The sequence below is a fragment of the Flavobacterium cerinum genome, assembly GCF_024496085.1.
Lineage (GTDB): Bacteria > Bacteroidota > Bacteroidia > Flavobacteriales > Flavobacteriaceae > Flavobacterium > Flavobacterium cerinum_A.
Genome location: NZ_CP101751.1, coordinates 288,357 through 346,027 on the forward strand (window position 1 = coordinate 288,357; position 57,671 = coordinate 346,027).

Sequence of the window (57,671 nt, forward strand, 5' to 3'; positions counted from 1 at the left end):
CGGTATAACATCCACAATACGATCCCCCACATCAATCCGAAGCAGATAAACAATGTGACATTGGAACGCAAAATAACTGATTTGGTTTGCTTAAACAATAAAACCAACACCCAGGTAATAATTCCCAACGGGATGACTGTTAGCAAAGCATTAACCACATTAAAAATCATCAATGAATTACCGTCTAAAGTACGGTTTGTAAAATCTCTTGCAAAAATTACCAGTGACGTCGCAGCCTGTTCAAAAGACAACCAGAAGAAAACGGTAAAAAAAGCAAATATGATAAAAGCAAACATCCTGTCACGAACAACAGTTTCATACCGGATAATACGGCTGATAATCAAAAATAAAAACAGAATCAAACCGATTACGATAATCACCAACGGTCCTGTCAATGTTCCTTTTGACATTAAAAATTCCTGCGGCAAAATATCAATTTCACCGATTTTAGATAACGGATCATTGAAAATATACAACACTCCGATTACCGATGTGATTAAGATCAGAATCTTATCAATCATTGTAAACGGATTTCGTTTTTCAGTAGCATCAACAGCAGCATCTCTTTTTGCTTTATCCGGCACATCACCAATCGTTCCGAATAACGGTTTTGCCATCCAGAACTGTAATGTTCCTAACAACATAAAGATTCCGGCCAGACCAAATCCCCAGCTCCAACCGATTTTCTCAGCCAGATAACCGCAAAGCATCATTCCGAAAAAAGCTCCGGCATTCACACCCATATAGAAAATGGTATAAGCGCCATCTTTTTTCTCCGGCAAGTCTTTATACATCTGAGAAATAATTGACGTCATATTCGGCTTAAAGAATCCTGTTCCGATGACTAACAATCCTAATCCCAAATAAAGCATAAATTCCGTTTCGACAGCCATAGCAGCATGTCCCAACGTCATAATAGCAGCTCCGACCACAATCGCCCATCGATAACCGATATAACGATCGGCAATCATTCCGCCTAAAATAGGAGTCAGATATAACAATCCGGCATAGGTTCCGAATAACGCTCCGGCATTTTGACTGCTCCATCCCCAACCCGGCATATCAACACCGGCAACCGCCATTGTTAAGAAATTAACCAATAGAACCCGCATTCCGTAGAAAGAAAAACGCTCCCACATTTCGGTAAAAAACAATACGAATAACCCTGAAGGGTGACCTAATACTTTGGTTTTAAAAAAATCGGGGTTGGATGAAATTGTTGCCATTATGGTATGCTTATTTTATTTTGTTATTTAACGCCTTGCATCAGTTTTTTAACCAATGGCGAAATAACGATCAGTATTATCCCTGCGATCAGGGCATATAGTGCCAATTGCTTATAGCCATCGGCATAAATATTTAATTTTTCAAGGTTAGTTGCATGTTCCGATGCTTCCGCAATATTAGCACCTAATAATCCTGCGAAATATTGTCCGTATGCACTGGCCAGGAACCACATTCCCATTAATACAGCCTGTAGTTTTTCAGGTGATAACTTTGTCATTACCGACATTCCGATCGGAGATAAACACAATTCACCGAACGTGATTACGAACCAACCGAATGTAAAGAGATCCAATCCGGTCATTCCATTCGCATCGGCGAAAAACTTAGTGTAATAGAAAACATAAAAACCGCCGGCCAGGAATAAGAATCCTAAACCGAATTTCACAATCGTATTCGGTTCAATTTTTCTACGCGCCATCCATAACCAAACCATTCCGACCAATGCCGCAAAAATGATTACAAACAGGGAATTAGCCGAGTTGTTTACGCCATTCGGATCGAATTTAACTCCGAACATCGTATTCGTAAGATTGTTTGCTGCGAAAAGGCTTAATGATCCACCGCTTTGTTCGAAGAAAGCCCAGAAGAAAATGGAAAATATAATGAAAACCAATGCCGCCAATAATTTTTTATTTTCAGCTGCCGAATAATTTTTCATTTCATAAAACAGATACAATAACGAACACGGACCGATGATGTACATAAAGATATCGGTGTATTCCGTTTTGGATACCATTGTCATGATAATCGGTAAAACGATTAATGACCCGATATAAGTAGCGTATTCGTAAATTTTTCTTTTGGATGTTTCCAAATGTGATAAAGGCGAAAGTCCAATTGGTCCCAGACTTTTCTGCGTTTGGGTGAACGTTACCAAACTGACGAACATTACTACGGCTGCAAAACCGAAAGCGACATTCCAACGCAGGTGCTCCGGTACAGTTGTACTCAACATACTTCCGTTAGCTACCGCGATACAGATATAGCCACCGATTAAAGCGCCAAGATTTACTCCGGCATAAAACAATGAGAATCCGGCATCTCTTCTTACATCGTCATCTTTATATAGTTTTCCAACCATCGTTGAAATATTCGGTTTAAAGAAACCGGTTCCTACGATGGTAAAGCTGATTCCGAAAAAGAAAAACTGTTTCGGGTCGACAGCCAGAATCACACTTCCGACAATCATTAATAGACCACCCCAAAACAAGGATTTTCGATACCCCAGAATTTTATCGGCAAACAATCCGCCGATAAAGGTAAAAGCATAAACAAATGCCTGAGTAGCGCCATATTGCAGGTTGGCTACTTTTCCGTTCATCATCAGCTGGCTCACCATAAAGACTACCAGCATTCCTCTCATTCCGTAGAAGCTGAAACGTTCCCACATTTCACTAAAAAACAAGTACCACAATTGTTTGGGGTACTTGCCTTTAAAACTTTGTATTTCTTCTAAAGTTTCCTTTGTATTCATATTCTAATTAATTCCTTTTTCTTTCATGATGCTATTTAACCATTTCAACAGTACAAACATCATTAGTGAAGCTGTCAATAAAAGACTGAAATTGACCCAGAAGAAATTTGTTTTGTCTTCGTAGGTATCCCACATACTGGCTAGCACGCCACTTAATTTATTTCCGATAGAGGTTGCTAAAAACCAACCACCCATCATTAATGAGGTAATGTTTGTTGGACTTAACTTGGATACTACCGATAATCCCATCGGACTTAAGAACAATTCTCCGATTGTGATTACTCCATAGTTCGCCACCAGCCACCATACACTCACTTTTTCAGTTCCGTTATTTCCGATTTTCACGGCTGCGATCATAACCAATACGGATAAAGCCGAAATCAACAAACCGAACGCAATTTTAGTCGGCGTTGACGGTTCTTTACCCCGACTACGCAGGAAGGTAAAAAAGGCGACTACCAACGGTGTTAGAATGATCACCCAACCCGGATTAATCGACTGACTTAAATTGGTTGCCCATAAACTTACTTTCGAACCTTCAGCCGGAAGTTTTTCCTGTGCTACATTACGGAAATATAACGGGTAATTCACTTCTTTTTTCACCACTCCGTTCTCTTTTTGTAAACGGAATTGATCATCATATAATTCAACGGAATCTTTTTTAAATTCAACCTCTTTGGCTAATTTCAATCCGTTAAATACATTTGACGTTACACCGGTTGTTTGTCGGTCCGTATAACGATCCGCCCAGGTTGTCAATGCAGATCCGTTTAGTTTAAAAACGGCCCAGAACAGAATTACAACTCCGAAAATCGCCAATAATGCGGCAATCGGTCGTTTGTCTTCTGTTTTCGCTTTAAAATATAAACTCGAATAGAATAATATTACCGGAATACAGGCAAAGATAAAAGCATCCGTACTATCGGATCCGAAGATATAACTATCCGGATTGGATTCGGAAGCCACACCTTTCAGCAACCATCCGATTACTCCGAATACCGCTGACGGCACCAGAATAAACAGTACGATTTTCCAAAACGGCATATCTCCGTCCTGAACCCCTTTTTTCTGGTCGTATCCTACATAATGTTTCGTTCCCATCAGGAATACGAATACTCCGATAAACATGCCCACTCCGGCAGCCATAAAGGCCCAGTGCCAACCCAACAGGATTTGTAAAGCGGCTCCGAAGAAGTTACAAATAAAAGCCCCAACGTTGATTCCCATATAGAAAATGTTGTAACCTTCGTCTTTTTTATCTTTATATTCTTCTTTCGAATAGAAGTTTCCTAATAAAGTGGAAATATTCGGTTTAAAGAAACCATTCCCCACAATAACCAATGTCATTGCGATATACAATACGGTTATCGAATGAACGCCCATCAGGAAATAGCCGAGTCCCATCAGGATTCCTCCCAATACAATCGACTTACGGTATCCCAAATAACGATCGGCGATTAAACCACCTAAAAACGGTGTTAAGAATACTAATGCAATAAAAGTTCCGTATAAATCGGATGCTTCTTTTTCGGTCATCGCAAAACCGGCTTCCACGTCTTTTAGATATAACGTAAAAATACCGATCATCAGATAATATCCGAAACGTTCCCACATTTCAGACAGGAACAAAAACGGTAATGCTTTTGGATGTTTATTCCACATAGCTGCTTTTTAAGGGATTAAAATTATTTTACACCGTGCATCATCTTCTTAAGAACCGGAGTTAATAAGAATAAAACAATTGATGCAATACCACACAATACAACGAATACCATAAAGAATTCATATAAATTGTGAATTTCAAATCCTGCAAAAACCGGGTTTTGCGAACTGATTTGATTGTCGGCTAATAATTTTAACTGTTCTGCTGTTGGCGTAACGGTTTTGTCTAAAATCGCCTGAAGGTCGATTCCTAATTCTTTTGCCTTATTGAATTTGTCTCCGGTAGCCGGCAAGATTGATCCTAATGTTCCGGATAATGCATAACCAGCAGCATTTGAAATAAAAAATACACCATATGCCAAAGAAGCAAAACGTTTTGGTGCTAATTTACCAACCAATGATAATCCGATTGGTGATAAACATAATTCTCCAAAAGTTTGAATAAGATATAATAAGATTAACCAGTAAATAGCTAATAATCCGTTGTTTCCTAAATCTTTTACACTATGCGCAATAATAAAGTAACTAATTGCGATAAGCATTAATCCTGTAGCCTGTTTAAAAGGTGAAGTAGGCTCTTTTCCTGCATTTCTTAATTTATCCCATAAGATACTGAACGGAACAGCAAATATTACAACGAATAATCCGTTAAAGATCTGTACCATTGACGGCGGCATGTTCCATCCGAAAAAGTTACGGTCAGTTTGATTATCTGCAATAAATGTCAATGAAGATCCGGCTTGTTCGAAAGCTGCCCAGAAGAAAATTACGAAAAACGAAACAATATAAATAACCCAAATTCTTTGTGTTTCTACTTTTGTTAATGTTTTATCCGATAAAATTAAACCTGCCAGTGTTAAACCACTCGCATAGATAATTGGATAAATAATTGTTTTTACCACATTATCACCATCGGTAAAGTAATGAAAGAGTGAAAATAATCCGATGAATGCTACAATTGCTAATCCTAAAGAAAGTGGTGAAAAATGAGCTTTTTGAGACTCTCCTTCTTCGTAATCTCCCGTATCATGTCCGGAAGGCACTCCACCGATAGGTTTCCCTTCCGGTGTAACTACATATTTATTTTTAAGAATATAGAACAGAACAGTTCCAATTAACATTGCTATTGCTGCGGCTAAGAATCCCCATTTAAAAGCATGAATATCTCTTATTCCTCCCGAATCCTTAACATCTCCTACAAACGGACAGATAAATTGTCCTAAAAATGCACCGATGTTAATCCCCATATAGAAAATAGTAAAAGCCGTATCCAATTTTGTTTTTTCTTGTTTTGGATATAAACTTCCTACCATACTGGAAATATTCGGTTTAAAAAATCCGTTTCCGAAGATAATAATCCCAAGTGCTGTCCACATTAACGTAGTAGCTAATGATAAATTTGTCGGGAAAACTGTTGCACTGGTAAACAGTAACAGCTGACCTACAGCCATCATAAAACCTCCTAACAGAATACAGTTTCTGTTTCCAAAGAAACGGTCGGCAATAAACCCGCCTAAAAGAGGTGTTAAATAACAAAGACCTAAGAATCCTCCATAAATTAAAGAAGCATCTGCCTCTTTCATTAATAATGAATTAACCAGGAATAAAGTTAACAACGCACGCATTCCGTAGAAATTGAAACGTTCCCACATCTCGGTTCCGAATAATACCCAAAGTCCCTTTGGATGTCCTTGTTTTACTTTCTGTTCGCTCATTTGCTTCGTTTTTGGTTTTTGGTTTAGTTATTATAGTTTTTCTTTAATAAAGTTGGTCATTTTAGTATACAATTGTAAACGTGTTTTCCCACCGTAAATACCGTGGTTTTTGTCCGGATAAATAGCCCAGTCAAACTGTTTGTTTGCCTGTACTAATGCTTCTACCATTTTCATGGTATTCTGCACATGTACATTGTCGTCGGCAGTTCCGTGAACCAAAAGGAAGTTTCCTTTTAATTTGCTCACGTGGTTAATCGGTGAATTGTTATCATATCCGGATGCATTCTCCTGTGGGGTTTGCATATATCGTTCTGTATAAACGCTGTCATAATATCTCCAGCTTGTAACCGGAGCCACAGCGATGGCCATTTTAAAAGTGTCATTCCCCTGAAAAATACAGTTCGATGACATAAAACCTCCGTAACTCCAACCAAAAATTCCAATTCTGGTCTTGTCAACATAAGGGTAGTTTCCGATCACTTTTGCAGCGTCGATCTGATCTTCTACCTCTAATTTTCCTAATTCTTTATAAGTACACTTTTTGAATTCAGCGCCTTTAAAACCAGTTCCTCTTCCGTCTACACAAGCTACGATATAACCTTGCTGTGTTAACATGGAGAACCAGTAATCATCGGTATTGTTCCAATCGTTGTTAACTTGTTGTGATCCCGGTCCGGAATATTGGTACATAAATACCGGGTATTTTTTATTCGGATCGAAATCTTTCGGTTTCAGAATCCAGGCGTTCAAACGATGCCCTTTTTCTGTTGTCAGTTCTAAAAACTCTTTAGTCGGTAAATCGTATTTTGCCACTTTGCTTTCCAACGCTTCATTGGAAACAATGGTTTTAATCAGCTTACCTGTTTTAATTTCGTGAAGTGTATATTTCGGTGCATTTTTCGCACTTGAAAACGAGTTGATAAAATAGTCGAAATTAGGACTGAACGTTCCTGCATTCGTACCGGTTTCGGTTGTTAATCTTTTTTTGTCCTTTCCGTTTAATTTGATACTATAAACATCGCGGTTAATTGAACCGTTTTCTACTGACTGATAAAAGATTGTATTTGACTTACTATCGAATCCGTAGTAATTGGTTACTTCCCATTTCCCTTTTGTTACCTGATTGATCAGTTTTCCGTTTTTATCGTAATGATAAATATGGTTAAAACCATCTTTTTCGCTTGTCCAGATAAAGCTATTGTCTTTTAAAAAGGTTAAATTGTCCGTTACATCTACATAAGCTTTGTCTTTTTCATTTAAAGCTACTTTCACTGCACCGGAGTTTCCATCAACAAACAAAAGGTCTAAATTATTCTGATGTCTGTTTAGAACCTGTGCACTTAAAGTGTTCGCTTCATTAGTCCATTTGATACGTGCGATATAGAAATCGTTATAATTGTTCAAATTGATTTTTTTAGTCGCTCCGGCTTTTACATCATATATATGTAGGGAAACCACTGCATTTTTTTCTCCTGCTTTCGGATATTTAAATACGTATTGCGTCGGATATAATCCTTGATTATACATATCCATTGAAAATTCCGGTACTTCAGTTTCATCAAAACGGATAAATCCTATTTTATCACTACCGGCATTCCAGTCGAAAGCACGAACAAAAGAGAATTCTTCTTCGTAAACCCAGTCCGTAATACCATTAATTACATGGTTTTTCTTTCCGTCGTTAGTAATTTGAGTGTGTTTTTGAGTTGTCAGGTCGTAGACGTACAGGTTATTTTCGTGAGCATAACCGATTTTTGTTCCGTCCGGTGAGAAAGTAGGTTCCTGAACTTTATAGTCTGCCAGTTTGGTCAGTGTTTTTTTTGCGATATCGTAGATGAAATAATCGGCTACAAAAGAATGGCGGAAGATCTGATCGGAATTATTTGCAATTAAAATTTTCTTTTCATCCGCACTGAAGGTATAACTATCAATTCCTTCGAGTTGTTTGAAGTCTTTGGAGTCGATTAACGTAGCCACTTTATTCAGTGTTGCGAAGTCGTATAAATCGATTTGTGAAGACCGTGTACCCCGATCATAATTCAGAACGGTATACTGATTGGTATTCTTCATGGCTTCTAATGCAGTCATTCCCTGCGTTCTAAAAGCCCCGCTCCAGATTTCTTCGAGCGTAATCTTCTGTTGTGCTACTGCCGACAACGATGTCAGTAACAGTAGAAATAACGATTTTTTAAAGTAATTCATTTTGTCAAATGGTAAAAAAACTTCCAATTTTAGTGAAAATTTATCAATTAGCCATAACTTTATGTGTTAAATGAAAATTTGTTTTTCCTATTTAAAGGCTATTTTATAAGTTTTTACTGTATTTTTTTCCTTAAAAAAACGTATTTTAAAAATTATCCCGTATTGCATTTTCGAAATCATATCTTTGCATTAGAATAAAGATGCATTAAAATGACGAAAGCTATTGCTGGATTTTCGAAGTTGTCGAAAGAAGAAAAAATTAACTGGATTGTCAGCACCCATTTTAGCAATCCTGAAAGTGCCAAAAAAATCATCACTCAATATTGGAATTCAGACGAAGCCCTTCAAAAGCTTCACGATGAATTTATCGAAAATACGATTTCGAATTTCTATATGCCTTTGGGTGTGGCGCCTAACTTTATAATCAACGGAAAAAATGTGACGATCCCGATGGCTATCGAAGAGAGTTCTGTGGTAGCCGCAGCTTCAAAAGCAGCAAAATTCTGGTCCAATCGCGGTGGTTTTAAAACTACCGTTATCAGTACCGAAAAAATCGGCCAGGTTCATTTTATTTACAAAGGTGATACAGCCAAATTACAGGCCTTTTTTACCCAAATTAAGCCAAAATTCTTTTCCGAAACCGACAGCATCACTAAAAACATGCAGAAACGCGGCGGCGGAATTTTAGATATTGAACTACGGGATAAGACCGATGAACTGGCTCATTATTTCCAACTCCATGCGACTTTTAATACTAAAGACAGTATGGGCGCCAATTTCATCAACTCTTGCCTGGAACAGTTCGCTACAACCTTAAAAGAAGCCGCTTTGACTTATGCTGATTTTTCAGATGAAGAAAAACAACTTCAGGTTGTAATGAGCATTCTATCCAATTATGTTCCCAATTGTATTGTACGTGCCGAAGTATCCTGTCCGGTTTCCGATTTGAAAGAAGACAAACATATTTCGCAGGAAGAATTTGCTGAAAAATTCGTTCGTGCCGTCCAAATAGCCGAAATAGAACCTTATCGCGCCGTAACACACAATAAAGGAATCATGAACGGAATTGACGCTGTTGTAATTGCTACCGGAAATGATTTTCGTGCCGTTGAAGCCGGTGTTCATGCTTATGCTTCCCGCAAAGGTCGTTACTCAAGTCTTTCGCATGCTAAAGTAGAAAACGGTATTTTTACTTTTTGGATGGAAATCCCTTTAGCTTTAGGAACGGTAGGCGGTTTAACGGCTTTACATCCTCTGGTTAAAATGGCATTAGAAATGCTTGAACATCCGTCTGCTGAAGAATTAATGCAGATTGTGGCTGTTGCCGGACTTGCGCAGAATTTTGCGGCTTTACGCTCCTTAACAACTACCGGAATCCAACAAGGTCATATGAAAATGCACCTGATGAACATATTGAATCAATTTAATGCGACTGAAAGAGAACGCCAGCAAGTGACTTCTCATTTCGAGCATAATACGGTTAGCCATTCAGCTGTTGTTGACTATTTAGCATCACTACGTAAATAAAACGCTTTTGAAGAAGACTTTTTACAGTAACGGAAAACTTTTACTCACCGGCGAATATGTTGTATTGGACGGCGCCAAAGCCATTGCTCTTCCAACAAAGTTCGGTCAGTATCTTGACATAGAGAAAGGATCGGATCAGCTAATTAACTGGAAAAGCTATGATGCCGATTCCAGTATTTGGTTTGAGGACAGCCTTTCCTTTGACAGTATCCGGAATAAAGAAAATTTCGGATCGGAAGCCGGAATCAAAAACACTTTGGTGGAAATTCTATATGAGGCTTCGTTACTCAATCCTGATTTTCTGAATACCGATACCGGTTATACCATAACCACACGATTGACATTTCCTCGTTTATGGGGACTTGGCACATCGTCTACTCTTATCAACAATATTGCACAATGGCTCGGAATTGACGCCTACCGTCTGCTAGAGTCGAGTTTTGGCGGCAGCGGTTATGATATCGCCTGCGCCCAATATAATACTCCTATCATTTATCAATTAACCCGATTTAAACGACCTCAGGTAACGCCTCTCAAACTGGATTTGCCTTTTCAGAATAATCTGTTTTTTGTTTATTTGAATCAGAAGCAAAGCAGTAAATCGGCTATTATGAGTTATTACGATAAACAGCAGCGCATTGACAAAACAATTCCAAAAATCGATGCGCTTACTGATGCGATACTGACTGCCGAGGATTTACAGCTATTCGGCACACTCATTGACAAACACGAAAGTATGTTAAGTGATATTCTGGAAATGGAAACGGTTAAAGAACGTTTCTTCTACGATTTTAAAGGCGTATTAAAAAGTCTTGGCGCCTGGGGTGGTGATTTTATATTGGCGATCTCAGCCAACGACCCTACTCCCTATTTTAAAGAAAAAGGATTTCCCGTTGTTATTCCTTATCAGGATATGATTTTATAAAAAAACGAGCATAAAAAAGGCATCCGAATCGGATGCCTTTTTTTATGATTTACTGTCACTGATTATTGTAACTCAGCTCTGTTGTCTTCAATCTTAGCAGCAGCTTTTAAAGCAGCCGTTACTCGGTATGAAGAAGCACCTTGTGTCTGTGTTTTAATTTTTGCAGTATAAGTAGTATAGTTTGGCAAAGCCGGAGCTTTTACTACATCTTTTGTTCTGATCATGAAAACAGCCATTTGACCTTCGATCAATTTAGATATTTTTCCTTTTTCCAATCCGAATGCAGTTCCTACTACTTTAGGTTCTTGTCCGATATTTGAAATACTTGGATTATCGATTGTTGCGTTCATCGCTACGTTAACAGCAGCACCTGATTTTTTCGAAACCTCTTCTAAAGTAGCTCCTGACATTTTAGCTTTGATTTTCTCCGCTTTTTTCTGATTTCTTAAGATTGGTAATACTGTTTGTTTTGCTTCTTCTAAAGAGACTAAACCACTTTCGTTTTTCCCTTTTAATTTAGCAATGATATGACCTTCTAAGTTATCAAATTTCTTAACTGCTCCTTCTTTTGTATCTCTGTTAAAAGCCCAAAGTACAATTTGTCTTTGATTTTGAAGTCCAGGAAGACTTTCGTCTGTTGCTTTAACATTCATAGCCGGAACTACAGTTAAGCCCATTTCTTTCGCTACTTTATCGAAATCTTTATCAGCAGCTTCTGCTTCTAATTTTGTTGCTTTTACATAGATTGCATCAGCAGTAGTCTCAGAAGGCTCAATTTTTTGTGCAATAGTTGCTAAACGAACTGCGTCATATTTAGCGTCTACTTTAATTACGTGGAAACCATATTCCGTTTCTACAATTCCCATTTTTCCAATCGGATTATTGAAAACGAAATCGTTGAATGTTTTCACCATTTGACCTGGCTGAATGTTATCATACATACCTCCGGTTTGTTTTGATCCCGGATCATCAGTATTCGTCATCGCTAACATTGCAAAGCTTGACGGATTAGCCTGGGCTTGTTTTAATAACTCCTCAGCTTTTGCTTTTGCTTCTTCTTTTGTTCTGGTAATACCCGGCATTTTTCCTGCATAGCTTAATAAGATATGACTTGCTTTTGCAGTAGCTCCGGCTTTTCTTCCCATCATTTTAGACAAACAGTAGTAACCGTCATGGATATAAGGTCCGAATACCTCACCTGTAGGAAGGTTAAATAACTGTTCCTGACTTTCTAATGGTAAATCTTTTTTCGCTACGTAAGATGAATCGTATTTCACATCTGAATTTGCGTTTACAAACTCTTCTGTGTTTTTAGCACCTTTGAAACCTGGTAATGTATCGTTAGTACCTGTTTTCTCATTATAAACCACTCTTCCGGATAATAATCCTGAAATTGTTTTTGCCATTTCAGCCTCATCTTCTTTAGATGGTTTATTTTCAAAGAATACATACTCAACCTCACGAGATTTTTCTGATTTATATTTTTTACTGTTTTTCTTTACGTAATCCATGATTTCTGAATCAGAAACTTTCACTTCATCATCATTGATTGTAGTGTAAGGAACCGCTACATAGTCGAAATCAACTTTATTGTTTTCTCTTTCGTAAGCAAATTTACCATCATTTTTAGTCGTAACAAGACCTGATTTGATCATGGTATAATACATTTGCTCGGTAGCCATTTGCTCCAATTGTTTTTCATAAGCTAACCAGTTATTCCACTGATCCGGCTGTGATGATTTGATGCTGGCTACGAATTCGTTGAATTTATTAGTATCGAATTGACCGGCAGCATTCAAAAATCTTGGATCCTGAGCAAAGTTCGGGTTTTGTTTGATAACATTAACCATTTGCTCTTTTCCGATTTTTAAACCGATTTTTTCAAATTCAGCGTCTAATAGGATTTGTTTCACTTCCTGTTCCCAAACACCGTTAGATGCTTGTGTATTGCTCATTCCCTGGCTGTTTTTTTCGGCCATGGATACTTTTTGCAAAAACTCCTGAGCTGAGATATCCACTCCGTTTACACTACCTACGTTACGTGAACTTTGTTTAAATCCGCCGCTTTGGACAACATCTCCGATTACGAATGCTAGCAAACAAAATCCGATAACTCCAATTAAAAGAATCGAACGCTGTCTAATTTTTGATAAAACTGCCATCTTATATGATTATTTTTTTTATTCAGTGGGCGAAAATACAATTATCTATTTAATAATAAAAGATGTGTCACTATATTTTCAAATATTTTTACTTTTTTATTTGGATAATTCTTTATTCTTTGATACGAACCTCAATTAGTTCAATTTTTTTATTAGAAGCTTCGCGTATCAAAATCCGGTATTTTCCCAATTCCAATTCCTGACCTTGTTGCGGAATTTCCTTGGTTGCATGTACAATAAAACCGCCTAATGTAACATATGAATCGCTTTCCGGGATTTTAAGATTGTATTTCTGATTAACATATTCAACATTGAGACGTGCCGAAAATAAAAAAGAACGATCATTTTGCTTTTCTTCTATCAATTCTTCCAAATCATGCTCGTCTTCAATCTCTCCGAACAACTCTTCAATAATATCTTCCACGGTCACTATTCCGGAAGTTCCGCCATATTCATCGATCACAACAGCCATACTTTTCCGCTTTTTAGTCAGCAGATCTAAAACTTCTTTGATCAATAATGTTTCCGGCACGTATTCGACCGGAATCATAACCGACTTTATCTCTTTTGGTTTTTTAAACAACTCGAAGGAATGCACATATCCGATAATATTATCCAGTGTACCCTGATAGACTACAATTTTAGAATATCCTGTCTCAACAAACAATTCTCTTAACTCTGTAATACTATCCTGTTCTTCAACCGAAGCGATTTCGGTACGCGGCGTCATAATATCCCGCACCTTAAGATCTGAAAATTCCAACGCATTTTGAAAAATCTGTATCTCAGTATCGATTTCCTCCTGATTATCGGCTGCATTTACCTGTTCGGTAATATAAGTTCCCAGTTCACCACGGTTAAAATAAAGATGCTCCTTATTTCGTTCAAGCTTAAAAACATGAATCAGAATTTTATCGGCTATCGCCACTACAATTTTCGAAATTCCGGAAAATAACAGATAAAAGAAATAAGCCGGCAGCGCCAATATTTTTATCAGCGTATTCGGATAAATCTGAAAAATAACTTTCGGAAGAAAACTGGACGTAAGCAATATAAGCAGGGTTGCGATAACTACCTGCGACAGGATCATCTGAAACGGACTTAAAAGGAATCCGTGCTCCCGGATAAGCTGAACGACAAGTGCACTGGAAAAATACCCGTAAACAGAAAAGACAATACTTTTCCCCAACAGCATCGATGCAATAAAATGAGAAGGCTTCTCGGTAAGGCGGGTTAGTATTCTGGAAAAAAAGGTGTTTTGCTTTTTTTCAATACTCAGATAAACTTTATTCGAAGCGATATAAGCGATTTCCATTCCGGAAAAGAACGCGGAGAGAATCAAACAACTTATAATTATCGCTATCTCCATATATCGTTTACCTTATTGTTTCATTTTGTTTGAAAAACGTCTTCTGAAAAAAAACATAAAAATTGCTGCCAGGGCGAAAAGGAAATGAACGATATAACTTTCTCCTGCTCTTAACTTCACAACTCCCTCAACAATAAATAGTATCGCTATAACCAAATATAAATAGTGAACATGTCTTAATATTCCCATAATAATTATTCTATCTTAGAAATTTCGCCCCTGTTTTGCTGGGCATTCATAACTGAAAAATCTTTGCTAAAATCGATACCTTTTCCTTCCAGGTAACTATTCGCATCTGTAAATTTAAAATATTTCTCGGTAAAAAACCACTCATTCTTCTGATCGTAGTACAATTGTTCCGTCTGAAGTATTTTACCGTCACTGGATGTAATCTTAACATGTCCCTGCAAATCAATAATATCCGTTTTTGCATAAGTAATCGCATAATCCGACTCCACATAGCTTTTATTTCCGTGCTCGTCGAACAAGGTTACAAACACTCCTTTCGGGAACTCGGTATACGGATATTTTAGATTGGAAAAATCCAATAATAACGGACTTACCAATATTGCTTTAATTTTTCCGGAATCGGTATATTTTAAATTGACATGTTCTGCTTCTCCGATCGGAGAAAACGGTACCGCATTGATTCGCTGTACTTCTTTAAAATTGCTTTCGCATGAAAAAAACACAGTCACAGTAAGAACTGTGACTAATGCTAAAAAATATTTTCCAAAGTTTAATTTCATCAGAATACTATTCGTATTTCGTTTTCCTAAACCACAAATCATTTACTGACAATCCGATATAGATCCCGAAGTAATTTTCCTGAACCAGATTACTACTTGCCGTACCTCTCTTTCCATATTCGAAACCGATATTCAGATTGGAAAGACTACGACCGATCGGAAGACCTAAACCGGCATTCATACTATAATCTTTAATTGACTGATTGTTAATTACCAATCCTGTATTTTCATAACGGAAACCTGCTCTATAGGTTACGCGATCCAAATAACTGGTAAATGAGTTGAATTTAGGTATAAAATACCCCCCTACAACATAACGTTGTGTTTTTTCAAAACCGACATTGGTAATCTGATCAAAACGGTTTACAAAACTACTCTTATCCTGAAGCGTCACTTCTGCACCAATCATCCATTTTTTTGCTAATCCGAAACCGGTTCCTAAAGCATATTTAGCCGGTAATTTGAAATCGGTATTTGTTTCACTGTAATTCACAACATCCGATTCCAACTCTGCTCCTGACCCTGAATAAGTGATTGAAGCAACTGATCCTGTATTATCTGCTCTTAAGTTACTTTGCGGAGAATAAGTCAAACTACTATACCAGTCATATTTATTATTAACCTTCGTCTGATACATCAAACCGGCATTAAAAGCCACTCCGCTATATCGTGACGTATTGATTTCTCTTTTTCCAAGATGCACATCTTCTAAAAACACATAGGATTTCGTTTCCACTCTTCCGAAATTATATTGAAAATCGGCTCCGATGCTTAATTTAGGTGTGATTTTATATCCCAATGCGAAGAACACGTTATTTACACCACCTTCACCTGTAAAACGTTTACTGGTATTGATGATTTCTCCGGATGTCATTTGTGATGTTGTATTTTGATCGACTTTATATCCAACAGATGAATAAGGCATAAGTCCGAATGAAACTCCCATTTTTTTAGAAATCGGAAATCCCAGCGCCAAATAATCAAACGTAGTTCTGCTTGCTGTTTCTTTTTGCGAATCCGTTTTAAAAGTAGTGCTTCGGTTTGTTGCTCCCACCGTGAAAGTAGTCATTATTAACCCCGAAAGCGATGCTGGATTTTGCAGATTCAGGTGAATACTATCCGGCAAAACTCCTAACCCACCCATAGCTTTATTTTCATGGGTTCCCCGGTACTTTACATCTCCGATACCATAGAATGAATACGGTGAAGCGGTACCTTCCTGTGCAAAAATCACGGAAGAAAAAAGCAAACTAGTGCCTAGAATTATCTTTTTAATCATTTGTTGATTGTATATTGATATAAGTGGTTCAAACTTTCTAATAGAAAATTTGGATTGGCAAATATGGTGTTTTTTACTCTTTTAGCCAAAAAATCCGTATCACCTCCTGTTAAAATTACTGTTAAAACTTGATATTGTTCACGATAGCGTTCGATGAAACCCTCTACTTCATACAAAATTCCATTTACTACACCGGAATGAATGGCCTGTTTTGTCGAGTTTCCGATAACACCGGACGGACTTTCCAGGGTTAATAACGGTAATTTTGCCGTATAATTATGCAAGGCTTCATAACGCAATCGAAATCCGGGCGATATTGCACCACCAAGATAATTGTCGTCTGCATCAATAAAGTCATATGTAATACAGGTTCCGGAATCAATTACCAGTCGGTTTTGTTTCGGAAACTGAAAAACGGCTCCCGAAGCCAGCACCATCCGGTCGATTCCTAATGTTTTAGGCGTTTCATAACCGTTTTGAAACGGCATCGGACTATCGGCAGTGATCACATGCAGATTAACCTGTCGCTCCAACCATTTTAAAACGGATTCATCCAGAAAACCAACCCGGGAAAGCACCGCATTCTTAATATCAGTATATTTTATCAAAATAATTGAAAACCGATCAACGGCATCTTCTTTATCAAAAGCATCCTGCCAAATCAGGATATCTTTTTCAAAAACAGCTACTTTGATCCGGGTATTCCCTACATCTATCGCTAAAAGCATTATTCTTCAGATTAAGATTCAAAGATACAAATAGATTTTTTTTACAAATTGTTTTGGATAAATAAAAAATGCCACTATATTTGCACCCGCAATAAGGACGGTGCCTTAGCTCAGTTGGTAGAGCAATGGACTGAAAATCCATGTGTCCCTGGTTCGATTCCTGGAGGCACCACTTACTAAACCCTTGATCTCTTACGATTTCAAGGGTTTTTTGTTTAGTTTTGTTATTCTTTAACATCAATTTATGACGCCCCAACAGGACGATCCCACACTAACAGCCCACTTATTTTCAAAAGAAATGCTAGCATTCGGCTATTTGCTCGATTTTAGTCTTCAAAGTTTAGAATCGGAAATCGATCGTATTCTGGAAACTTCCCCCATCAATTCCCTGGATGAGCAATTTGATCTTGAACCAAAATTAACTGCCTATATCGGTGAAACGATGTGCCAAAAACTAAATGGCGTTTGGAGCGGACCGTTTTACAGTCACAAAAAATGGATCGGAAATAACTATTATTTTTGTAAGATAACCATCGGTGAGCATGATTTTTATCCGGACCATTTTATAGGCTACTATCTAGCCAATTCCAAAAAAGACGCCGGAACATTCAAAGACTTTTTTATCAGAACACTTGCCGAATGGCGTATGACTTAAAGTAAATTAAAACCATTCAAAACGAGTGTTTTTTTTATTTCCACTCATCTGATTTCAACTTTCCGAAAACGAAAATAAAGTATCTTTGAGCTATCATTTTCGATATCACATAGCTCATGCACACAAAAATCTCCCTTTTTCTTTCACTGATTACAGCTGTTTGCTTTAGTCAGAAACGCGTTGCCGGTCCGGCCGATATCGTAAATCCGATGATCGGAACTCATAAAATGGGACACACATTTCCCGGCGCCACAACTCCGTTCGGAATGGTACAATTAAGTCCGGAAACCAATTATACCAATATGTTTACAGACGGCAAGTACAATCCTGATGCTTATAAATATTGTGCCGGCTATCAATATGACGACACGACCATTTTTGGCTTTAGTCACACTCATTTTAGCGGAACCGGACATGCAGACTTAGGAGACTTCTTAATCATGCCCACCACCGGAAAACTGGATTTAAATCCGGGCAAACCCAATGAACCCGGAAGCGGCTATTTTTCAAGTTTCTCCCATGAAAACGAATTCGCAAAACCCGGTTACTATATGGTCAAACTTGATCGCTATACTATCAAAGCCGAATTAACCGCCAGTGATCGTGTAGGATTTCATCAATATACATTCCCTAAATCAGAATCGGCTCATATTCTATTAGATCTGGTCTATAATATATACAATTATGACAACAAAAATGTCTGGACTTTTATCCGGATAGAAAACGATTCAACTGTAACCGGTTATCGCCAAACAAATGGCTGGGGACGAACCCGAACTGTGTATTTCGCCATGCAGTTTTCAAAACCCTTCCTCTCTTACGGTCATAAAAAATATGATAACAATCCGTACAATGGGTTTTATCGCCGTTTTAACGAAGAAGAGAATTTTCCGGAAATGGCCGGACGAAATATCCGCGCCTATTTCAATTTTAAAACAGAAGAAAACGAAAAAATCAAGGTCAAATTTGCTTTGTCACCGGTAAGCACGGAAGGCGCTCTTTTAAATCTTAAAACTGAAATTCCACATTGGGATTTCCAAAAAACCCGTCACGAAACCCGGGATAAATGGAATAAAGAATTATCCAAAATCACAATCGAAACCCAGAAACCGGAAGACGAAGAAACGTTTTACACCGCCTTGTACCATACCATGCTCGGCCCTATCGTATACGAAGACGTTGACGGCAAATACAAAGGATTGGATCAAAATATACACGAGTCAGACGGATTTACCAATTACACCGTTTTCTCGCTTTGGGACACCTATCGCGCATTACATCCGCTATTTAACCTGATTCAACCGAAACGGAATAACGATATGATCAAATCCATGCTAGCCCACCACGATCAAAGTGTTCATAAAATGCTTCCGGTCTGGAGTCATTATGCTAACGAAAACTGGTGTATGATCGGTTATCATTCCATATCGGTAATTGCCGATGCTATCGCTAAGAATACCACCGACATCGATATTAATCGCGCATTAACCGCCGGAAAAAACACAGCCACCGTTCCCTATTTTGACGGATTGGACAGCTATATGAAGCTCGGTTATGTTCCGGAAGACAAAAGCGGTAATTCCGTTTCTAAAACACTGGAATTTGCTTACGATGACTGGTGTATCGCACAAATTGCAAAAAAAGCCAATAACAACATCGCTTATCAGGAGTATATGAAACGTTCCGAAAGCTATAAAAACGTATACGATCCGGCGATTCGCTATATGCGTCCGAAATTAAGTTCCGGAAAATGGCGTGAACCTTTCGATCCGTTAGACACACACGGACAAGGATTTATTGAAGGCAACGCACTTAATTATGGTTTTTATGTTCCTCACAACATTGATCATATGATCGAGATGATGGGCGGAAAAAATAAATTTGCCGCGCAGCTTGATCAGGTATTTTCAATCAAACTGGATGACAAATACATTGAGAAAAACGAAGATATTACCCGCGACGGTATCATCGGTGCTTACGTACACGGTAACGAACCGGGACATCATATTCCATATTTGTATAACTGGACCGGAAAACCATGGAAAACACAGGAACGTGTTCGAATGATCATGGACACCATGTATTCCAATTCCATTGATGGTTTATGCGGAAACGACGATGCCGGGCAAATGAGCGCCTGGTATGTTTTTAGCGCTCTGGGCTTTTATCCGGTACTTCCGGGATCTGATCAATACGCTATCGGAAGCCCATTGATCAAGTCGGCTACTCTTAACTTTGAAAACGGAAAAACATTAAAAATCAAGACCGTTAATCAAGGTCCTAAAAATGTATATATAGAGAAGGTAATGCTAAACGGAAAAGAAATTGACCGTGATTACCTGCTACATGGCGAAATTTACGATAATGCCGAGTTAACTTTTTATTTAAGCAACAAGCCAAAACGATAATCTAAAAAAACATTTAAAAAATAATTCCTTAACATTGAGTTAGTTACAAAAACAGTCTCTTTTTTCCATAAAAAAGTGTTGGAAAACCGAAAAATGATTCTATATTTGCAACCGCAATAAGGACGGTGCCTTAGCTCAGTTGGTAGAGCAATGGACTGAAAATCCATGTGTCCCTGGTTCGATTCCTGGAGGCACCACTTCCAAAAAACCACTCAATATGAGTGGTTTTTTTTTATTTGTATACTTTATCAAAAACTTCCGCTTTATATTTCAAATCAAAATTCTTTATAGCGTTCGGATTAAGCTTTTTTTATTTTTTTTATTTATTTACTGCAACCTTTATTGATTTTTCACTCTTCTAATAAAATTAAAGTATATTAACCTAATTTATTTTTATTATGAAAAAAATGCTACTTGTTCTAATTCTGGCTACCGGATTATTACAAACTTCTTGTAGTGAAGATCTTGTTTCGAGTTCAATAGCTACCAATTCGGCAGATGTTTATGTCGCCGGACAAAGAGACAATCAGGCTTGTTACTGGAAAAATAATCAGCTTAACACCTTAGAGACCGGCGGTAATCATGGTACTACGGCAAATAAGATAATTGTATCCAACAATGATATTTATGTTTTAGGTATCGGACTTGGAACAACCGTTGAAACCATTCCGATGTTTTGGAAAAACGGGGTTCTTACTAATCTAAAAACCAGTTTAAGTACGAACGAAGAAGTAGTTACATCGATCACAGATATGGAAATAATCGGAAATGATGTTTACTTTGTGGGCTACACTAAAAAACCGATTATCACTTTTGACGATTACACACTTGCCTATTGGAAAAACGGAGTAAAAACGGTAATCCGCAATTACGGTAGCATTGTTCAAAACCTTCCTAAAATACAAGTAGCCAACAATAATGTGTATGTGACCGCTTCAAGTACCGGTAGCGAAACACTTAACGGTTACTACACAAATAGTGTTTTTAACGAAATTCCAAATGCCACACTAAACGGTCTGGCTACAAACGGTAATCAGGTATTTGCATACGGAGTACAAAATAATGCCGGTTATTACAAAAATATCAACACCAATGCGGAAACGACACTTCCGGCACCGATCAACGGAGTTACAAAAATGTATGCTACAAATGATCTGTATGTTACTAATGGCACGAATACGATCTACAAAAACGGAATCTCATTCGAAAATAGTCAGCCGGAATTGGGCGGCATTATGGACTTTAAAATCCAAAATAGCGGTACATATAAGATAACGCAGATTGCCGTAGGTGACGGTTACACTAGCCATCTGGTTGTAAACGGTGTTGAAGCTATGCATATAAACGATTCCGACGGCACTTTTCTATCAATCTTTGTGGTTCAGAATTAACCTATGACAACCTTTAACTGGAATGAAATTTACATCAAGACATCCCCAAAATTACTGGGGATTTGTCGCAGGTATATAAAAGATATTGCCACTGCTGAAGACATTATCCAGGATTCCTTTATTGTGGCCATTCAAAAGGAAAACACACTTAAAGATGCAAATGCTTTAAATGGCTGGTTAAGCCGAATTGTGATAAACATGGCGATCCATCATTTAAAAGAAACCAAAAAAATAAACTTCTCAACTGATCAAGACTGTGAAATTGCTGATTCAACTACGCTTATGAATACCTTAGAAATAGATACTAAAAGCATACTTCTGACTTCCGATTTAGAGAAGAACGACATATTAGAGGCGATAGACCGATTACCGGAACATCATAAATCCGTTTTTAACATGTATGTTATTGATCAGTTTTCTCATGGCGAAATCAGTAAAATACTCAATATCTCAATCGGAACTTCAAAATCCCATTTATCCAGAGCCCGAAAAGCTATTCAGTCATTTTTACTGGAAAAGGTACAGGAAAAACCGGTTGACAAGAAAAAGAAACGTCGCATCGCTTTTTTACTTTTCTTAGGATTCGGAAATCAGATGTTTGCTAATTATTGCAAAAAACAATTTCAGGATTTTGAAATTCAGCCGCAAAAAAAAGCAGCATTCAATTCAAAGAACCCGCAAATTCCAAATCATTTTATTGGCTTAACCAAAACCGTTTCTGCGTCAAAAGTTATAGCCGCAAGCATCGTTTTATCCGGCATAATCGGACTTATCTTATTTGCTTACACCTACACCCCTAAAGATATTCCACAGCAAGGAGAATCAAAAACGAATACAAAATCAGTTCCTGATATTATTGCCAGTCAACCGATTGTAACCGCATCCGATTCTGTAAAAAACAAAACGGTAATCACATCAAAACCCAATAAAACCCAAACGGTTTCCATTCAGGAAAAAGCAGTCACTTTAACGAATGAACCTGTCAAAACTACTACAAACCCAACTGTTGCAACACTAAAAGATTCTATAAAAGAAGAACCTCAAAAAGTGGTTGTCATCAAAAAACAGATTGTTAAAAAAGATACTATTTATGTTACGCGATAAAATTCTACTCTTTTTTTTAGCTTTTACCGGCTTTGCTTTTTCTCAGGAGAAAAAAACAGATACCGTTTTTGTGTACGAAGAAGTTGTAGTATATGACACCGTTTTTGTAGAAAAACCATTTACCAAAATAGACAAGGCCGTTTTCACTTCGGAAGTCAACAAAAAAGACCAACTGGAATTGACGCAAAACGGAAAAAAATTCCAGATTGCTGTCGACACCCTTATCCTTGTTACCGACAAAAAAAGAATTAAAAAAGAACAGCATTGGTTTTTCGGCGGAAAATTACATCTTGGTATGGCTCATAACAGCTTATTAAACGAGATGAATGCCCCAAATACGACCGGTATCGGCTTAGGAATCTGGACACGAAAAAAATTGTTTAATTCCGATTTTTCTATCGGAATAGGAATGGATGCCTTTTACTGGATGGGTTCGTTTTCGTTTGATGCGTCACAAAATGACGGTGCTCTAAATGGGTATTACTTCACAAACAATAATGCTCCCAAACTTTTTAAATCATTCGATAACAAAAACTTACAATTACAAATTCCGCTCCAGGTTTATTATACCATAAACCGATTCACACCTTCTTTGGGTACGTTTATCAGCGCCAGCAGGTACAAATCTCAGTTCTTCGGTTCATCCGGAAACCTACCCTTAACTTTTGATGAAATACAGGATTTTAAAGCCGAAGCACTTCAGATCGGTTATCTTTTTGAACTACATTATATCCTTTCCAAACATCTTTCGGTTGCACTGCATTTTAGCTCCGGGAAATGCAATAATTTAGTATTCAGCAAAGACGATGATAAAAACCAATTCTTCAAGACCAAAAACACGTTCACTGAAAATAAGTTTACAATACAACTTCTTTATCGTTTATAAAAACAGGTGTTTATACTGGCAGACGACTTAAAATTTGCACCTAATTTTAGCTTCATAACCAAGACAACCTACAGCTTATTATGGAGACTATTTCAGAAATCGTTTACGATGTGATCGTAATCGGAGGAGGCCCAATGGGATTATCCGCTGCCTATTATTTAGGCAAAAGGGAAGCCAAAACACTCGTTTTAGAACAATTTACTTTCGCCAATCAACAAGGAAGTTCCGCCGGTGTTTCCCGACAATTCCGCATTCCGTATCCGGAAGAATACATGGTTCAGATGGCACTAGATTCAATTCCTTATTGGGATGAACTGCAAAGTCATACAACAACCGAATTACTGGATAAAGTAGGAACATTATGGTTTGGCGATCCAACCGTTCATTCCACCGAAGGTAATATCGCTGAAGCCGAAAAAGCATTAGATGCATTAAATGTTCCGTATACAACATTAACCGCCAAAGAAATCGAGGCACAATACAACTTTAAAAATTTACCCGAGACTTATACCGGACTTTTTCAGGCCGATGGTGCGAGTATTAACTTTAAAGCAACAATCGAAACGTTACTTGAGCTTTGCCAAAAAAATCCGGCTATTACCCTAGAGGAACAATCACCGGTTACTAATATTACTCAAAAGGGTAGAATATTTCATTTAAGCACTCCGAACGGTTATTATGCCGCTAAAAAAATCATCATAGCGCCCGGTCCTTATATTAATAGCGTAATCAACTTATTGGATTTTACAATTGAAGCGACCTATTGGAATATGGCTTCCGCTTACTTTAAAAAAACGGATCCCAAAGTACAATATCCTACCTGGTTTGTATTTCAGAATCCTGAAGGTGAAAACGGCAACCAGTTTTACGGATTTCCTGAAGTAGATTGGGATCATCCGGAATACATCAGAGTGGCTCCTGATTTTGTAATCGAACCATTGGAAGAACCATACGACCGTTCGTTTATCCCTAACGAACAAGAGCTGGATTACACTTCCGAATGGGTCCAAAAACACATGAAGGGATTGGCTCCGGAACCGCTTTTTACTTCCACTTGTCTGATCGCATTAAGCAAAATCCCTAACAAAGAATTGATCATTGATTTTGCACCTACTTATGTTCCGAATCACAAAGATATTGTTGTATACGCTACCGGATGGGCTGCAAAATTTACACCGCTATTAGGAAAAATATTAGCGGATATGGCACTGGACGGAAAATCATCTTACGATATCTCACATTTCCAAATGGGCTACCAATTCTTTCGCCCACTTTAAATTGATAACCAAAATCTACCATTATGAATAAAAACACACCTCTAAATTCGGGTATGGCACCCGATTTAAAAATTGAAGTCGCTATTATCGGTGCCGGTACTTCCGGATTATACACGGCTTATCGACTGGTAAGCGATAAAAAATTCAAAGCAGATCAGGTTCAGATTTTTGATTTGAATGATCGTTTAGGCGGCCGACTGGAATCGGTTATTATGCCCGGTATGAATTTCTGGGGCGAACTGGGTGGTATGCGTTACCTTACTTCTCAGGAAATCGTAACTACACTTATCGAAGGTTATCCGTTATCCGAACCGGATCCTGAAAAACGCAAACAAGTATTAGTCGACAAAATGACACCGGTTCCGTTTCCGATGGGTGATCCTTCAAAATTATTGATGTATTTACGGAAAGAGCGCTTTAAACAAGATGCCTGGAATGTAGCACAGGATCAAGGTCAAAAGTTAACTACCCGTTATTATCTCAATAATGATGATCTCGGATTTAGTTCGGATCAATTGTTCAATAAGATTATTTATGACGTTCTGATGGCCGATCCGTGGTTCCGGGAAAATTATTCGGATTATGTCAAAAAAACATCCGAATACGATTATTCTTTCGAAATCACCAGTCGACAGTGGGACGATATCAAGCCAAAATTGCGTTATCACTTCAAGCATTCCCCTTATGCCGGCCGTAAAGTAAACGATATCGGTTTTTGGAATTTGATCAAAGATCAGGTTTCACAGGAAGGTTATACATTTCTTGCCAATGCCGGCGGATACTATTCAAACACCATTAACTGGAACTCCGCTGAAGCTTTTCCATATATGGTAGGCGACTTTTCAGAAGGAACGATTTACAAAACAATCGAAGAAGGATTTGACAGTATAGCTTATGCCATTGCCAACACTTACATGGACAATCCGGGTGCTTGTATTTGGTCAGAAAACAAATTAATTACTTTTACCAAAGAGCATCCGTTTAGCGATACACACAAATATGAACTGACTTTCTTAAACCTGAAAACCAACAGACAATGGAAAGTCTACGCAAATAACATTGTTCTGGCAATGCCTCGTAAATCGTTAGAATTGCTGGATCAGGAAAATTTCTTTTTTAATATAAATGAAGACAGCACGATAAACAACAACATCCGTTCTGTAATTATGGAACCGGCTTTTAAAATCCTGATGGGATTCCCTTACCCGTGGTGGAAGCAATTAGGAATCGATTCCGGTCATTCCATAACCGATTTACCGATGCGTCAATGTTATTATTTCGGCACTGATCCGGAAACGGAAAACTCCATGCTATTGGGCAGTTACGGTGATATGGAAACGGAAACTTTCTGGAAAGCACTTTCAGACGATAAGATATTGTTTGAAGTTAAGCCGGCCAATTCTGCTTCGTTAAAAGAATTACACGAATTAGACAGTGTACAGGCTACTAAAATGATGGTTAATGAAGTAATGAATCAATTGCGTGAATTACACGGAAAAGACGTAGAAATTCCGGAACCTTATGTTACCTATTTCCGGGATTGGTCAGACGATCCGTTTGGTGCCGGTTATCACGCCTGGAAAGCCGGATATGAAGTTAAAGATGTTATGCCGTATATGCGCCAACCGAAAGCAACCGAACAAATTCATATTTGCGGTGAAGCTTATTCCGATCAGCAAGGTTGGGTAGAAGGTGCTTTATGTGAAGCTGAAAAAATGTTGGAAACGCATTTCGGATTAACACGTCCGATATGGTTAAATCCAACGTATTATTTAGGTTGGTAATTTGAAACTACTATAATGCCTTCCGGATAAAATACCCGGAAGGCATTCTTTATATTTTTATCTTCTCCAATTCAGTCGAAAGGGCTTTTAGATCCTGTTTCATCAGATTAATTTGCGATTCCAACTGATCATACATATTGGCCCGGTTATCCAGTTCCTGTGCCGAATACTTTCCGCCGTTTCCGAAATACAATTCCAATAATTGTGTTTTCTTTTTTGACTTTTCATCGGCAATTTGTCCGAAATTCATCCATTTTTCGATAATCTCCCTACGAAAAGATACTTTTTCCGATTCATTCGGATTACTATAATTCAGATAATACCATACTGCAGGCGGGAAAATAGCAGAAACAGGATGTCCTTCCCAAATATCCCGAAGCGCATTCCGATGGTGATAAAATTCAATATTCCGTTTATTACGAAGAATCAACAATCCTAATGTGGCCTCCGTTATTCCGGTTCCTAACCCTATATAATCACCGGTATTTCCCTTATCAATCAACAGTCCGGATGCAATAGCACCGGTCGCACCAATGATAATAGCACCAACCGTAAGTTTACTTTCGGTTTCATCTTCTTTTCCTTTCAGGAAATCCGCAATCTGACTGGTTCGTTCTTCTTCGCAATCCATTTCAGAAGAAACAGCCGATACTTCCAATGAAGCATTATTGATACGTTGATTGAGTTTTTGCGCCATTTCCAACTGTGTCAGCCGATTCTCAATAGTCGGATTCTTTTTATATTTTTTTTGTACCGCTACATAATCCGACATCAAATCCAAAACACCGATTGCATTCGCTACATTAAGGCTTCTGAAACTCAACTGTGTCGCCAAAACAGAATCGACAGTAAGCGTATGTATCGGTTGCGGCATTTGATCTGCTGTATAATTATAGACATTCTGCTGATTACAGTTACTGGTATATAACTGCGATTTCATACGGGTATTTTGTATCCCGGAGCAAGACACGGACAGCACCGAAAGAATCAATATACTCAAAAGATAACGAGTGGATTTTGCCGTTGTTTTTTTCATAAGTAGCCCTTTAAAAAAATGTTCGCATAATAAATAATCCGAAATCTGGATTCTTTTAGGAATTCGTATAAACCAGAATTAAGTTACAAATTATTTTCATTAAATAATGAAAAGCAACCGGTCATAAAAAAAGCCGTCTTTTACAAGACAGCTTTCGTTTTATTCTTTTGGTTTATCCGGAGTAGTTGCCGGTTGTTTCGGTTCTGTTTCCGGAGGTGATTGCGGTGCCGGTGTCCCTTTATATTCCGTTTCCTGAACCTCCTCACCGGTTTTACTGAATACTTTAATTTTCGGATTGTCTTTATTTCCTGTAATCACAACCGGAATCCCGATCAATCCGAACGGCGGTAATCCTAAACGCATTCTCAGATTCATCTGACCTGCAAAATTGGTCTGTCCTTTAAATTTCAATCGGAATAACGCTACCTTGATCAGTGTTTCATCAATTGTAATGACATTATTTTTAATCATCGAATTAATTTCCACTTCACTCAAATCCGGATTATCAATTCCGTCAGATCCTGTTTTTTTACTGATCGCCGAAAACAATTTCAATCCTTTTATTTTTACTTTTTTCACCTTTACCACACCATCTCCTTTTAACGACGGCATAATCGGTTGCATATTTTGATCCAATACACCTCTCAGATGATAATCCACTCCGATAATTCCTTCTGCATTTTCAGCAGATGTCATTAAATCCCGGAACAATTTCACCTCACGGTAAGCACGGTTTACATCAAAATCTTTTGCGCGGTAACGCAAATTAAAATTCGCTTTATCCGCACTCACATCGTCGTATACACCATCTAATGTCATTCGGCTTCCGATAATACCGACTCCTGCATTTCGCAACATGATCTTTCCTTTTTTGACCATTGCTTTACCGGACATATCATTTAATACTAAACCATCGTAATCAATTCTTTTAGCATTGGCCACAACCGAAACATTTAAGTTTGTCGGAACCACGACTACACCCGTTGGTTCTTTCGGCTTTGTTTTTTTCGCATTAACTTTTGAATTATTACTTTTTACGCCATCCGGATTATACGCCATAAACTCATTGATATTTAAGAAATCAGAGTTAACTGTAAAATTTCCGGAAAGCACGCTTTTATCACTAAGCACGTAATTGATCACATTTTGCAATTGTCCGTTTAAGTTGAAATCCGATTGTCCGTAACCGGCTTTAAACCCGTTAAAAAACATTTTATCGCGATCAAACTTAAACAGTCCTTCTTTGATCAGGAATGGTTTCGGGAAAAATTGCGATTTGGCGGCAATATCTCTTAGAACCAATGTTCCTTTGTTGTTCATTTTACCATATTGACCAGTCGTTGCATAACTTTGTCTGCCTTGTAAAAACAGATCCGCTTTAATATACCCTTTTACGTCCAAACCTTCCTGTTTGAATACTTTATATACTTTGGCCACATCAATTTCACCTTTAGCTTTAACCGCATAGGCCAAATCATCAAAATTCGATAAATCAGCTGCTACAAATACCGGATTTCCTTCAAAATGGAATGAAGCCGGTGTCACTTTAACCTTCAGATCTTTATAATTTCCGGACGTATTATTGATTCTTGCATTGATCCGTATTGAATCAATCGGATTCGGATAGTAAGGTGTTTTTAACCTTCCGCTCTGAACCGCCAGAAAACCATCGGTAACCGGAAATTTCTTTTGTGACGCATCATAGTCTCCTTTTGCCTTAATGCTGGTGGTCAATAATCCTTTTAATTCAATTTTTTCAAGTCCCAATGCCCGGTTCAGTTTTTCCAAATCCAATTTGGCTTTCATATCCGTATCGAGAGTAATCTGTTTCATTCCTTTCGAATACAACTTTCCTTTCATAAAATCTTTTCCGACATTAAAGTGGATTGAATCCATGTTGATTTCCAGTAAATCCGGATTTAAGGACGGTAATCGGGTATTCAATTTCAGGTAAATATTGGAAGTCGGGAATGGTGTGTCTTTATACGCAATAAATCCATCGCGAATATTTACAGACAGTCCTAAATCCGGTTTTTTGTTCTGAGAGGCATTATAAATTCCTTTAAACGTAAACAGGACATCCGTTTGCCCTTGTACTTTGGTTTTTTCCAGCCAGGTTACATAAGCCGGCGGCATGGCCGTGAATAAATCGTTCAGTTTACTGTCTTTTGTTTCCACATGGATATCGATATCATATCCGTCTTTAAGGAAGTCCAGTTTTCCGATAAACTTCACCGGAAGCTTATTAATTTTCAGGTTATTCTGACGGAATACAAAGGACAGGGAATTGGTATTGATTCGCGTTAGCAAATCGGCATTAACCACTTTATTTTTCAGATACGTTTCTCCGTCAAAAGCAAAATCCAAAGATCCGATTCGCGCTTTAGTCGTCAAATCGAAAATAGCTTTATCCAAATCTCCTTTACCGATGTAGTTAAAATCTTTTGCATCGATCGCTAATTTAGCCGAAAGGTCATTGTATTTTAAGTGAACGTTTTTAATTTCAATCCGATCCAAGCGAATCGAAGCCGAAGCCGTATCGGAAGTTGTTTTCGGTGCATTCGATATATAAACATTATAATTCGCATGTCCGTGTTCGTCTACCATAATATTGGCCAGACCATTTGACAAGTAAATTTCATCGATACTCACCTGATTATCAAAAATAAGTCGTTTCAGATTGATCCCGAAAGCAACCTCTTTTGCCGCTACCAACGTATCGTTACGATAAGGCGCAGAACCCTTTAAGGAAAATTCATCCAGCGAAACGGTCAATGACGGAAAATGTTTATAAAATGAAAGATGTGTTTCTTTAAAGTTTAGTTCACCGTCTAACTTTTCATTGGCCGCCTTTTTTACTTGTTCGGCAATAGTTCCCGGAAAAAGTAACGGGATCAAAAACAATAGTAACAAAATGCTACCTACCGTAATTCCGATAATCTTAAGTGTCTTGAGGATTATATTTTTAGGAGAGTATTTCATACAACAAAAGTACTATCAAATTTTCAAATTTTAACAGAATATTCCTTAATCCGCTCATAAAAATTCGTTAACAAAATGTGTCTGAATCAACTGTATTCAGTTTTTCTGTTATTTTTACATAACTAAATTAATCAAAATATAATCATGATTACAAAAACTGTTCTGATTCTTACAACTGTAGGAATGTCTTTAATTTCAGGGAACGAGGACAAGTCTAAGCGAAACGGCGACCCGACCAATCCGCTTTTGGCTACTTACAACACCCCTTACGAAGTCCCTCCTTTTCATTTAATTAAAAATGAACATTTTAAACCGGCTTTACTGGAAGGTATTAAAATTCACCAACAAGAAATTGATGCCATTGCCAACAATCCGGCCAAACCCACTTTTGACAACACTATTCTGGCATTGGAAAATTCCGGTCAGTTATTAAATCGGGTTGCAACTGTTTTCGGCAATTTAAGTTCGGCCAACACAAACGATCAGCTTCAGGCGATCGCACAGGAAATGGCGCCGATTTCTTCGAAACACAATGACAACATTTACCTGAACGAAAAATTATTTGCGCGTGTAAAAGCGGTTTGGGATGCCCGAAAAACATTAAAATTAACTCCGGAACAATCTCGTTTACTGGAGAAAAAATACAAAGCATTTGTGCGCAGCGGTGCTAATCTTTCGGAAACCGACAAAGAAAAACTGCGTAAAATCAATAGTGATTTATCCTTGTTGTCTTTAAAATTTGGTAATAACATTTTAAAAGAGAACAATGCTTACGAACTGGTAATTGACAAAAAAGCTGATTTAGCCGGTTTACCCGACGAACTGATCCTTGCGGCGGCTGCCAAAGCCAAAGCTTCCGGTAAAGACGGAAAATGGGTATTTACATTAAGCAATTCCAGTGTAATGCCTTTTTTACAGTATGCTTCCAATCGCGAATTACGCAAACAGATCTGGACAGCTTACCAAAACCGCGGTAACAACAACAATGAGCTGGATAACAAACAAAATGTAATCCAGATGGCCAATCTACGTGGAGAGAAAGCGCGATTATTAGGTTATAAAAATCATGCTGCCTACGTATTAGAAGAAAGTATGGCCAAAACGCCGGAAAAAGCAACCGAATTACTAAATAAACTTTGGAAACCGGCTCTAGAAAAAGCTAAATTGGAAACAGCCGATATTAAAAAAATGATGGTTGCCGATGGAATTTCCGAAGATGTACAACCTTATGACTGGCGTTATTATGCTGAAAAAATACGTAAGGAACGTTACAATCTGGATGAACAGGAAGTAAAACCGTATTTCAGCATTGAAAATGTACAGAAAGGGATTTTTAAGGTGACCGAAAATCTTTACGGATTAAAATTCGAAGAGTTAAAAGACGTTCCGAAATATCACGAAGATGTAACGGTATGGAAAGTTTTGGAAAAAGACGGAACACAAGTCGGTACTCTTTATATGGATTTCTATTCCCGTTCTTCTAAAAACGGCGGTGCCTGGATGACTTCTTACCGCGCTCAGAAAATGGAAAACGGAAAACGTATTCCTCCGGTAATTTCAATTGTTTGTAATTATTCAAAACCAATTGGCAATACACCTACTTTATTGACATTTGATGAAACGACAACGTTCTTCCATGAATTCGGTCACGCCTTACACGGATTATTATCCAACGTAAATTACCAAAGTATGGCCGGAACTTCCGTACCAAGAGACTTTGTAGAATTACCTTCACAGGTTATGGAAAACTGGGCAGCAGAACCGGAAGTACTGAAAATGTATGCTAAACATTATCAAACCGGAGCCGTTATTCCGGATGCTTTAATTGACAAATTACAGAAATCAGGCACTTTCGATCAGGGATTTGCAACCGTAGAATATCTTGCCGCTTCTTTACTGGATATGGAATACCATACACAACCCGGAGCTATTGCGCAAGATGCTACGGCATTCGAAGCCAATGCAATGAAAAAAATCGGTTTGACTAATTCGATAATCCCACGTTACAGAAGTACCTATTTCAATCACATTTTCGCAGGTGGTTATTCTGCCGGCTATTATAGCTACATCTGGTCAGGTGTATTGGATACCGATGCATTTGAAGCGTTTAAGAGCACTTCACTATTCAATCAGGAAAAAGCAAAAGCTTTCCGTAAATATATTCTTGAAAAAGGAGGAACAGAAGACCCGATGACCCTTTATAAAAAATTCCGAGGAGAGGAACCCAATATCACTCCGCTATTAAACAAACGCGGTTTAAATAATGGAGTCAAACCTTTGAAAAACTAGACAGAAGTAAAGTCAAAAAAGGGAATACAGAGGACTAAAGCAGAAAACGATCAAGGGCAAAACTAAAGAGCCTTTGATCGTTTTTTAAATTTCATTACCTTAGTTCTATAGTGAAAAAAGCGTCATGTATAGCCCAAAACAAATAGCCAATTATTTTTTAGCCAATTACAGTAACGGTCAAAATATAACACCAATGAAGCTAATTAAATTAGTTTACATTGCTCATGGTTGGTATTTAGGGATTACAGATAAAGCATTAATAGATGAAAATCCTGAAGCATGGAAATACGGCCCGGTAATTCCCAGTCTCTATCATCAATACAAAAGCTATGGAAATGCTCCAATAGAAAAACATAACGGAACATCCGCTTTAGACAATAATGAAGATGAAAAATTTCTGGATAGAATATGGGAAGTGTACGGAAAATACAACGGTATCGAATTAAGTGCAAAAACGCATCAGGAAGACTCTCCCTGGTCCAGAGTTTGGAATACAATAAAAAACAATGATTTTTTTTCGTTACAGATTCCTGAAATTTTTATAAAAGAGCACTACAAAAGTCTTCTCAAACAAAATCAGAGAAAAAAAGCTGTATAACCATGCCATCTGATTTAAGTACTAATCTGAACTATATCCATTCTGAATCAGAGAATACAGATAGCGATCATAAATCAAAAAAAGAGGAACAGATATTTGAAAAACAGAAAAACTATATCCGGTATACCTTTAATGATTTAAAAAACAAACGTTATTCTACTAATACCAAACTTAGAATCTATTTGGCAATCTGGTCTTCCTTTATTGTAACTTATTGGCTATGGAAAGTCGGAGAAATTTTAATAAACAACAACGATCGTTACTGTTTATCAGATACTGTTTTAAATGTCCTATTAGGAACTGCAACATTAAATGTACTAGGTATTGTTGCTATCGCTATGTATGATCTATTTAATGGAAAATCTGAAGACAAAATACAATAAAGCCTCGAATTTCGAGGCTTATTTTTTATCCGTGGTACACACGTGAGGCAATTATTTTTCCGTTTTTCACATCCAGAACTTCCGCAACCAGCATATCATCTTCTCCGTCAACTTTACGGATATATTCCATAAACACGCGATCTGAATTAGCCGTTAAAGATGTTACTTTATAATTCAAACTCGGTAAACGATCAAAAGCATCTTGCCACCAGGCTCTCATGGCGTCTTTTCCAACTACCAGCCCTTTTGTTTCCGGTTGGTGGATTTTTAATTTCGGACTAAAATGTTGCGCTTCATCATCGTAAAGCGACAGTAATTTTTCCAGTTGTTTGGTATTAAATGCTTCAAACCAACGGAAAGCAATTGATTGTAATGCTTCTGGTGTCATCATTAGGGTTAAAAAATCCCGAAGCAAGCTTCAGGATTGTGGATTTATATATTTTTTAGGTTGATTATTTCCTGATCGGTCAGAAAACGCCAGTTTCCTCTCGGAAGATTTTTCTTCGTCAGTCCGGCAAAAACAACACGGTCTACTTTAATTACATCGTATTCCAAATGTTCAAAAATAGAACGTACCACTTTTACGTTAGATGTTTTCATTTTTAAACCGATTTCACTTTTAGGTTCGTTTTCGATGTATGAAATTTCCTCTACATACACTCTAAAATTATCAATCGTAAGTCCTTTTTGGATTTTTTCCAGATCTTCAAACTTCAGATTTTTATCCAGCGTTACCTGATACACTTTAGAAGAACGTTGGTTTGGTGACGTAAATTTACGCGCCATATCGGAATCGTTTGTAAAAAGCAACAAACCGGTTGTTGATTTATCCATACGTCCTACCGCTTGTAATTTTGCTTTTGTCGCATTGCGAACCAAATCCAAAACATTCGTTGTATTTCCATCGCCATCGCCGGCAGTAGTAAATCCTTTTGGTTTATTTAAAAGGATATATTCTTTTTTCTCCGGTATAATCAGCACTCCGTCAAAGTTAACCACATCTCCGGGTTTTACTTTGTATCCCATTTCTGTAATTACCTCACCGTTTACTTTTACGTTACCGGACTGGATATAGATATCCGCATCTCTACGGGAACAAACTCCGGAATTAGAAATATATTTATTCAGACGGATATCATCTGAAGCGGCTGCTTTTGGTGCTTTTGGCTTTTTATCAAACGCCGGTTTCGGTTTTGAAAAATTATTTTTCTTCTCGTCTCTCTTAAAATTAGAGCCACCCGCTGCATTTGACTTCTTTGGCCCGAAGCTCGGTTTACCGTTAGAAGCCCCTTTTCTGTTATTTCCTTTTCCGTTATTCATTTCACTAAAAATTTTTGCAAAGATACTATTTATCTCTTTGTCTGTTAAAAAAGTATTTTTTTAAAGATTATGCTAAACCGGCCAGCAGTTTTTTTCCATTGATCAAGACAGTCGGATCAATTAATGCAATGCAAAACACTCCGGCTACAATCAGGGTTTTTAGAATATTATGCAGCTGAATATATTGTTGCTGGGTTTCCGATTTCCACAATAAGCGGATAAACCACATTAAGATAATCAATGCTACGTAAAAATAGATATCCATATAACCGACATCATATTTTTCAATCAGAATGAATACCGGGATTATTGTAGCAATTGTCAATATGGTAATGACTTTTTTAGAAACTGTTGTTCCGAACCGAACCGGTATCGTCTGATAATTGACTGTCAGATCTCCTTTTATATTTTCCAGGTCTTTGATCATTTCGCGAATCAGAATAAGCAGGAAAAGGAATCCTGCATGGGCAAAAATCACATGGTAAAAGTTTTTGAAATACAATAAGATTCCGAAAAACGGCATTACTGCTAATACTGAAGCGGTTAAATTTCCGATAATCGGATATTTCTTTAATTTATGCGAGTAAAACCAGATCAGGAAAATATAGGCTGCAAAAAACAAAGCCGCTCGCCAGGAAATAATATAAGCCAGTGCCGTCGCAAGAAAATTGAGTCCGAAATAGACTTTTAATTTGGTTTGCTGACTCACCAACCGATCTAACATTGATTTATTCGGACGGTTAATCAGGTCTTTTTGTGCATCGTAAAAATTATTGATAATATAACCTGATGCTATTGTTAATGTGGACACAAAAACCAAAATAAACAAACGCCAGTCGAGAATGACATCTAAAGCACGTTCGTCTTTCGCCAGAATAAAGATCGACGACAGGTATTGTGCCAATACAATTACCGGGATATTATAACCGCGTACCACAGAAAACAAACTGAGGATCTTCATCAAAGTCAATTTGGATTTACGGGTAAGCATAGTGATTAAGGCAGTTACATTTAGCGTCCGGGAAATTTCCGACCGAAAAGTTATAAATTAGAATTGATATACGACTTCTAACTTATAATCTTTTAAGGATTCTTTAGCTTTTTCCAGATTTTGCGTAAATCCAAGTATGTAGCCTCCGCCACCGGAACCACATAATTTCAGGTAGTAATCATTCGTATCGATCCCTTTTTGCCATACCTGATGGAATTGCTCCGGAATCATTGGTTTAAAGTGATTTAATACGACTTTTGATAGTTTTTTGGTATTCGAAAACAAGGATTTGATGTCACCGTGCAAAAAGTTTTCCACGCAGGCATCTGTATGTTTTACAAATTGTGTTTTCAGCATTTTTCGGAATCCCTGATCTTTCAGGTTTTCCATAAAGATATTAACCATTGGCGCGGTTTCCCCCACTATACCGGAATCAATCAAAAATACCGCTCCTTTACCTTCGGTACTTTGTGACGGAATTCCTGTCGGTTCAATATGATCTTTTGAGTTGATCAATATCGGAAGGCTCAGATAGCTGTTCAGCGGATCTAATCCTGAGCTTTTCCCATGGAAAAACGATTCCATCTGGGCAAAGATATTTTTTAACTGTAGTAATTTTTCTCTTGTCAGATTTTCCAGTACGGTAATCTTATTGTTTGCATATTTATCATAAATAGCCGCCACCAAAGCACCGCTACTTCCCACTCCGTATCCTTGCGGAATACTGGAATCGAAATACATTCCTTCGGTAACATCCGCTTTTAAAGCCGCTAAATTAAAAGTAACCAAATCCGGATACTCTTCCTGAAGATCTTCCAGATAAGCAACAAAACGTTGTAAAGCTGCATTTGATTTCACTGATTCCTCGGTCGGGTTGTCCGCTATTTTCAATGCTCCGTTATAAAAATTATACGGGATCGATAATCCTTTGGAATCTTTGATAATACCGTACTCTCCGAAGAGTAGAATTTTCGAGTAAAAAAGTGGTCCTTTCATATGCTTATTTCCTGCTTTAATAACGCTATACTGCTAAATCCAGTATAAAGGTAATGAAAAAAAGTATTAATTAATCTTTTCGCTTCCTTTTCCGATTTCGTCACAAATGTACTGACTGTTTTGACAATAGCCAACTAATTCCTGCTGAATAAATTCCAACACTTTTTCTTTCACTTGTTGCGGATACAAAACATGTACGTTTGCACCGGCGTCAAGCGTAAAACACACCGGAACTCCGGTTTCGCTTCTATATTTCCAGATTCGGTTAATAATTTCCAGCGTATTGGGTTTCATCAGAATATAATACGGTACCGATGTCATCATTACAGCATGTAAAATCAAAGCTTCACTTTCTACAACTTTAATAAAGTTTTCGAGATCTCCGTTTTGCAGAATCGTCTTTATTTTGGATAAATTCTCATGAGCCTGCTCAAATCTTTGTTCGGCAAAGGGATGACCGTGCATCAAATCGTGGCCAACCGTACTCGACACTTGTTTTTCTCCTTTGTCTACCAACAAGATTGTATCCTGATAATTGTTAAAAACGTCATGAATTGTCTCCGGAAAAGTGATTCCGAATAAATCGGTACTTCCTTCAATTTCTTTATGTGCACCCCAAACGACTACGTTTCCTTTTACACTACGGCAGGCACTTCCGGATCCTAATCGGGCGAGGAATGACGCTTTACTATAAAAATACGATTCCTCCATTTCCGGATTTAACGTCTTTTCAAGATTCATGATATTCATTGCCAAAGCAGCCATACCTGAAGCCGATGACGCAATCCCGGAACTATGCGGAAAAGTGTTAAGCGTATCGATTGTAAAATGATAGTTTTTCAAATAAGGACAATAGCTTTCAATTCGTTCAAAAAACTTCTGAATCTTCGGTTTAAAGGTTTCTTTTTCTTTTCCTTCAAATAACAAATCGAATGAAAAACCGTTATCGGATTCTTTTTTAACAAAGGATAGTTTTGTTACTGTTTTACAGTTATTCAAAGTAAAACTAACAGACGGATTGGCCGGAATCTGGTGTTCTTTTTTCCCCCAGTATTTCACTAATGCAATATTACTGGGCGCACTCCATTCGAAACTCCCTTTTTCCAATCCCTCCAACGTACCGTTGTAAATAAAATCCTTTTCTAAAAGCATATTTTTAAAAATTTAGGCAAAGATACTTTTTTTGATGTATTGATGAATTGGAAAAAATTACCGGAATTCGTTTATTTTTGTCCTACAATTCCTTTTGGCTTTGTCTTGTTCAAATCACTACGCAGTTTCCTTATCTTCAACCTTATTTATGAAACATAAATCACAATTTTCCGGTATTATACTGGGTATGCTATACGGCTTAGTTATTCGAATGATTTCCGGCAAAGGTTATTTTGGAGACGTTTTTGAAATCAACAATATCTATCTTACTTGGGCGATCCCTATGATAATTGGTTTATCTCCCATTTTATTTGCAAATACTAAAATCTACAAATCAAAAATTAAACAATTCTTCTATCCGATTATTACACAATTTTCTTTCTTACTTTGTGCATTTGTAACCAGACGTTATGATTTTTTATACATCACAATAGTAGGATTCGTGTTTTTCATTACTGCCGGAATTTTTGGAATTGCAATAGGTGCATATGTTAAAGATCGTATCAATAATAAAAAACAAAACGGATAAAAATCCGATAAAAACAATAAGTGTTTAACCATAGAATTCTTTATTCATCGAATATATAATAATCGGTTTTATTCGCTTTTTTCAATATATTCGCCAATAATTGATTCTGTTTACGTGCTCAGAAAATTGAATTTTCAAAACCTGTTTTTCACCACGTATCCCAAAACGTAAAATATCATGAGAAACATCACCCGTATTTTAATGATTGTTGTAACCTGTCTTGTAGTGGGTTATTTTTCCGGAATTGTAACACGTGCCAGTATCGAAACCTGGTATCCTACTTTAATAAAACCTTCATTTAATCCGCCTAACTGGTTATTTCCACCGGTTTGGACTTCTTTATACATCATGATGGGAATTGCAGCCGGAATGGTTTGGAATCGTATTGATTCTGAAAAGGAAGCTGTTAAAAGAGCTTTATTGTTCTTTGCTATTCAATTGGGATTAAATGCGTTGTGGTCGTATCTGTTTTTCGGGCTTCATAATGTTTTACTAGCCTTAATCGAGCTTGCAGTACTTTGGTTATTGATCTACGAAACTTATCTTTCTTTTAAAAAAATCAATAAAATTGCAGGTTATCTGTTATTACCTTATTTAGCCTGGGTTACTTTCGCAGGTGTACTAAATGCGAGTATCTGGCAGCTAAATCAATAAAAGAATTAAATATTTAACACAAATAGTAAAAATAAAAAACATTTTTGGTTAAATTTGAGAATATAAATCAAATTTGATCGATATGTCAAAAAAAGCTACTTATCTTCTCGGTATATTAGCAACCCTTATTATCGGTTGTTTTTTGTACCATAAATTTTGTTGTACCCATTGTGATAATTCTTGCTCTATGAAAGACAGTACTATCGCAACCGACCCTAAAAGTGTTGCACTTCGCCCGACTTATCCGTTTGCTTTAAAAGGTAGCAGTATTGACTTTTCTTCTCAGAATAACTTTAATTTTTTAAAAAGCGATTTTAAAAAACTACAGCCCGTTAATGACTCAATTACATTGGGCATCGCTTCATTAAAAGCTTTTCTGGAAAAAGGCAACAATACCCTAAAAATTACCGGATTTGCCACTAAAGACGAAATCAACGCTTCCATTTTTCCTAATTTAGGTCATGCCAGAGCCAATGATGTAAAAAACTACTTTATCGCTCAAGGAATTCCTTCTTCCAAAATTGATATCGATGGTGTCATTACCGAGGGATTAGCCACCAATAACGAAACAGTATTAGGACCGATAAGCTATAACCTCATCGAGAAAAATATTTCTGAGCCCGCTCCTGAAACCGACTGGAAAGCCGTTAAAGAAGGACTTAATACCAATCCGCTAACGCTCTATTTCAACACCGGTCAGACTCAAATTGACCTAACCGAATCCGATCGTCAGAAAATAGCCGATATGATTCATTATATCGATCATGTAGAAAATGCAAAATTAATTGTGGTAGGCTATACCGATAATGTCGGTAATCGCGAAACAAACATCCATTTAGGCCAACAACGTGCTGATTTTGCTAAAAATTATCTGATTCAAAACGGTGTCACTTCCGATAAAATAAACAGTAGTTCCAAAGGCCCGGATGATCCGTTAATGAGTAATGCGACCAAAGAAGGTCAGGCCAAGAACAGACGGACCGTAATCAAAATCAATTAACCTAATACCTATACTTATGAATACACCTTGTATACTCATCCCGGTTTTAACAGGCTTAATCTGTGCGTTATTAGGCTATTTACTAGGAAAACTATCCTCTTCAGGCTCTCATAATTCCAAACAGTTACAAATCGACCTGGACAATTGCCGATCCAAATCATCTGATCTGGCAGCCGAACTTGAGGCTTTAAAACGTCATGGTTCTGCTATGGGATTTGCTGCACCTACATCTGTACTTCCTTTTAACGCAACACTAGCGGCATCCGTTTTCGGACGAAATATCGCAGAAAATGATCTTAAAGTGATTGAAGGCATCGGTCCCAAAATTGAAGAGCTATTTAACACATCCGGTATCTTTTCCTGGAAAGCATTATCCGAGACTTCGGTAGATCGATGCAATGAAATCCTTCACAAAGCGGGAGAGCGTTTTGTAATTCATAATCCAACCACCTGGCCACGTCAGGCTCGAATGGCTTATGAAGGCCGATGGCAGGAACTAAAAGACTGGCAGGATAAACTAGATGGTGGCCGGGAATAATTTTCCGATAAAATAAAAAACCTGTCAGGGATAAAAACCTGACAGGCTACTTAAAAACGGTAAGCTCTAAAAACCGCTTTTAGTTTTATTTAATTTTTTATTACTTTCTCTACAGCAACGCCCTCATTGGTTTCAATTTCTAAAAAGTAAATTCCCGGTCTCAAATGGGCCAAACTAATCGTTTGCTCGCCTTTTGCACTACTGAATGCCTTCGATTCGTATACCAATCCATTTGGATCAACTACTTTTACACTACGGATTTCTTTGCCATCTGCCGGTAGAATATCTAAATCGTTATTGGTTGGATTCGGGTATATTCTAAGCTTATCAGCTACTATTTCATTTACAACACTATCACTCAATCCTAAATCAGGTTGTTGCGATTTAAATCCTACAATTTTTAAACAATGGTGAATTGTTTTTTGCCAGCTGTAATCGTTCCATCCCAAATCTCCTGAATTAATTACATGTTCAAAATACATTCCTGAAACACTTGTTGCTTTATATACTAATTTAATCGTATAAGTTGTTAAGGCATCACATTCGTATATGCTGGCTGTCGGATTAATCGTAGCCGTAGCTGCTCCGGAACTATGTAGCGAAGTCACTTTATAATCAGCTGAAGGACAAGCTGCAGCCGGGTTACTTACCCTTAAATACAAATTATCAGCATTGGCATAATTACCGGTGACATTAAAACCGATATAACCACTGTTTTGTTGTGTATCCGGAATAAGTTTACAGAATGGTGCAAAACTAAGATTAACATTTGGTGCTGCTTCTTTTATTACATTGATACGAATATTGAACTCCGCTCTTAAAGTAGCCGGAAGTTGCGGTCTTGTACAATAGGCTCTAAAAACATAATCATTAGCTCCTACCGGTAATGTACCTACGAAGTTCACACAAGTACTATTTGCCGAATCAGTTACAAAGGCACCGTTACTTTTGTACAATGTCAAGTATCTTGCTGTTCCTGTCCCTATACAAACAAAAGAGCCATTGTTATACGTTAATATAAATATTCCGTCCAAATCGCTTGCATTATAGGGTATAACTACATCAAATTTATACACATTTCCGCTTACCGACAAAGGACTGACACTAAGCGCATTTGTTGCTACTACATTTAACGACACCGCTTGTGCATGAACAGATAAAGTTGTCACAAAAAACAGACAGCACAATAACACTCCTGTTCTAAAATCAAGAATAATTTTTTTCATGTTTTTATAGTTTTAGTTAAAAACATAAAGTTATTCTTATAAATTATATTTTTAATAAAAAAATCACAAATTGTAATTTTTAAAATGATTTCAAATTAAAAAACAACTCAAATTGCACCAAATTAGTTCTGAAACAATTTTCAAGTTTAATAATAAAAAACCTGTCAGGGATAAAAACCTGACAGGCTACTTAAAAACGGTAAGCTCTAAAAACCGCTTTTAGTTTCATTTAATTTTTTATTACTTTTTCTACAGCAATGCCCTCATTGGTTTCGATTTCCAAAAAGTAAATTCCCGGTCTCAAATGCGCCAAACTAATCGTTTGCTCTCCTTTTGCACTACGGAATGCTTTCGATTCGTATACCAATCCGTTTGGATCAAGCACTTTTACACTACGGATTTCTTTGCCTTCTGCCGGTAGAATATTTAAATCATTATTGGTTGGATTCGGGTATACATTGATTTTTTTAGTTTCAACCAAATCAACAGTTACATTTCCTGTAATATTACGTTCAAAAACAGGGTCCACCGGTACAGGCTCAAGTACATTAAGACAGTTTCTAAATGTTTTTTTCCAGCTATATTCATTCCAACCGATTTGTCCGGTGCTAACAACCTGTTCTATAGCATTTCCTGAAACTGTAGTTCCTTTATATACTAATTTTATAGTATATGTCGTATTGGTTGCACAATCATAAAAACTAGCAGTAGGACTTATCGTAGCAGTCGCAGCGCCGGAATTATGCAACAAGGTTACCTTATAATCTATATAAGGACAAGTCCCCAAAGCATTAGTTACTCTCAAATATAATTTACCGGCATTCGCATAATTTCCGGTAACATTAAACCCGATATAACCGTTGTATTGTTGCGGATTAGTATTCGGAGTCACTTTACAATACGGTGCAAAGTTTAAGTTAACCGACGGAGCTACTTCTTTTGTCACATTAATCTTGATATAAAATGTACCTCTTAATATGGACGGAAGATCGGGTGCTGAGTTTGCACAATATACGCGCATAACATAATCACTGGTTCCAACTGCTATTGTTCCCGGAATACTTACCGTATTAAGATTAGATGAATTACTAACATATCCTCCGGTTCCAGTGTTTAATGTAATGTATCTGAAATAAGGACTTGAACAAGTAAACGGATTACTCGTTGTTCCATAACTCAGCTTAAAGGTACCGGTCAAACTTGTTTCATAATACGGGATTACGATATTATACGTATGTACCCCACTAATTACTGTTGGCCCGGACATACTTAATGCATTAGTTGTACCCAAACTCAAATTTTGTGCATTCAGCGAGAAAGTTGCTGCTAAAAAAAGGCAGCACACCACAAGAGTTGTTTGTACTTTAAAAATAATTTTTTTCATGTTGTATGGTTTTATGGTTCTATCACAAAACTATCCTTAACAGCTATTTAGAAGCTATTAAAGTCGCTATTTGTGACAAACCATATCCAAAATAGTGACGAAACATACTATTTTATTTTCCAAAATGCAAATACTTATTTTAAAAACGCGAGATACTCCCTTCTTTTTAACCCAATAGTATCGGTCAATATGATTCTCTATAAAATAAAGCCTGTCAGACTAAATTAGATCTGACAGGCTAAATAATTTAAACGGCAAGCTCAAAAACCGCTTTCTAATCTCAAGTTAGTTTTTCACTACTTTTTCCACGAATACACCTTCGTTTGTTTCGATCTCTACAAAATAGATTCCCGGTCTCAAATGAGCCAAACTAACTGTTTGCAAACCTTTAGCGCTACCAAATGCTTTCGATTCGTATACAAATCCACTTGGATCAATTACTTTAGCACTACGGATTTCTTTTCCTTCTACCGGCAGAATATTTAAATCGCTATTCGTTGGATTCGGATATACATTGAATTTTTTAGTTTCAGCAAGATCCGCCATGTCTTCATTAGCGATACGACCTACTAATACAGGATCCTGAGGTTGCGGATCCAACTTATTAAGACAATTTTTAAATGTCTTTGTCCAGCTATAATCCGTCCATCCGATACTTCCGCTGCTTACAATATAAGTAATAGGTGTTCCCGACATACTCGTAGTTTTATAAACCAGTTTTATTGTATATGTTGTAGTCGAAGCACAATCGTAGAAACTAGCTGTCGGATTAATTGTAGCTGTAGCTGCCCCGGTGTTATTCAAAAAGGTTACTTTATAATCTGCATAAGGACAAGTTCCCAAAGCATTAGTTACTCTCAAATATAATTTACCGGCATTCACATAATTTCCGGTTACATTAAATCCAATATAACCACTATACAATTGCGGATTACTATTAGGCGTTATTTTACAATAGGGAGAAAAACTTAAACTAACAGACGGAGCAGTTTCTCTTGTCACTACAACTTTTATGTTAAATGTTGTTATTACCGGATCCGGCTGACTCGATCCATCCTCACAGTATCCGGTTACAGTATAACTGTTTATACCTACTAGCAATGGCCCTGGTATTGTTATTATATTACTGCCAGTCGACGAGTTTACACTTCCAAATGCGTTACTTAAATATAGCTTCTTTGTATAATTTGCCTGACAAGAATACGGAACTGTCACATTAAACGTTCCTGTTAAATCATTAGCAAAATACGGAACTGTCACATTATAGGTATATGTCCCACCCGAAGAAGTACTGGTCATACCTAGTGCATTTGTAGTTCCCAAAGTCAAAGTTTGTGCATTGGAAGAGAAAGCAGCAATTAAAAACAGACAGCACATCAAAACGCCTGCTTTCACATCAAAAATAGTTTTTTTCATGTTATAGGTTTTAAAAGTTAATAGCACAAAACTATTTACTAGTAGCTCACAAACCCTTTAAAAATCGCCATTTGTGATGAATAATATATTAAATAGTGACAAAAAGCAACATTAAAATTCACACTAAATATGAATCCTTGTTTTTTTGGGACGATTTTTTTCTTCCGATTTTAGCAGCTATAATCTTAAAAAACAATTTTATCCAATTCTTCGAGATACGTTTCCCCAACCGGTATCTCTGTCTTCATTATAAATACTGATTTTTTGGTTTTCTGCTCCACTTTATCAATCCGGATGATATACGAACGATGTACCCGCAAAAATTCTAACGGATCCGGAACTTTATTAATAAAGTCCCCAATTTTACATCGCATTACATATGTTTTTTCTTCAGTGACAATATCCATATAATTACCGGATGACTTTACATATAAAATCGTATTGGTTTTTATCCTGATTTCTTTCCCTTGCTCCCGGAAAACAAAATATTTTTCTTTCTTTTTAATTTTACGCACCCATAATCGCAATAATTCCCGAATTATATCCTGATTATAGGTTAATACCCTAATACGGAAAAACAAATAAATCAAAGCTCCTAAAAGCAGGAACGCACCACTGATAAACCACCAGGTGGTCCAAAACGGACTACGAATGGTGATCGGCAGCAGAATCTTTTCGTCTGAAAAAAGCCGGTTATCTTCCAACACCTGAACCTGTAGTTCATAATCGCCCGGCGGAATAAACTCATAACTGATTTTGCGATCACTCGTATAATGCCAATTATTATGTAATCCTTTTAATTTATAACGATAAACCGATTCTTCCCGCCCATACGTTACAGATTCAACCCAAAAGTCAAGTTGGTTATTATCATAAGCTAACGAAAGCTTTCCAATGGGCTTCTCTTTTATTACATTATTAACCGCAATTTCTTTTAATCGCAAATAATATTTTCTCTTATCAAAAATCGATTCAAAATCCTTTTTAGACAAACTACACAGACCATTCGCCGTCGCCACATAAATCGTATCATTTACAACCTCAACGTCTCGAATCTGGTTTTCAAACAAACCATCTGAAGTGGTAATATAACGTACTTTATAGGTTCCGTCATCACCAAACACAATTCGGCTTAACCCATAATTCGTACAAGCCCAAACCGTATTTTTATTTTCCACATAAACTTCAGTAACCAAATCATCAGACAATCCTTTCGACTTATCAATATTAAACGTTTTTCCGGTAAACGGATTATAGACAACCACACCTCCTCCTAAACTGGCGAGATAGAAAACTTTCCGTTCCGGTTCGTAATCCAAATCATCAAACCTATAATTTAATAACGGATTTTTCATCTCAATAAATCCGTTGCCATTCTCAATTTTAAGCCCTCGTATTGTAGCAAAATAATATTTCCCATTCAGTTTCGAAATATCATTGATCCGGAATTTAAGCGTATCTACTTTTAAAACCGTTCCTTCTTCGATAGCATTAAAAACGCCAAAACGAGATACGATCGGATGTGGCGTATCATCCGACACTTTTAAAGCTCCGCCGGTACAGGACAATATCTTTCCCTTATTAGTAAATATTTTTTGATCAACTGTGGAATACAGACTATTTTCAACTTTATAGAATTGTACAATGGCCGGTTTGTTCATCTGTCCGCGATGCAACATCTCCAATTCCCCTTTGTTACTTTTTTTGTAGATATCGCCGTTATAACATCCTAAAAACAGATTTCCTTCCGTATCACTTGTCAACGAATTAATATAAACACCTTTTAGTATGTTTTTGGTAATTTTTTCTTCTTTGCGATAGAAAACACCGCCATCTACAGTTGAAAACCATAACGCGTTAAAGCTATCCCGAAATACTTTTGAAACGGAATGTCCGGCGAGGTTTTGCGCTACAACATTTCCGTTTTCATCATAAATAAAAACACCTTTGCCCCGATAGCTGATCCAAAAATGTTTTGCATCATATCCATTACCTTCCAACGGTTCAAAATTTTCGGGTGAAATGCACTGCGGTTCTTTATTTTTTCGATAAATCCAGGTTGTACCATCCGTTATAACAATCTTTGCCCCTTTGAAACCGAATATTCTTTTTATCGTTTGTCTGCGGGTAACGTATTCCGGGTATTCCGATTTTTGCCCCGAAAAGTACTCTATGTTCTGAATTTTATTGATCACTTTGCTATGAAGCCATCGCGGATTGGTTACCGGCAATTGGTATTTCGACTCTATAGTAATCTTACCTGTAGCATCTATCGTAAGATAGGATCCAGAAGTAATAAAAAGATGTAGCGTATTTCGGGCATCAACAGCCAGGGAACTAACAAAATAACCCGCCAGATTGTTTTCTTTTATAAACCGTTCAATAACATAGTTATAACGGTACGGTATAAATTTTTCGGTTCCGTTTTCAAAATAAAACAGTTTACCACTAAAAGTACTACACCATACCTGACCGTTTTCCTGCTGAAAGAAATCAAAAACGGTAATGTCGGCTAATCCGTCTTTGGGTTCAAACTTTTTAAATTGGGTTCCGTTGTAATTCGCCAATCCTCTGTCGGTAGCAAACCACATAACTCCGTTTTTATCCTGGAAAATATCGTAGACTTCCTTACTGGGCAGCCCATCTTCCTGTTTAAAATTCTTTAACGTGACATTTTGCGCCATTGCGATAGGGTATGGCAATAGCAATACTAACAGGATAAACCTGAAAACAGTTTTTAGGGGCATAAATTTTTATTCTAAGCACATCTTTATGTGTTAAAAATAAAAATAATTCTCACAATTTTGATTATTAAAATGTCAATTTGAGAAGTTTTTAGCTACAATAAAACCTCCAGTCCATGCATTTTGAAAGTTAAAGCCTCCGGTAATGGCATCTATATTCAGAATTTCGCCAGCAAAATATAAATCAGGCAGGATTTTACTTTCCATTGTTTTGAAATTGATTTCTTTTAAATCGATTCCGCCGGCTGTTACAAATTCCTCTTTAAATGTACTTTTTCCATTAACCTGAAACTGACCATTAACTAATTGTTCCGCCAAATCATTGAGCTGTTTACGGGATACATCCGCCCATTTGGTTTCGACCGAAATACCCGATGCCGTCGCCAGACTTTCCCATAAACGATTCGGAAAATCAAACGGTGATTTTTTCACCACAATCTTTTTAGCATGTTCGGTTTTCAACTCGCGAAGTAACTCGGCTGTTTCTTCAAAATCTTTATCATTTAACCAGTTCACTTGTAGTACAAACTGGTAATTTTTAGCAAAAAGTTCGCGTGCTCCCCATGCTGAAAGTCTTAAAATGCCGGGGCCACTCATTCCCCAATGCGTAATCAGTAACGGACCGGAAGCATTTAAACGGGTATTTTTCACCTTTATGGTAGCCATAGCCGACACTCCCATCAAGTCTTTAATTCTGGGATCTTTAATATTAAAGGTAAAAAGTGACGGTACCGGCGCTATAACAGAATGTCCTAGTGCCTGCAACATTTCCCACATTTTAGGATTACTTCCCGTAGCCATTACAATTTTTGAAGTCTTATAATGTTCTTGTGTCGTCTCGATCTTCCAATATCCTTCTCCCTGAAAGAGCGATTGTACACTTTGCCCCGTCAACACATCAATTCCGAGTTTTTTAGTCGCCAGTTGAAAGCAATCAATAATCGTTTGCGAACTATCACTTACCGGAAACATTCTTCCGTCTTCTTCAATTTTAAGCTCCACTCCGTGCTTTTCAAACCATTCGATCGTATCACCCGAACAAAACTGATGAAAAGGTCCTTTTAATTCTTTTTCTCCGCGCGGATAAAATTTAACCAGCTCATTCGGAATAAAACAGGCATGCGTAACATTACAGCGTCCGCCACCGGAAATTCGCACTTTAGAAAGTACTTCTTTCCCGCGTTCCAGGATCGCTATTTTTACTTTCGGATTGTTTTCGGCAATGTTGATGGCTGTAAAGAAACCAGCCGCTCCACCACCTATTATAATAACATCGTAGTTTGCGTTCATAATCTGTTTGGAAAATCGGAAATTATACCATCTACACCTAAGGCCTTTACTCTTCGGATATCTTCTTCTTCATTAACGGTCCATGTAAAAATCGAATACCCCTTTGCGTGGGCTTCCTTACAATTATCTTCCGTTAATAAGGAGAAATGCGGGTGTATGGCTTTTGCCGAAAGTTGCTCCGCCCAATCTATCGCCTGTTCTACACTGGCTTGAGAAAGTACTCCGATCGGAATTTCCGGATTTTGCTTTTTTATTCGTTTTAATTCTTCTTTCTGAAAACTGGAAACAATAAATTCATCGTACGTCCAGCTTTTTTCATCAACATACTTTTTAATCAGTTCGGCTACCGGCTCGGCTGTTCCGTGTCCTTTTAATTCGATATTCACCCAACATTTTCCGGCGACAAGATCTAATACTTCTTCAAGCAGCGGAATTCGGTACAACTCCTCTACTTTTAATTTTTTCAGTTCCGAAAGCGTATATTTATGTACTTCACCAAAACCGTTTGTTGTTCTGTCGACTGTAAAATCATGAAGTACCACAATTTCACCGGTAGCACAAATATGAACATCGAGTTCAATCGCATTAGCACCCAGATCGATTGCTTTCCGGAACGATTCCAGCGTGTTCTCCGCCAGAAAACCTTTTGCTCCTCTATGTCCTATTATATGTATCATCGTCGGTTCCGATTCGATTTAATCCTGCAAATATATAATAGAATTGCCTTTTACCCCGTTATTTTTATAGTACTAACATTTGAAATGTATTTTATGAGAACGGTAATTTTATTTTTTTTCACCTTATTGTTTACCATGTGCAGTACTTCCAATGTACAATATCGCGATGATTTTCGTCCGGCTTCCGAGAGTCAGAAAAAACAATTTCTTTCTGATCTGAATGCGAACAGTGACGCTTTTTCGGTTATCATCCTGACAAAAGGCTATAAAGGTGAGTTGGTGATTATTTCTAACGAAAAAAAGACGCTCTATAAGGGAACTACGATTACTAATCTAAACAACGGGATTGCACATTCTTTACGAATTGACAATTCGCTACCGACAACAATTACCGACAAGATCAGCAATAAGGAAGTCATTATTGAGCCTAAAAAGGCTAAGCAATATAAATTTATTTATATAATGAAAGACAATGCGGAGGCCAAAAATCCGTATAAAATTACGTATAGCAATACATTACGACCGATGTAAGCATTTCATAATGGGCACATTACAATCTTAAAAAGCGAATATCTTTCATTTTTGGGCATAAAAAAAGCCTCTGATTTCTCAGAGGCTTTTTTGCTGTGCGGGTGATAGGACTCGAACCTACACACCGAAGGCACCAGATCCTAAGTCTGGCGTGTCTACCAATTTCACCACACCCGCGGGACAATTCGTAAAGCGTAATTGCTTTGTTATTGTGGGTGCAAATATACGCATTACTTCTTACCATCCAAGAAAAAAATGAAAAAAATTTTGATAGTTTTTTTTGTACATTTGGCTTTCATCATATTAGCATTATAATGGATACTATTAAACAATACGTTCAGGAAAACAAAGAACGTTTTATAAACGAATTAGTTGATTTATTAAAAATTCCTTCTGTAAGTGCAGACAGCGCTTATTCACAAGATGTTATCGATACTGCCAATGCCGTTAAGGCGAGTCTGGAAAAAGCCGGATGCGATTTTGTAGAGCTTTGCGAGACTCCGGGTTACCCGATTGTATACGGTGAAAAAATGGTCGATCCGAAATTACCTACCGTTTTAGTATACGGTCATTATGACGTACAACCGGCTGATCCGATCGAATTATGGACTTCTCCTCCGTTTGAACCGGTAATCAAAACGACGGAATTACACCCTGAAGGTGCTATTTTCGCCCGTGGTGCCTGCGACGACAAAGGACAGATGTATATGCACGTAAAAGCATTGGAATATATGGTTAACACCAACAATCTTCCGTGTAACGTAAAATTCATGATCGAAGGTGAAGAAGAAGTAGGTTCCGCAAGTTTAGGATGGTTCGTAGAACGCAATCAGGAAAAACTGGCTAACGATGTAATCCTGATCTCCGATACCGGAATGATTTCGAATACACAACCTTCCATCACAACCGGATTAAGAGGATTAAGCTACGTAGAAGTGGAAGTAACCGGACCGAATCGTGATTTACACTCCGGATTATATGGTGGTGCAGTAGCCAATCCGATCAATATACTGGCCAAAATGATTGCTTCGCTTCACGATGAAAACAATCATATCACAATCCCGGGATTCTATGATAAGGTACAGGAGCTTTCAGCAGAAGAAAGAGCCGAAATGGCCAAAGCACCTTTTTCATTAGAAAACTATAAAAAAGCACTGAATATTGACGATGTATACGGTGAAACCGGATATGTTACCAATGAAAGAAATTCGATTCGTCCAACATTGGATGTAAACGGAATTTGGGGCGGTTATACCGGTGAAGGAGCGAAAACCGTTATCGCAAGCAAAGCATATGCAAAAATATCGATGCGTTTGGTTCCGAATCAGGACTGGAAAGAAATTACAGAATTATTCCAAAAACATTTCGAAAGCATTGCTCCTAAATCGGTGAAAGTAGTTGTAAAACCACACCATGGCGGCCAGGGTTATGTAACTCCTATCGACAGTATCGGTTATCAGGCAGCTGCCAAAGCGTATAACGATACTTTTGGCGTACAACCTATTCCGGTACGTTCCGGAGGAAGTATTCCGATTGTAGCGCTATTTGAAAAAGAATTAAAAAGTAAAACTATTTTAATGGGATTCGGATTAGACAGCGATGCAATCCATTCACCTAACGAACATTTCGGTGTCTTCAATTACCTGAAAGGAATTGAAACGATTCCGTTGTTCTACAAATATTTTACAGAATTAAATAAATAAGAACACGAATTCATTACATACACTTTGGATAAAAAATTTATTTCTGAAGTCCTAAAATCGGGAGGAACTATTGGTGCTTTGTCACCTAGTTCCTCCTTTTTGGCTAAAAAAATGCTACGCCCTATTCGTTTTAATAAGGCACGATGCATTGTGGAATATGGTCCGGGTACCGGCATATTCACTCTAAAATTACTCGAAAAACTACACCCGGAAGGAAAACTACTGGTTTTTGAGGTTAACAAAGAATTTTCTGAATCTCTAAAACAAATTAACGATCCCCGACTGATTGTAATTAATGACAGTGCCGAGAAAATAGAATCCTACTTAAGACAACATAATTGTCCTCATGCCGATTTTATTGTTTCCTCACTTCCTTTGACTGTTTTGCCTGAAAATATGGTTCATAATATATTGATCAATTCAAAATATTGCCTTTCAGATTCCGGTGCGTTTATTCAGTTTCAATATTCCTTAAAACTAAGGTCAAAACTAAACAGCATTTTTCCCCGGGTAAAAATCCGCTTTACTTTTTTCAACATTCCTCCTGCTTTTGTCTTTATTTGCAGGAAATAAATTTCTATTTCGAATCGCTTTCCGGTTCATCGCCATCCTTATAAGTTAAAATATATCAGCATTTTACAACATTATATTCTTTTTGGCGTTAAATTTGCATCATCATCAATCAAAATCATCAATCATGTTAAAACGTTTTTTTATTCTGTGCTCCGGTGCAGATCAAAACCTCATCGACTCCTGTAGTAACGGCGAACAAAACAAATATGCCGGAATAGGAGCCACCGTATTTTTCACAGCCATAATGGCGTTTATTGCCAGTAGCTACGCGCTTTACACCGTTTTCGACAATGTTTATACGGCCGTTTTTTTCGGTATTGTCTGGGGTTTACTTATTTTCAACCTGGATCGTTTTATTGTTTCGACTATCCGGAAACGAAACCGCTTCTGGAGCGAATTTCTACAAGCTACCCCGCGAATCATTCTGGCAATGATCATTGCAATTGTAATCTCCAAACCTCTTGAAATCAAAATATTTGAAAAGGAAATCAATACGGTTTTATTAAAAGAAAAAAATGCAATGGCACTCGCAAATAAAAAAGAAGTAGCCAATTACTTTCAGACGGATCTTACCAAAAACCAAGGCGAAATCGACAATCTGAAATCGGAAATCCTTAAAAAGGAAAAGGAGGTTAACGACCTTTATTCGACTTACATTACCGAAGCTGAAGGAACTAAAGGTACTCTAAAATTAGGTAAAGGTCCGGTTTATAAAGAAAAACGCGAAAAACACGATGCTGCTTTAAAAGCGCTAGATACATTGCGAAAAGTCAACCTGGCCAAGATTACCGAAAGAGAGGCCAAAGCAAAAACACTTCAGGCCGATCTGGATAAAAAAGTAAGTGACACCCAACCGGTTATTGATGGGTTCGACGGTTTAATGGCGCGTATTAATGCATTGAATAAGCTACCAAGCTTACCGTCGTTGTTTATCATGCTTCTATTCCTTGCAATTGAAACATCACCTATTATTGCCAAATTATTATCAGCCAAAAGCGAGTATGACTTTAAGCTGGAAGATTCTGAAATGGCTCTGAAAACGATATTGGAACAAAACAATCATCAGAGAGAATTACAACGCACTACCGATGCCGGAATTTATGATGATGTATATGCCGAGATACGACAAGATCGCGGACTTTACGATTATAAAAAGAAAAAAGCGATCGAACTATTGGAAATGCAAGCCGACAGTTTTTCGGAAAAACAGAAAAAAGTACTTTAATAAAAAAGCTCCGTTTAAAACGGAGCTTTTTTATTATTCAGCAGAATCTATTCGGATTGACATCCAGGAAGCTTCAAGGATTAAATCATCCCCAACATATGCTTTTCCGGATTGTTTGATTATTTTTTCACTCATCCGCAGAATTTCAATAACATATTTTACCTGATCACCATATGTAACGCCTTTATAAAACTGGGCGCTTTCAATCTGAGCCAAAGCAAATACACCTTTCGAAACGCCTAACATTCGTACGCCTGCTCCGCCACATTGCGCCATCGATTCGACCAGAATGGTTCCCGGAACAAATAGCATTTCAGGAAAACTTCCTTTTATAAATACATCGGTATCTTTTTCAAAAGTATAAACTCCGATAATTTCTTTTTCGTTTGCTGAAAGCACCTCATCTACAAACAGGAACGGTGCCCGATGCGGAATTAATTCTTCTACGTTTTTATTTCCTTCCATACTACAATGGTTTTACAGATAACTTAAAATTTCTTTTTTTAGAGTATCGTATTCTCCTTGCAGAATCAATCCGTTATCCAACAGTTTTTTATAATTCTGTAGTTTTTCAAAAAGTTCTTCTTTTGTCAATTCACTCAGTTTTTTATCACCGGATGATGTTGGTGTTGGTGCCGGTGCCGGTGTTTCAACAACAGGCTCCTGATAGCTCACCGGATTAGCCGGAATTATTTCTGCAAAACTGGTTACTTCTTCTGCTTCAACTTCTTCTATTTCTTCAACAACCGGTTCGGCTACCGGAATTTCTTCTGCAACCGGAGTTGGCTGAATCGGAGCAACCGGAGCCGCTTTTAAAGCATCCATTTGCTCTTTAGCAAAGGTGTATAATTTTCGTGCCTGATTTTTCGGAATATAATCAATTGAGATCGTCAGATCGCTTTTGGTCGCAAAAGAGAATTCAGAGCCTAAAATATTTTCTTTTACAAATGCTCCTGCTATATCATCCCAGTCATAATCTACAAAATCCATAGACAATCCCAGATTTTTCGGACGACACATAATAACCCGTTTATTGGTCAGCACAATACTGTCCGGAAATACCGTGATTGCCGGTTTTTTCTGAACACCGATATAACCTACTTCTTCATTCTTCATCAACAAATCCTGTAATTTGGAAGTGATTTTCTCAATCGCTTTCGGATCCTGGTCTTCGTTTAAAAACTTTTTAATTTGATCTTTCATATTTTTTTATCCTTTCAGCTTATGCTGTTTTTATTTGGTTTCTTTTTCGGGAATACAAAATTGCAAAGTCCTTTCGAATTTATCTAATTTTCCGACAGATTAATTTCGCTTTGTATTTTCTTAGTCAGGCTATTAAAGACCAGATCATACGAATGTCCTATCAATTCTCTGATAAATTTATCCGGTAATTCACTATTAACGGTTACCGTATTCCAATGTACTTTACTCATATGATATCCCGGTTTAATATCATCATATTGTGCCCGCAATTCCTGTGCCCTTTCCGGATCACATTTTAAATTTATTGACGGACTACCGTTTTCCCACTCTTTTAAAGACGAAAGCGCAAACATTTTTCCGCCAACTTTAAACACAAGAGTATCTTCGTCAAAAGGAAAATGTTCTGTTACGCCTTTTTTAGACAAACAATACTCATAATACGCTTGTATATCCATTTTATTGTGTTTTATTTTTTCCTATTATCCCCAAATGTGTATTGGAGAAACCTGTTGTATATTTCAATCCGTATCCGAAGATTCTATCCATACTGGAATGGCTGAATAAAATAATCCCGGCTAATTGAAGAACAGGATTTACTGTATATATTCCGGCAAGGTATACGAGTATTGCTACCCCTTTATGATGTGCTATATTATAGCTATAGGCTCCAATTTTATTTCCGAAAACATAGCCCAACATCGACATATCCGGCACCAATAATAGTAACGGAAACCACCACCAGGTATAATCAGTTTGCAGAAACAGAATAAAGCCGACAACAAACTGAGCCAGTTCTTCCAGTTGGATTATTTTTTTCATTGTATTTTATAAAGTATCGGTTTGCTGGGTGAAGCGTCATTTTCAAACGACGCAATCTGAATATTCAACAGATAACTTCCGTCATCAATCGTATCTTTTACAAAGATCATTTCCGTTATTGTCGCATCCAAACGGGCATCTTTATTTAAATTATCGACATCTTTTACATTCCAGAATGCTTTATGTGCCAGTAATTTCCCTTCATCATGTTCTTTATCAACACTCGGTAAATCGATTAACAAATGTTGAATTCCGATTTCCCGGATAAAGATTGCCGCGTTTTCATCCAGATAAGGCGGATTCGTATTCGAATAATTACAGGATAATTTTTCGATTTTGTTTGGCAATGTCCGGATGATAAGTGCTTCCGGCCTTTTTTCTCCCAACGCCTGTTCAATTTGCGTTTTGGTTATTACCTGATCCTCTCCCGATTCTTCCGGTTGTATAGAAATCAATTCGGCGGTAAAGAAAAATTGCTGTAACGATTGGTTGATACTGTAAAACTCACGGGTAATGTGTCCGAGGCATTCCGTGTGCGTGCCGTGTCCATGCGGATTAAAAAAGATGTTATTAAAATTAGTTGATGATTTTCCTTCGCTCACTTTTCCGATCCAGTCTCCGAAACGTACGGGTTCGATAACGGGTTTTTCAATATACCACGCAATCGGATTCTGATCCGTGTTGGTTAGCGGTATCGAAATATCGATAGGTTGTGCTAAATTGACTTCAAAATCCCATTGTTTATGACGGATGATTGCTTTCATGGCTACTAATAAGGTCTTTTATAATTTCAAATATAAACCTTTTCGCGTAGGATTTTACCTTTAGGAAGTCAATTTTAAAAAGTGTTTTTAATCTATAAAAAACAGATCGCTCGCAATTCCGTCACTAAAGAATTTACCGCTACGTGTTGTACGCAATACCGCATTTGTAAGATCCAGTTTTCCGTTATCGCGATACGGTTGTGATTCTGCTAAAAGGTAGTCTTTATATTGCAATCCGAATTCTTTTTCAATCCGGTCAAGCGATACACCCCAGATGGTTCGTAATCCGGTCATCACATATTCATTATAACGATCGGTTATCGTTAATTCTTCTATATCCGATGGCAGTTCTCCTTTTTCAATTGTTTTTAAATACAGCGTATTATTGGCGATGTTCCAACTTCGATGTACACCGTCATAACTATGAGCAGACGGGCCAATCCCCATGTACTTTTTCCCTAACCAATAGGCTGAATTATTTCGCGAAAAATAATTTTCCTTACCGAAATTAGACAACTCATAATGAACAAATCCGTTCGCTTCAAGTTGATCAACTAACAAAAGAAATTGCTCATGCGCCACAGCATCGTCCGGTTGCGAAACAATTCCCTTTTTGATAAATTGTTGTAATGCTGTTTTAGGTTCTACCGTTAAAGCATAGCTTGAAATATGCGGAATTCCGAGTTCCAATGCCTTTTTAATATTTTCCAGCCATCGCTGATTGTCCATTCCCGGTGTTCCGTAAATCAGATCAATTGAAATATTATCAAAGTATTGCGTTGCGATTTGAAGGCATTTCATTGCTTCTTCCGCATTATGAGCCCGGTTCATTAGTTTCAGGTCCTGTTCAAAAAACGACTGGATTCCAATACTTAGTCGATTAATTCCGTTTTCAGATAGTGCTATAATCTGCGCTTCCGATAAATCATCCGGATTGGCTTCTACTGTAATTTCAGGATTGGCCGCAACAGTAAAATTTTGAAATATAATATCAATCAACTTTCGGATATCAGAAATCGGCAAAATACTAGGTGTTCCGCCTCCAAAATAGATGGTCTCAACCG

General features: G+C 37.4%; 49 protein-coding genes and 3 tRNA genes (2 of these 52 cut by a window edge). 22 read left to right on the plus strand and 30 right to left on the minus strand.

Annotated features, from left to right (window positions below):
- The 5 genes in view from NOX80_RS01220 to NOX80_RS01240 are tightly spaced (at most 30 nt apart) and all read right to left on the minus strand, a layout consistent with a single transcriptional unit that may run on beyond the window.
- On the minus strand, positions 1-1,226 hold the 5' portion of the coding sequence (locus NOX80_RS01220) for a peptide MFS transporter (RefSeq protein WP_256551521.1). Its footprint begins 544 nt before the window's first position; the window shows 1,226 of its 1,770 coding nt (coding positions 1-1,226); it begins with the start codon at positions 1,224-1,226; its stop codon lies beyond the left edge, outside the window.
- Positions 1,227-1,249: 23 nt separating this feature from the next.
- Positions 1,250-2,761 carry a peptide MFS transporter gene (locus tag NOX80_RS01225; protein ID WP_256551522.1) on the minus strand — a complete coding sequence of 504 codons (1,512 nt, stop codon included), beginning with the start codon at positions 2,759-2,761 and terminating at the stop codon, positions 1,250-1,252.
- A gap of 3 nt (positions 2,762-2,764) precedes the next feature.
- Complete coding sequence (locus NOX80_RS01230; protein WP_256551523.1) at positions 2,765-4,423, minus strand: peptide MFS transporter; 1,659 nt, start codon at positions 4,421-4,423, stop codon at positions 2,765-2,767.
- A gap of 23 nt (positions 4,424-4,446) precedes the next feature.
- Complete coding sequence (locus NOX80_RS01235; protein WP_256551524.1) at positions 4,447-6,138, minus strand: peptide MFS transporter; 1,692 nt, start codon at positions 6,136-6,138, stop codon at positions 4,447-4,449.
- Between the two features lie 30 nt (positions 6,139-6,168).
- Positions 6,169-8,340 (minus strand): S9 family peptidase, encoded by a 2,172-nt coding sequence (locus NOX80_RS01240; protein WP_256551525.1) that lies wholly within the window; start codon positions 8,338-8,340, stop codon positions 6,169-6,171.
- Positions 8,341-8,550: 210 nt separating this feature from the next.
- Here NOX80_RS01240 and NOX80_RS01245 point away from each other — a divergent pair, with 210 nt between their 5' ends.
- Positions 8,551-9,867 carry a hydroxymethylglutaryl-CoA reductase, degradative gene (locus NOX80_RS01245; protein ID WP_256551526.1) on the plus strand — a complete coding sequence of 439 codons (1,317 nt, stop codon included), beginning with the start codon at positions 8,551-8,553 and terminating at the stop codon, positions 9,865-9,867.
- 7 nt (positions 9,868-9,874) lie between these two features.
- Positions 9,875-10,792, plus strand: coding sequence for a GYDIA family GHMP kinase (locus NOX80_RS01250; RefSeq protein WP_256551527.1), 918 nt, complete (start codon positions 9,875-9,877; stop codon positions 10,790-10,792).
- 62 nt (positions 10,793-10,854) lie between these two features.
- Here NOX80_RS01250 and NOX80_RS01255 read toward each other — a convergent pair whose 3' ends face one another.
- From NOX80_RS01255 to NOX80_RS01275, 5 genes are all read right to left on the minus strand, one after another.
- Positions 10,855-12,954 (minus strand): SurA N-terminal domain-containing protein, encoded by a 2,100-nt coding sequence (locus NOX80_RS01255; protein WP_256551528.1) that lies wholly within the window; start codon positions 12,952-12,954, stop codon positions 10,855-10,857.
- A 112-nt stretch (positions 12,955-13,066) separates the two neighbouring features.
- Positions 13,067-14,323, minus strand: coding sequence for a hemolysin family protein (locus tag NOX80_RS01260; protein WP_256551529.1), 1,257 nt, complete (start codon positions 14,321-14,323; stop codon positions 13,067-13,069).
- 194 nt (positions 14,324-14,517) lie between these two features.
- Positions 14,518-15,072, minus strand: coding sequence for an LPS export ABC transporter periplasmic protein LptC (gene lptC, locus NOX80_RS01265; RefSeq protein WP_256551530.1), 555 nt, complete (start codon positions 15,070-15,072; stop codon positions 14,518-14,520).
- A gap of 7 nt (positions 15,073-15,079) precedes the next feature.
- Entirely contained in the window at positions 15,080-16,351 is a 1,272-nt protein-coding gene (locus NOX80_RS01270; protein ID WP_256551531.1) for an outer membrane protein transport protein, read from the minus strand.
- A complete protein-coding gene (locus tag NOX80_RS01275) occupies positions 16,348-17,079 on the minus strand; it encodes a type III pantothenate kinase (RefSeq protein ID WP_256551532.1) in 732 nt (243 codons plus the stop codon). Before NOX80_RS01275 ends, NOX80_RS01270 begins: the two co-directional genes overlap by 4 nt.
- Before the next feature lie 99 nt (positions 17,080-17,178).
- Here NOX80_RS01275 and NOX80_RS01280 point away from each other — a divergent pair.
- The 9 genes from NOX80_RS01280 (at position 17,179) to NOX80_RS01320 (ending at position 26,584) form a co-directional block, all read left to right on the plus strand.
- A tRNA-Phe gene (locus tag NOX80_RS01280) sits at positions 17,179-17,251 on the plus strand.
- A 72-nt stretch (positions 17,252-17,323) separates the two neighbouring features.
- Positions 17,324-17,734 carry a hypothetical protein gene (locus tag NOX80_RS01285; RefSeq protein WP_256551533.1) on the plus strand — a complete coding sequence of 137 codons (411 nt, stop codon included), beginning with the start codon at positions 17,324-17,326 and terminating at the stop codon, positions 17,732-17,734.
- Positions 17,735-17,850: 116 nt separating this feature from the next.
- Positions 17,851-20,142: a GH92 family glycosyl hydrolase gene (locus NOX80_RS01290; protein WP_256551534.1), complete on the plus strand. Its 2,292-nt coding sequence runs from the start codon at positions 17,851-17,853 to the stop codon at positions 20,140-20,142.
- Between the two features lie 124 nt (positions 20,143-20,266).
- Positions 20,267-20,339, plus strand: a tRNA-Phe gene (locus tag NOX80_RS01295).
- A gap of 201 nt (positions 20,340-20,540) precedes the next feature.
- Positions 20,541-21,533: a hypothetical protein gene (locus tag NOX80_RS01300; protein WP_256551535.1), complete on the plus strand. Its 993-nt coding sequence runs from the start codon at positions 20,541-20,543 to the stop codon at positions 21,531-21,533.
- 3 nt (positions 21,534-21,536) lie between these two features.
- Positions 21,537-22,637 carry an RNA polymerase sigma factor gene (locus NOX80_RS01305; RefSeq protein WP_256551536.1) on the plus strand — a complete coding sequence of 367 codons (1,101 nt, stop codon included), beginning with the start codon at positions 21,537-21,539 and terminating at the stop codon, positions 22,635-22,637.
- Positions 22,624-23,523 carry a hypothetical protein gene (locus NOX80_RS01310; protein ID WP_256551537.1) on the plus strand — a complete coding sequence of 300 codons (900 nt, stop codon included), beginning with the start codon at positions 22,624-22,626 and terminating at the stop codon, positions 23,521-23,523. The genes NOX80_RS01305 and NOX80_RS01310 overlap by 14 nt, the downstream gene beginning before the upstream one ends.
- Before the next feature lie 80 nt (positions 23,524-23,603).
- Positions 23,604-24,800, plus strand: a complete 1,197-nt coding sequence (locus NOX80_RS01315) for an FAD-dependent oxidoreductase (RefSeq protein WP_256551538.1) — start codon at positions 23,604-23,606, stop codon at positions 24,798-24,800.
- A 23-nt stretch (positions 24,801-24,823) separates the two neighbouring features.
- Complete coding sequence (locus NOX80_RS01320; protein ID WP_256551539.1) at positions 24,824-26,584, plus strand: flavin monoamine oxidase family protein; 1,761 nt, start codon at positions 24,824-24,826, stop codon at positions 26,582-26,584.
- Between the two features lie 49 nt (positions 26,585-26,633).
- Here the strand turns inward: NOX80_RS01320 and NOX80_RS01325 are convergent, their stop codons facing one another.
- Together NOX80_RS01325 and NOX80_RS01330 are read right to left on the minus strand one after the other, a co-directional pair.
- Positions 26,634-27,620, minus strand: a complete 987-nt coding sequence (locus NOX80_RS01325; RefSeq protein WP_256551540.1) for a hypothetical protein — start codon at positions 27,618-27,620, stop codon at positions 26,634-26,636.
- Between the two features lie 159 nt (positions 27,621-27,779).
- Entirely contained in the window at positions 27,780-30,602 is a 2,823-nt protein-coding gene (locus NOX80_RS01330) for an AsmA family protein (RefSeq protein WP_256551541.1), read from the minus strand.
- A 144-nt stretch (positions 30,603-30,746) separates the two neighbouring features.
- On the opposite strand from NOX80_RS01330, the gene NOX80_RS01335 reads away from it, so the two are divergent.
- The 3 genes from NOX80_RS01335 (at position 30,747) to NOX80_RS01345 (ending at position 33,872) form a co-directional block, all read left to right on the plus strand.
- On the plus strand, positions 30,747-32,891 hold the full coding sequence (locus NOX80_RS01335) for a M3 family metallopeptidase (protein ID WP_256551542.1): 2,145 nt from the start codon (positions 30,747-30,749) through the stop codon (positions 32,889-32,891).
- A 193-nt stretch (positions 32,892-33,084) separates the two neighbouring features.
- Positions 33,085-33,489, plus strand: coding sequence for a Panacea domain-containing protein (locus tag NOX80_RS01340; RefSeq protein WP_256551543.1), 405 nt, complete (start codon positions 33,085-33,087; stop codon positions 33,487-33,489).
- A 2-nt stretch (positions 33,490-33,491) separates the two neighbouring features.
- Entirely contained in the window at positions 33,492-33,872 is a 381-nt protein-coding gene (locus NOX80_RS01345) for a hypothetical protein (protein ID WP_256551544.1), read from the plus strand.
- A gap of 25 nt (positions 33,873-33,897) precedes the next feature.
- On the opposite strand, the gene NOX80_RS01350 is transcribed toward NOX80_RS01345, so the two are convergent.
- From NOX80_RS01350 to NOX80_RS01370, 5 genes are all read right to left on the minus strand, one after another.
- A complete protein-coding gene (locus NOX80_RS01350) occupies positions 33,898-34,263 on the minus strand; it encodes a nuclear transport factor 2 family protein (protein ID WP_256551545.1) in 366 nt (121 codons plus the stop codon).
- Positions 34,264-34,304: 41 nt separating this feature from the next.
- The gene (locus tag NOX80_RS01355; RefSeq protein WP_256551546.1) at positions 34,305-35,192 is read right to left on the minus strand and encodes a pseudouridine synthase; all 888 of its coding nucleotides are present in this window, start codon (positions 35,190-35,192) and stop codon (positions 34,305-34,307) included.
- Positions 35,193-35,259: 67 nt separating this feature from the next.
- Entirely contained in the window at positions 35,260-36,183 is a 924-nt protein-coding gene (locus NOX80_RS01360) for a geranylgeranylglycerol-phosphate geranylgeranyltransferase (protein ID WP_256551547.1), read from the minus strand.
- A gap of 57 nt (positions 36,184-36,240) precedes the next feature.
- Positions 36,241-37,179 carry a mevalonate kinase family protein gene (locus NOX80_RS01365; RefSeq protein WP_256551548.1) on the minus strand — a complete coding sequence of 313 codons (939 nt, stop codon included), beginning with the start codon at positions 37,177-37,179 and terminating at the stop codon, positions 36,241-36,243.
- Positions 37,180-37,245: 66 nt separating this feature from the next.
- Complete coding sequence (locus NOX80_RS01370) at positions 37,246-38,331, minus strand: diphosphomevalonate/mevalonate 3,5-bisphosphate decarboxylase family protein (protein WP_256551549.1); 1,086 nt, start codon at positions 38,329-38,331, stop codon at positions 37,246-37,248.
- Between the two features lie 148 nt (positions 38,332-38,479).
- Here NOX80_RS01370 and NOX80_RS01375 point away from each other — a divergent pair, with 148 nt between their 5' ends.
- From NOX80_RS01375 to NOX80_RS01390, 4 genes are all read left to right on the plus strand, one after another.
- A complete protein-coding gene (locus NOX80_RS01375; RefSeq protein WP_256551550.1) occupies positions 38,480-38,860 on the plus strand; it encodes a DUF3021 family protein in 381 nt (126 codons plus the stop codon).
- Between the two features lie 177 nt (positions 38,861-39,037).
- Positions 39,038-39,514 carry a TspO/MBR family protein gene (locus NOX80_RS01380; protein ID WP_256551551.1) on the plus strand — a complete coding sequence of 159 codons (477 nt, stop codon included), beginning with the start codon at positions 39,038-39,040 and terminating at the stop codon, positions 39,512-39,514.
- Positions 39,515-39,701: 187 nt separating this feature from the next.
- The gene (locus NOX80_RS01385) at positions 39,702-40,514 is read left to right on the plus strand and encodes an OmpA family protein (RefSeq protein WP_256551552.1); all 813 of its coding nucleotides are present in this window, start codon (positions 39,702-39,704) and stop codon (positions 40,512-40,514) included.
- Positions 40,515-40,530: 16 nt separating this feature from the next.
- A complete protein-coding gene (locus NOX80_RS01390) occupies positions 40,531-41,052 on the plus strand; it encodes a hypothetical protein (RefSeq protein ID WP_256551553.1) in 522 nt (173 codons plus the stop codon).
- An 89-nt stretch (positions 41,053-41,141) separates the two neighbouring features.
- Here NOX80_RS01390 and NOX80_RS01395 read toward each other — a convergent pair whose 3' ends face one another.
- The 6 genes from NOX80_RS01395 to NOX80_RS01420 form a co-directional block, all read right to left on the minus strand.
- Positions 41,142-42,278 carry a T9SS type A sorting domain-containing protein gene (locus tag NOX80_RS01395; protein ID WP_256551554.1) on the minus strand — a complete coding sequence of 379 codons (1,137 nt, stop codon included), beginning with the start codon at positions 42,276-42,278 and terminating at the stop codon, positions 41,142-41,144.
- A gap of 229 nt (positions 42,279-42,507) precedes the next feature.
- Positions 42,508-43,662 carry a T9SS type A sorting domain-containing protein gene (locus tag NOX80_RS01400; protein ID WP_256551555.1) on the minus strand — a complete coding sequence of 385 codons (1,155 nt, stop codon included), beginning with the start codon at positions 43,660-43,662 and terminating at the stop codon, positions 42,508-42,510.
- 285 nt (positions 43,663-43,947) lie between these two features.
- Complete coding sequence (locus NOX80_RS01405; RefSeq protein WP_256551556.1) at positions 43,948-45,078, minus strand: T9SS type A sorting domain-containing protein; 1,131 nt, start codon at positions 45,076-45,078, stop codon at positions 43,948-43,950.
- A 185-nt stretch (positions 45,079-45,263) separates the two neighbouring features.
- Positions 45,264-47,825, minus strand: a complete 2,562-nt coding sequence (locus tag NOX80_RS01410) for a ligand-binding sensor domain-containing protein (protein WP_256551557.1) — start codon at positions 47,823-47,825, stop codon at positions 45,264-45,266.
- A gap of 72 nt (positions 47,826-47,897) precedes the next feature.
- Complete coding sequence (locus tag NOX80_RS01415; RefSeq protein WP_256551558.1) at positions 47,898-49,112, minus strand: NAD(P)/FAD-dependent oxidoreductase; 1,215 nt, start codon at positions 49,110-49,112, stop codon at positions 47,898-47,900.
- Positions 49,109-49,789, minus strand: coding sequence for a glycerophosphodiester phosphodiesterase (locus tag NOX80_RS01420; RefSeq protein ID WP_256551559.1), 681 nt, complete (start codon positions 49,787-49,789; stop codon positions 49,109-49,111). Before NOX80_RS01420 ends, NOX80_RS01415 begins: the two co-directional genes overlap by 4 nt.
- Before the next feature lie 93 nt (positions 49,790-49,882).
- Here NOX80_RS01420 and NOX80_RS01425 point away from each other — a divergent pair, with 93 nt between their 5' ends.
- Positions 49,883-50,320 carry a hypothetical protein gene (locus tag NOX80_RS01425; RefSeq protein ID WP_256551560.1) on the plus strand — a complete coding sequence of 146 codons (438 nt, stop codon included), beginning with the start codon at positions 49,883-49,885 and terminating at the stop codon, positions 50,318-50,320.
- A gap of 96 nt (positions 50,321-50,416) precedes the next feature.
- Here NOX80_RS01425 and NOX80_RS01430 read toward each other — a convergent pair.
- Positions 50,417-50,497 (minus strand) — tRNA-Leu (locus NOX80_RS01430).
- Between the two features lie 137 nt (positions 50,498-50,634).
- Between NOX80_RS01430 and NOX80_RS01435 the strand changes: the two genes are divergently transcribed.
- The 3 genes from NOX80_RS01435 to NOX80_RS01445 all read left to right on the plus strand — a co-directional run bounded on the left by NOX80_RS01435 (position 50,635) and on the right by NOX80_RS01445 (position 53,821).
- Positions 50,635-52,023, plus strand: a complete 1,389-nt coding sequence (locus NOX80_RS01435; protein WP_256551561.1) for a dipeptidase — start codon at positions 50,635-50,637, stop codon at positions 52,021-52,023.
- 24 nt (positions 52,024-52,047) lie between these two features.
- Positions 52,048-52,596, plus strand: a complete 549-nt coding sequence (locus NOX80_RS01440) for a class I SAM-dependent methyltransferase (protein ID WP_256551562.1) — start codon at positions 52,048-52,050, stop codon at positions 52,594-52,596.
- A gap of 124 nt (positions 52,597-52,720) precedes the next feature.
- Positions 52,721-53,821: a DUF4407 domain-containing protein gene (locus tag NOX80_RS01445; protein ID WP_256551563.1), complete on the plus strand. Its 1,101-nt coding sequence runs from the start codon at positions 52,721-52,723 to the stop codon at positions 53,819-53,821.
- 33 nt (positions 53,822-53,854) lie between these two features.
- Here the strand turns inward: NOX80_RS01445 and NOX80_RS01450 are convergent, their stop codons facing one another.
- From NOX80_RS01450 to hemW, 6 genes are all read right to left on the minus strand, one after another.
- Entirely contained in the window at positions 53,855-54,286 is a 432-nt protein-coding gene (locus NOX80_RS01450) for a 3-hydroxyacyl-ACP dehydratase FabZ family protein (RefSeq protein WP_256551564.1), read from the minus strand.
- A 12-nt stretch (positions 54,287-54,298) separates the two neighbouring features.
- Entirely contained in the window at positions 54,299-55,024 is a 726-nt protein-coding gene (locus NOX80_RS01455) for a PH domain-containing protein (RefSeq protein ID WP_256551565.1), read from the minus strand.
- Between the two features lie 83 nt (positions 55,025-55,107).
- Positions 55,108-55,479 (minus strand): MmcQ/YjbR family DNA-binding protein, encoded by a 372-nt coding sequence (locus NOX80_RS01460; protein WP_256551566.1) that lies wholly within the window; start codon positions 55,477-55,479, stop codon positions 55,108-55,110.
- Between the two features lies 1 nt (position 55,480).
- Positions 55,481-55,843, minus strand: a complete 363-nt coding sequence (locus tag NOX80_RS01465; protein WP_256551567.1) for a DUF4260 domain-containing protein — start codon at positions 55,841-55,843, stop codon at positions 55,481-55,483.
- Positions 55,840-56,607 carry a cyclase family protein gene (locus NOX80_RS01470; RefSeq protein ID WP_256551568.1) on the minus strand — a complete coding sequence of 256 codons (768 nt, stop codon included), beginning with the start codon at positions 56,605-56,607 and terminating at the stop codon, positions 55,840-55,842. The genes NOX80_RS01465 and NOX80_RS01470 overlap by 4 nt, the downstream gene beginning before the upstream one ends.
- Positions 56,608-56,694: 87 nt before the next feature.
- A protein-coding gene (gene hemW / locus NOX80_RS01475) for a radical SAM family heme chaperone HemW (RefSeq protein ID WP_256551569.1) crosses the window boundary here: on the minus strand, positions 56,695-57,671 show its 3' portion. 151 nt of this gene lie beyond the right edge of the window; only the last 977 of its 1,128 coding nucleotides appear in the window; its start codon lies beyond the right edge, outside the window — the gene reads right to left on this strand; it ends in the stop codon at positions 56,695-56,697.

What these genes read in the sequence shown, in the direction of transcription:
- NOX80_RS01225 (WP_256551522.1), bottom strand. Translation starts at nt 2,761, where the DNA reads ATGAATACAAAGGAAACTTTAGAAGAAATACAAAGTTTTAAAGGCAAG.
- NOX80_RS01230 (WP_256551523.1), bottom strand. Translation starts at nt 4,423, where the DNA reads ATGTGGAATAAACATCCAAAAGCATTACCGTTTTTGTTCCTGTCTGAA.
- NOX80_RS01235 (WP_256551524.1), bottom strand. Translation starts at nt 6,138, where the DNA reads ATGAGCGAACAGAAAGTAAAACAAGGACATCCAAAGGGACTTTGGGTA.
- NOX80_RS01240 (WP_256551525.1), bottom strand. Translation starts at nt 8,340, where the DNA reads ATGAATTACTTTAAAAAATCGTTATTTCTACTGTTACTGACATCGTTG.
- NOX80_RS01245 (WP_256551526.1), top strand. Translation starts at nt 8,551, where the DNA reads ATGACGAAAGCTATTGCTGGATTTTCGAAGTTGTCGAAAGAAGAAAAA.
- NOX80_RS01255 (WP_256551528.1), bottom strand. Translation starts at nt 12,954, where the DNA reads ATGGCAGTTTTATCAAAAATTAGACAGCGTTCGATTCTTTTAATTGGA.
- NOX80_RS01260 (WP_256551529.1), bottom strand. Translation starts at nt 14,323, where the DNA reads ATGGAGATAGCGATAATTATAAGTTGTTTGATTCTCTCCGCGTTCTTT.
- lptC (WP_256551530.1), bottom strand. Translation starts at nt 15,072, where the DNA reads ATGAAATTAAACTTTGGAAAATATTTTTTAGCATTAGTCACAGTTCTT.
- NOX80_RS01270 (WP_256551531.1), bottom strand. Translation starts at nt 16,351, where the DNA reads ATGATTAAAAAGATAATTCTAGGCACTAGTTTGCTTTTTTCTTCCGTG.
- NOX80_RS01275 (WP_256551532.1), bottom strand. Translation starts at nt 17,079, where the DNA reads ATGCTTTTAGCGATAGATGTAGGGAATACCCGGATCAAAGTAGCTGTT.
- NOX80_RS01285 (WP_256551533.1), top strand. Translation starts at nt 17,324, where the DNA reads ATGACGCCCCAACAGGACGATCCCACACTAACAGCCCACTTATTTTCA.
- NOX80_RS01290 (WP_256551534.1), top strand. Translation starts at nt 17,851, where the DNA reads ATGCACACAAAAATCTCCCTTTTTCTTTCACTGATTACAGCTGTTTGC.
- NOX80_RS01300 (WP_256551535.1), top strand. Translation starts at nt 20,541, where the DNA reads ATGAAAAAAATGCTACTTGTTCTAATTCTGGCTACCGGATTATTACAA.
- NOX80_RS01305 (WP_256551536.1), top strand. Translation starts at nt 21,537, where the DNA reads ATGACAACCTTTAACTGGAATGAAATTTACATCAAGACATCCCCAAAA.
- NOX80_RS01310 (WP_256551537.1), top strand. Translation starts at nt 22,624, where the DNA reads ATGTTACGCGATAAAATTCTACTCTTTTTTTTAGCTTTTACCGGCTTT.
- NOX80_RS01315 (WP_256551538.1), top strand. Translation starts at nt 23,604, where the DNA reads ATGGAGACTATTTCAGAAATCGTTTACGATGTGATCGTAATCGGAGGA.
- NOX80_RS01320 (WP_256551539.1), top strand. Translation starts at nt 24,824, where the DNA reads ATGAATAAAAACACACCTCTAAATTCGGGTATGGCACCCGATTTAAAA.
- NOX80_RS01325 (WP_256551540.1), bottom strand. Translation starts at nt 27,620, where the DNA reads ATGAAAAAAACAACGGCAAAATCCACTCGTTATCTTTTGAGTATATTG.
- NOX80_RS01330 (WP_256551541.1), bottom strand. Translation starts at nt 30,602, where the DNA reads ATGAAATACTCTCCTAAAAATATAATCCTCAAGACACTTAAGATTATC.
- NOX80_RS01335 (WP_256551542.1), top strand. Translation starts at nt 30,747, where the DNA reads ATGATTACAAAAACTGTTCTGATTCTTACAACTGTAGGAATGTCTTTA.
- NOX80_RS01340 (WP_256551543.1), top strand. Translation starts at nt 33,085, where the DNA reads ATGAAGCTAATTAAATTAGTTTACATTGCTCATGGTTGGTATTTAGGG.
- NOX80_RS01345 (WP_256551544.1), top strand. Translation starts at nt 33,492, where the DNA reads ATGCCATCTGATTTAAGTACTAATCTGAACTATATCCATTCTGAATCA.
- NOX80_RS01350 (WP_256551545.1), bottom strand. Translation starts at nt 34,263, where the DNA reads ATGATGACACCAGAAGCATTACAATCAATTGCTTTCCGTTGGTTTGAA.
- NOX80_RS01355 (WP_256551546.1), bottom strand. Translation starts at nt 35,192, where the DNA reads ATGAATAACGGAAAAGGAAATAACAGAAAAGGGGCTTCTAACGGTAAA.
- NOX80_RS01360 (WP_256551547.1), bottom strand. Translation starts at nt 36,183, where the DNA reads ATGCTTACCCGTAAATCCAAATTGACTTTGATGAAGATCCTCAGTTTG.
- NOX80_RS01365 (WP_256551548.1), bottom strand. Translation starts at nt 37,179, where the DNA reads ATGAAAGGACCACTTTTTTACTCGAAAATTCTACTCTTCGGAGAGTAC.
- NOX80_RS01370 (WP_256551549.1), bottom strand. Translation starts at nt 38,331, where the DNA reads ATGCTTTTAGAAAAGGATTTTATTTACAACGGTACGTTGGAGGGATTG.
- NOX80_RS01375 (WP_256551550.1), top strand. Translation starts at nt 38,480, where the DNA reads ATGAAACATAAATCACAATTTTCCGGTATTATACTGGGTATGCTATAC.
- NOX80_RS01380 (WP_256551551.1), top strand. Translation starts at nt 39,038, where the DNA reads ATGAGAAACATCACCCGTATTTTAATGATTGTTGTAACCTGTCTTGTA.
- NOX80_RS01385 (WP_256551552.1), top strand. Translation starts at nt 39,702, where the DNA reads ATGAAAGACAGTACTATCGCAACCGACCCTAAAAGTGTTGCACTTCGC.
- NOX80_RS01390 (WP_256551553.1), top strand. Translation starts at nt 40,531, where the DNA reads ATGAATACACCTTGTATACTCATCCCGGTTTTAACAGGCTTAATCTGT.
- NOX80_RS01395 (WP_256551554.1), bottom strand. Translation starts at nt 42,278, where the DNA reads ATGAAAAAAATTATTCTTGATTTTAGAACAGGAGTGTTATTGTGCTGT.
- NOX80_RS01400 (WP_256551555.1), bottom strand. Translation starts at nt 43,662, where the DNA reads ATGAAAAAAATTATTTTTAAAGTACAAACAACTCTTGTGGTGTGCTGC.
- NOX80_RS01405 (WP_256551556.1), bottom strand. Translation starts at nt 45,078, where the DNA reads ATGAAAAAAACTATTTTTGATGTGAAAGCAGGCGTTTTGATGTGCTGT.
- NOX80_RS01410 (WP_256551557.1), bottom strand. Translation starts at nt 47,825, where the DNA reads ATGCCCCTAAAAACTGTTTTCAGGTTTATCCTGTTAGTATTGCTATTG.
- NOX80_RS01415 (WP_256551558.1), bottom strand. Translation starts at nt 49,112, where the DNA reads ATGAACGCAAACTACGATGTTATTATAATAGGTGGTGGAGCGGCTGGT.
- NOX80_RS01420 (WP_256551559.1), bottom strand. Translation starts at nt 49,789, where the DNA reads ATGATACATATAATAGGACATAGAGGAGCAAAAGGTTTTCTGGCGGAG.
- NOX80_RS01425 (WP_256551560.1), top strand. Translation starts at nt 49,883, where the DNA reads ATGAGAACGGTAATTTTATTTTTTTTCACCTTATTGTTTACCATGTGC.
- NOX80_RS01435 (WP_256551561.1), top strand. Translation starts at nt 50,635, where the DNA reads ATGGATACTATTAAACAATACGTTCAGGAAAACAAAGAACGTTTTATA.
- NOX80_RS01445 (WP_256551563.1), top strand. Translation starts at nt 52,721, where the DNA reads ATGTTAAAACGTTTTTTTATTCTGTGCTCCGGTGCAGATCAAAACCTC.
- NOX80_RS01450 (WP_256551564.1), bottom strand. Translation starts at nt 54,286, where the DNA reads ATGGAAGGAAATAAAAACGTAGAAGAATTAATTCCGCATCGGGCACCG.
- NOX80_RS01455 (WP_256551565.1), bottom strand. Translation starts at nt 55,024, where the DNA reads ATGAAAGATCAAATTAAAAAGTTTTTAAACGAAGACCAGGATCCGAAA.
- NOX80_RS01460 (WP_256551566.1), bottom strand. Translation starts at nt 55,479, where the DNA reads ATGGATATACAAGCGTATTATGAGTATTGTTTGTCTAAAAAAGGCGTA.
- NOX80_RS01465 (WP_256551567.1), bottom strand. Translation starts at nt 55,843, where the DNA reads ATGAAAAAAATAATCCAACTGGAAGAACTGGCTCAGTTTGTTGTCGGC.
- NOX80_RS01470 (WP_256551568.1), bottom strand. Translation starts at nt 56,607, where the DNA reads ATGAAAGCAATCATCCGTCATAAACAATGGGATTTTGAAGTCAATTTA.